Origin of the sequence: Mammaliicoccus lentus (assembly GCF_947036595.1) — a bacterium.
Lineage (GTDB): Bacteria > Bacillota > Bacilli > Staphylococcales > Staphylococcaceae > Mammaliicoccus > Mammaliicoccus lentus.
This window is the reverse complement of sequence record NZ_OX344834.1, coordinates 1,614,803-1,672,473: the sequence shown is the minus strand read 5'-3', so window position 1 is coordinate 1,672,473 and position 57,671 is coordinate 1,614,803. Positions and strand designations below refer to the sequence as shown.

51 protein-coding genes (2 of these 51 running past the window's edge) are annotated in these 57,671 nt (G+C 31.3%); 44 read left to right on the top strand and 7 right to left on the bottom strand.

The window, feature by feature from the left end; all coding sequences use genetic code 11:
- The 26 genes from ACNMOQ_RS08245 to rny all read left to right on the top strand — a co-directional run.
- Positions 1-1,765 carry the 3' portion of a glycosyltransferase gene (locus tag ACNMOQ_RS08245; RefSeq protein ID WP_416349670.1) on the top strand. The gene continues 767 nt to the left of window position 1, outside the view, so the window shows 1,765 of its 2,532 coding nt (coding positions 768-2,532); its start codon lies beyond the left edge, outside the window; the stop codon is at positions 1,763-1,765.
- 56 nt (positions 1,766-1,821) lie between these two features.
- Positions 1,822-2,439: a LysE/ArgO family amino acid transporter gene (locus ACNMOQ_RS08240; RefSeq protein ID WP_416350399.1), complete on the top strand. Its 618-nt coding sequence runs from the start codon at positions 1,822-1,824 to the stop codon at positions 2,437-2,439.
- Between the two features lie 82 nt (positions 2,440-2,521).
- Positions 2,522-3,496, top strand: a complete 975-nt coding sequence (locus ACNMOQ_RS08235) for an alpha/beta hydrolase fold domain-containing protein (protein WP_239706447.1) — start codon at positions 2,522-2,524, stop codon at positions 3,494-3,496.
- 106 nt (positions 3,497-3,602) lie between these two features.
- The gene (gene rbfA, locus ACNMOQ_RS08230) at positions 3,603-3,947 is read left to right on the top strand and encodes a 30S ribosome-binding factor RbfA (RefSeq protein WP_416349669.1); all 345 of its coding nucleotides are present in this window, start codon (positions 3,603-3,605) and stop codon (positions 3,945-3,947) included.
- 176 nt (positions 3,948-4,123) lie between these two features.
- On the top strand, positions 4,124-5,308 hold the full coding sequence (locus ACNMOQ_RS08225) for a glycerate kinase family protein (protein WP_064204812.1): 1,185 nt from the start codon (positions 4,124-4,126) through the stop codon (positions 5,306-5,308).
- A complete protein-coding gene (locus ACNMOQ_RS08220) occupies positions 5,305-6,684 on the top strand; it encodes an SLC13 family permease (RefSeq protein ID WP_016998637.1) in 1,380 nt (459 codons plus the stop codon). The genes ACNMOQ_RS08225 and ACNMOQ_RS08220 overlap by 4 nt, the downstream gene beginning before the upstream one ends.
- Positions 6,685-6,695: 11 nt before the next feature.
- Positions 6,696-7,373, top strand: coding sequence for a response regulator transcription factor (locus tag ACNMOQ_RS08215; RefSeq protein ID WP_064204813.1), 678 nt, complete (start codon positions 6,696-6,698; stop codon positions 7,371-7,373).
- Between the two features lie 4 nt (positions 7,374-7,377).
- Positions 7,378-8,730, top strand: coding sequence for a HAMP domain-containing sensor histidine kinase (locus ACNMOQ_RS08210; RefSeq protein WP_214269839.1), 1,353 nt, complete (start codon positions 7,378-7,380; stop codon positions 8,728-8,730).
- Between the two features lie 4 nt (positions 8,731-8,734).
- Positions 8,735-9,376: a hypothetical protein gene (locus ACNMOQ_RS08205; protein WP_064204815.1), complete on the top strand. Its 642-nt coding sequence runs from the start codon at positions 8,735-8,737 to the stop codon at positions 9,374-9,376.
- An 85-nt stretch (positions 9,377-9,461) separates the two neighbouring features.
- Positions 9,462-10,370: a tRNA pseudouridine(55) synthase TruB gene (truB, locus tag ACNMOQ_RS08200; RefSeq protein ID WP_082892509.1), complete on the top strand. Its 909-nt coding sequence runs from the start codon at positions 9,462-9,464 to the stop codon at positions 10,368-10,370.
- Between the two features lie 12 nt (positions 10,371-10,382).
- Positions 10,383-11,339, top strand: coding sequence for a bifunctional riboflavin kinase/FAD synthetase (locus tag ACNMOQ_RS08195; RefSeq protein WP_016998643.1), 957 nt, complete (start codon positions 10,383-10,385; stop codon positions 11,337-11,339).
- A gap of 102 nt (positions 11,340-11,441) precedes the next feature.
- On the top strand, positions 11,442-11,711 hold the full coding sequence (gene rpsO / locus ACNMOQ_RS08190; RefSeq protein ID WP_016998644.1) for a 30S ribosomal protein S15: 270 nt from the start codon (positions 11,442-11,444) through the stop codon (positions 11,709-11,711).
- A 122-nt stretch (positions 11,712-11,833) separates the two neighbouring features.
- Complete coding sequence (pnp, locus tag ACNMOQ_RS08185) at positions 11,834-13,948, top strand: polyribonucleotide nucleotidyltransferase (RefSeq protein WP_016998645.1); 2,115 nt, start codon at positions 11,834-11,836, stop codon at positions 13,946-13,948.
- Positions 13,949-14,008: 60 nt separating this feature from the next.
- Positions 14,009-15,226 carry a M16 family metallopeptidase gene (locus ACNMOQ_RS08180; RefSeq protein WP_416349668.1) on the top strand — a complete coding sequence of 406 codons (1,218 nt, stop codon included), beginning with the start codon at positions 14,009-14,011 and terminating at the stop codon, positions 15,224-15,226.
- Between the two features lie 156 nt (positions 15,227-15,382).
- Positions 15,383-17,056, top strand: a complete 1,674-nt coding sequence (rnjB, locus tag ACNMOQ_RS08175; RefSeq protein WP_016998647.1) for a ribonuclease J2 — start codon at positions 15,383-15,385, stop codon at positions 17,054-17,056.
- An 83-nt stretch (positions 17,057-17,139) separates the two neighbouring features.
- Positions 17,140-19,440, top strand: coding sequence for a DNA translocase FtsK (locus tag ACNMOQ_RS08170; protein ID WP_016998648.1), 2,301 nt, complete (start codon positions 17,140-17,142; stop codon positions 19,438-19,440).
- 9 nt (positions 19,441-19,449) lie between these two features.
- Positions 19,450-20,163, top strand: coding sequence for a GntR family transcriptional regulator (locus ACNMOQ_RS08165; protein ID WP_239706448.1), 714 nt, complete (start codon positions 19,450-19,452; stop codon positions 20,161-20,163).
- 81 nt (positions 20,164-20,244) lie between these two features.
- Positions 20,245-21,522 (top strand): EF-P 5-aminopentanol modification-associated protein YfmF, encoded by a 1,278-nt coding sequence (gene yfmF / locus ACNMOQ_RS08160; protein WP_064210924.1) that lies wholly within the window; start codon positions 20,245-20,247, stop codon positions 21,520-21,522.
- On the top strand, positions 21,512-22,801 hold the full coding sequence (gene yfmH, locus ACNMOQ_RS08155; RefSeq protein WP_064204819.1) for an EF-P 5-aminopentanol modification-associated protein YfmH: 1,290 nt from the start codon (positions 21,512-21,514) through the stop codon (positions 22,799-22,801). Before yfmF ends, yfmH begins: the two co-directional genes overlap by 11 nt.
- Positions 22,794-23,498, top strand: coding sequence for an elongation factor P 5-aminopentanone reductase (ymfI, locus tag ACNMOQ_RS08150; protein ID WP_416349667.1), 705 nt, complete (start codon positions 22,794-22,796; stop codon positions 23,496-23,498). Before yfmH ends, ymfI begins: the two co-directional genes overlap by 8 nt.
- Positions 23,499-23,514: 16 nt before the next feature.
- Positions 23,515-24,330: a YmfK family protein gene (locus ACNMOQ_RS08145; protein ID WP_016998653.1), complete on the top strand. Its 816-nt coding sequence runs from the start codon at positions 23,515-23,517 to the stop codon at positions 24,328-24,330.
- 21 nt (positions 24,331-24,351) lie between these two features.
- Positions 24,352-24,747, top strand: a complete 396-nt coding sequence (locus tag ACNMOQ_RS08140) for a helix-turn-helix domain-containing protein (RefSeq protein ID WP_016998654.1) — start codon at positions 24,352-24,354, stop codon at positions 24,745-24,747.
- 64 nt (positions 24,748-24,811) lie between these two features.
- A complete protein-coding gene (gene pgsA / locus ACNMOQ_RS08135; protein WP_135031909.1) occupies positions 24,812-25,393 on the top strand; it encodes a CDP-diacylglycerol--glycerol-3-phosphate 3-phosphatidyltransferase in 582 nt (193 codons plus the stop codon).
- A gap of 191 nt (positions 25,394-25,584) precedes the next feature.
- Positions 25,585-26,742 (top strand): CinA family nicotinamide mononucleotide deamidase-related protein, encoded by a 1,158-nt coding sequence (locus ACNMOQ_RS08130; protein ID WP_416349666.1) that lies wholly within the window; start codon positions 25,585-25,587, stop codon positions 26,740-26,742.
- Positions 26,743-26,903: 161 nt separating this feature from the next.
- Positions 26,904-27,974, top strand: coding sequence for a recombinase RecA (recA, locus tag ACNMOQ_RS08125; RefSeq protein WP_016998657.1), 1,071 nt, complete (start codon positions 26,904-26,906; stop codon positions 27,972-27,974).
- A 203-nt stretch (positions 27,975-28,177) separates the two neighbouring features.
- Entirely contained in the window at positions 28,178-29,737 is a 1,560-nt protein-coding gene (rny, locus tag ACNMOQ_RS08120; RefSeq protein ID WP_016998658.1) for a ribonuclease Y, read from the top strand.
- A gap of 85 nt (positions 29,738-29,822) precedes the next feature.
- Here the strand turns inward: rny and ACNMOQ_RS08115 are convergent, their stop codons facing one another.
- The 4 genes from ACNMOQ_RS08115 to ACNMOQ_RS08100 form a co-directional block, all read right to left on the bottom strand.
- Positions 29,823-30,785, bottom strand: a complete 963-nt coding sequence (locus ACNMOQ_RS08115) for a threonine ammonia-lyase (RefSeq protein ID WP_416349665.1) — start codon at positions 30,783-30,785, stop codon at positions 29,823-29,825.
- 18 nt (positions 30,786-30,803) lie between these two features.
- Positions 30,804-31,817: an ornithine cyclodeaminase family protein gene (locus tag ACNMOQ_RS08110; protein ID WP_416349664.1), complete on the bottom strand. Its 1,014-nt coding sequence runs from the start codon at positions 31,815-31,817 to the stop codon at positions 30,804-30,806.
- A gap of 697 nt (positions 31,818-32,514) precedes the next feature.
- The gene (locus ACNMOQ_RS08105; RefSeq protein WP_416349663.1) at positions 32,515-32,733 is read right to left on the bottom strand and encodes a hypothetical protein; all 219 of its coding nucleotides are present in this window, start codon (positions 32,731-32,733) and stop codon (positions 32,515-32,517) included.
- A gap of 62 nt (positions 32,734-32,795) precedes the next feature.
- Positions 32,796-33,035 (bottom strand): hypothetical protein, encoded by a 240-nt coding sequence (locus ACNMOQ_RS08100; protein WP_416349662.1) that lies wholly within the window; start codon positions 33,033-33,035, stop codon positions 32,796-32,798.
- Positions 33,036-33,278: 243 nt separating this feature from the next.
- On the opposite strand from ACNMOQ_RS08100, the gene ACNMOQ_RS08095 reads away from it, so the two are divergent.
- The gene (locus tag ACNMOQ_RS08095; RefSeq protein WP_017000481.1) at positions 33,279-33,593 is read left to right on the top strand and encodes a hypothetical protein; all 315 of its coding nucleotides are present in this window, start codon (positions 33,279-33,281) and stop codon (positions 33,591-33,593) included.
- Between the two features lie 124 nt (positions 33,594-33,717).
- Here ACNMOQ_RS08095 and ACNMOQ_RS08090 read toward each other — a convergent pair whose 3' ends face one another.
- The gene (locus tag ACNMOQ_RS08090; protein ID WP_416349661.1) at positions 33,718-34,224 is read right to left on the bottom strand and encodes a P-loop nucleotide/nucleoside kinase family protein; all 507 of its coding nucleotides are present in this window, start codon (positions 34,222-34,224) and stop codon (positions 33,718-33,720) included.
- Between the two features lie 167 nt (positions 34,225-34,391).
- Between ACNMOQ_RS08090 and ACNMOQ_RS08085 the strand changes: the two genes are divergently transcribed.
- On the top strand, positions 34,392-34,997 hold the full coding sequence (locus ACNMOQ_RS08085) for an FMN-binding negative transcriptional regulator (RefSeq protein ID WP_064210915.1): 606 nt from the start codon (positions 34,392-34,394) through the stop codon (positions 34,995-34,997).
- 61 nt (positions 34,998-35,058) lie between these two features.
- Here the strand turns inward: ACNMOQ_RS08085 and ACNMOQ_RS08080 are convergent, their stop codons facing one another.
- On the bottom strand, positions 35,059-35,949 hold the full coding sequence (locus ACNMOQ_RS08080) for a staphylokinase domain-containing protein (protein WP_416349660.1): 891 nt from the start codon (positions 35,947-35,949) through the stop codon (positions 35,059-35,061).
- A 317-nt stretch (positions 35,950-36,266) separates the two neighbouring features.
- Between ACNMOQ_RS08080 and ACNMOQ_RS08075 the strand changes: the two genes are divergently transcribed.
- Entirely contained in the window at positions 36,267-37,358 is a 1,092-nt protein-coding gene (locus tag ACNMOQ_RS08075) for an acyltransferase (protein ID WP_239706251.1), read from the top strand.
- A gap of 300 nt (positions 37,359-37,658) precedes the next feature.
- Here the strand turns inward: ACNMOQ_RS08075 and ACNMOQ_RS08070 are convergent, their stop codons facing one another.
- The gene (locus tag ACNMOQ_RS08070) at positions 37,659-37,877 is read right to left on the bottom strand and encodes a hypothetical protein (RefSeq protein ID WP_017000476.1); all 219 of its coding nucleotides are present in this window, start codon (positions 37,875-37,877) and stop codon (positions 37,659-37,661) included.
- A 152-nt stretch (positions 37,878-38,029) separates the two neighbouring features.
- Between ACNMOQ_RS08070 and ACNMOQ_RS08065 the strand changes: the two genes are divergently transcribed.
- From ACNMOQ_RS08065 to ACNMOQ_RS07995, 15 genes are all read left to right on the top strand, one after another.
- Positions 38,030-38,821 (top strand): TIGR00282 family metallophosphoesterase, encoded by a 792-nt coding sequence (locus tag ACNMOQ_RS08065; RefSeq protein WP_026023702.1) that lies wholly within the window; start codon positions 38,030-38,032, stop codon positions 38,819-38,821.
- Positions 38,822-38,927: 106 nt separating this feature from the next.
- The gene (locus tag ACNMOQ_RS08060) at positions 38,928-40,685 is read left to right on the top strand and encodes a 2-oxoacid:acceptor oxidoreductase subunit alpha (RefSeq protein ID WP_064210912.1); all 1,758 of its coding nucleotides are present in this window, start codon (positions 38,928-38,930) and stop codon (positions 40,683-40,685) included.
- Positions 40,686-41,552, top strand: coding sequence for a 2-oxoacid:ferredoxin oxidoreductase subunit beta (locus ACNMOQ_RS08055; RefSeq protein WP_017000473.1), 867 nt, complete (start codon positions 40,686-40,688; stop codon positions 41,550-41,552).
- Positions 41,553-41,623: 71 nt separating this feature from the next.
- Positions 41,624-41,914, top strand: a complete 291-nt coding sequence (locus tag ACNMOQ_RS08050; protein ID WP_182093895.1) for a thiamine-binding protein — start codon at positions 41,624-41,626, stop codon at positions 41,912-41,914.
- A 95-nt stretch (positions 41,915-42,009) separates the two neighbouring features.
- On the top strand, positions 42,010-43,731 hold the full coding sequence (locus ACNMOQ_RS08045) for an ABC transporter ATP-binding protein (RefSeq protein ID WP_064210911.1): 1,722 nt from the start codon (positions 42,010-42,012) through the stop codon (positions 43,729-43,731).
- A complete protein-coding gene (locus ACNMOQ_RS08040) occupies positions 43,731-45,575 on the top strand; it encodes an ABC transporter ATP-binding protein (RefSeq protein WP_017000470.1) in 1,845 nt (614 codons plus the stop codon). Before ACNMOQ_RS08045 ends, ACNMOQ_RS08040 begins: the two co-directional genes overlap by 1 nt.
- Positions 45,576-45,587: 12 nt before the next feature.
- Positions 45,588-46,097, top strand: coding sequence for a GNAT family N-acetyltransferase (locus ACNMOQ_RS08035; protein ID WP_017000469.1), 510 nt, complete (start codon positions 45,588-45,590; stop codon positions 46,095-46,097).
- Between the two features lie 106 nt (positions 46,098-46,203).
- Positions 46,204-47,739, top strand: a complete 1,536-nt coding sequence (gene miaB / locus ACNMOQ_RS08030; RefSeq protein ID WP_017000468.1) for a tRNA (N6-isopentenyl adenosine(37)-C2)-methylthiotransferase MiaB — start codon at positions 46,204-46,206, stop codon at positions 47,737-47,739.
- Complete coding sequence (locus ACNMOQ_RS08025; protein WP_064210908.1) at positions 47,740-48,171, top strand: YlbF/YmcA family competence regulator; 432 nt, start codon at positions 47,740-47,742, stop codon at positions 48,169-48,171.
- 805 nt (positions 48,172-48,976) lie between these two features.
- Entirely contained in the window at positions 48,977-51,502 is a 2,526-nt protein-coding gene (gene mutS, locus ACNMOQ_RS08020; protein ID WP_064204838.1) for a DNA mismatch repair protein MutS, read from the top strand.
- 14 nt (positions 51,503-51,516) lie between these two features.
- Positions 51,517-53,505, top strand: a complete 1,989-nt coding sequence (mutL, locus tag ACNMOQ_RS08015) for a DNA mismatch repair endonuclease MutL (protein ID WP_064210906.1) — start codon at positions 51,517-51,519, stop codon at positions 53,503-53,505.
- Positions 53,506-53,514: 9 nt separating this feature from the next.
- Positions 53,515-54,048 (top strand): glycerol-3-phosphate responsive antiterminator, encoded by a 534-nt coding sequence (locus ACNMOQ_RS08010; protein ID WP_017000464.1) that lies wholly within the window; start codon positions 53,515-53,517, stop codon positions 54,046-54,048.
- Positions 54,049-54,210: 162 nt separating this feature from the next.
- Positions 54,211-55,029: an MIP/aquaporin family protein gene (locus tag ACNMOQ_RS08005; protein ID WP_017000463.1), complete on the top strand. Its 819-nt coding sequence runs from the start codon at positions 54,211-54,213 to the stop codon at positions 55,027-55,029.
- 26 nt (positions 55,030-55,055) lie between these two features.
- Positions 55,056-56,549, top strand: coding sequence for a glycerol kinase GlpK (gene glpK / locus ACNMOQ_RS08000; RefSeq protein WP_017000462.1), 1,494 nt, complete (start codon positions 55,056-55,058; stop codon positions 56,547-56,549).
- 117 nt (positions 56,550-56,666) lie between these two features.
- A protein-coding gene (locus ACNMOQ_RS07995; RefSeq protein ID WP_064210905.1) for a glycerol-3-phosphate dehydrogenase/oxidase crosses the window boundary here: on the top strand, positions 56,667-57,671 show its 5' portion. It continues 672 nt past the right edge of the window; only the first 1,005 of its 1,677 coding nucleotides appear in the window; the start codon lies at positions 56,667-56,669; its stop codon lies beyond the right edge, outside the window.

Below are 57,671 nucleotides of genomic sequence, written 5' to 3'. Positions count from 1 at the left end.
AGTTAAGAAATTTATTTCAACAAAATATAATGCACAAACAGGGTTTATTTCTAAATTTTTAAAAGTATATCCTGAATATAAGAACGAAGTTGTAAACTTATTGAATATGAAAAATTATAATCATTTGAATGAATATTTTGTAAATATAGGTATGGCAAAAGAATTAGTGATAGCATATTGTTTCCCACCATTCATTGATAATAGTGGTATTTTAATGGCAAAAAGGATTTCTAACAACGATAAAATTGTAGATATATTCAGCAATGATATGACATCAAAAAGAGAAAAAGATTTTAAGCTAAAAAGTATATGTATTGATAAAATAGACCAACATAAAGTTTCAAAAAGCTCAGTTAGTTTTTCTGATTTTGGACTGATCTCACAATTTATAGATGAAGCTTTTAGTTTTTATTTAAATAATAAAGAAAAATATGAAACTCTGTACAGTAGCGTGTTATTTCCATCTTCATATTTTTCATCGTTATTTATTAAATTGAATAATCCTAATATTAAATGGGTTGCTGAATTTTCAGATCCTTTATTATATGATATTAAATCAAAAGAAAGATATAGTTCTATAGAAGTATATAATATGCTTTTAGAATCTTTAAAGTTAGAAGAAGATTTCCAACCATTTTTGCCATATGTCGACGAGAGTTTATTTAATTTAGCAGAGCTTATTGGTTTTGCTTTTGCAGACGAATTATTATTTACAAACGAATATCAACTTGAATATAAGACGAGCTGCTTTTCTAATAACCTTCAAAATTTTATTAAAAGCAAAAGTAAAATAGACAGGTATCCTATACCTAATAATGATTTATATTATAAAACCGATTACTATTATCCGATGAATGAAAAAGCTGTACAAATAGGTTATTTTGGGAATTTTTACGAGACGAGAAGTTTGAATTTATTTTTAGACATGGTAGATGAATTATTAAGCCAAACTGACTTAATAATTCAATTTCATATATTTACGAACATTAAGCACCTTAGTCATGACGAATTAGAACGTATCAATGACTATTCAAATGTTTATTTAAATGATACTGTGTCGTATTTAGATTGTCTTAACTTAACAACTAAAATGGATATATTAATAATATTAGATGCAAAAACAAAAGAATATAAAAACACGCACCCATATTTACCATCGAAGTTAAGTGATTATTTAGGTGCTAATAAAGCTATTTTGGCAATGGTAGAAGAAAATAGTATATTATCTCAGCAAAATCACAATAATTTATACAAAATAAATTATTCAGATATATATGATGAAAAGTTAAACAATGTATTCCAATCTATAACAAAAAATCTAAATAAAAAAATAGAAACAATAGACAAATTAAATCAAAATATAACTATAGAAGTAGGCGAAGTAAATTTAATTTATTCACTGGATTTAGAAGTATCAAGAAAAAAATCACAATATATATTTAAACCGAAATTACCAATAACGTCTCATAAGAACTTTAGCTTAAAACTTGAAAACACTACAAATTCAGTTAAATATTTTAAAATAAAAACATTATATAAAGACCCACAATCGCTATTGAATATTATTAGCAATGTTAAAAAATATAATGAGATAAGTATTAATAGCTTTAATGAAGAAGAAACAATTGAAATACGACCTAATGAAACCATTTCTTTTGAGTTAAAATATAATAAAGATTATGATAAAGATTCTTTTAAAAAAGCAGGAACAGTAATCATAAAAACAATACAAAATCAAAATTATAGTAGCATAGAAGTTTTCTGAATAGTAAAATAAGAATCATATGTTTTTAAAGACGATTCTTATTTTAGGAGGAAAAAATAGTGGCTGCTTTTTTACACGGTTTATTATTAGCGCTTGGTCTAATTTTACCTTTAGGTGCACAAAATGTGTTTATTTTTAATCAAGGCGCTAATCATAAACAAATTAGAAAAACAATACCTGTAATTATTACTGCAGGTCTATGTGACACGCTTTTAATTTTATTAGCAGTATTAGGCGTATCGCTTGTTCTATTATCATTGCCGGTATTACAACTTGTTGTATATATAATAGGATTTATATTTTTAATTTATATGGGGATTGTATTATGGAAGGAAAAACCTCAAAGTTTGGAATATCAGCCTTCTATGTCTGCTAAAAAACAAGTTGGGTTTGCGATATCAGTATCATTATTAAATCCACACGCTATCATGGATACAATTGGTGTAATTGGTACAAGTGCTTCAGTTTATGAAGGATTAGATAAATTTATCTTCACAGCATCCACTATTTTGATTTCATGGCTTTGGTTTATTTTATTAGCGATTTTAGGTAAAATCGTTGGAACAGTTGATAAAACAGGTCAATGGATTATATATTTGAATAAAATTTCAAGTATTGTTATCTTCATCGTTGCCTTAATTATACTAAAAAACATTCTTACTCTTATTTTTTAATAGGTAATATTTGTTATTTTATGAATATTTAAGTATATTTAAGGGAATAAATTTAATATCAATTAATATGGAGTAGATGTACATGAAAACCTGGGCAAAAGGTGTAATTACTATTGGTGCTAGCTTAGTAGCTAGTCAGTATGTTGTTAAAAAATTATCTAAAAGAAGTATGAAAAGTCAAATCGTTGAATGGATGATCGCAGCGCAAAATACATTTCCTAAATATGAAAGTTATGAATCTAAATCTGAGTTTGTAAATGAATTATATGAGGAAAATGAAAAACGATATACCTTACCAAAATTATTTAAACCTAAAACAAAAATAAATGAATATCAAATTGACGAAATGCAAGTATTAACATATAACTCTAACTTAAACTCAAAAGTAGGTATTTTATACTTGCATGGTGGCGCTTATATACACCAACCAACCATTTATCACCATAAATTTATAGATGAACTTGCTAAAACTGTAAATTTAAAAGTGGAAGTACCTATATATCCGAAAGCGCCGAATCAAATATTTATTAGATCATATGAGTTAATCATTGATTTATATAGACGCATGATTGAAGAACACGAGGAAGTTGTTATTATTGGTGATTCTGCAGGTGGCGGATTAGCTGTAGGACTTATGCAATTATTAAAAGAACAACACATTAAGCAACCGCTTCATGCATTTTTACTTTCACCTTGGATAGATATGAATATGGATAACAAAGATATTACAGAAGAGCTGCAACAAAGCGATCCAATGCTTGATATTGAAAGTTTACAATTTTGTGGTGATTTATGGTGTGGCCATACGAATAAAAATCATCATTTATTATCACCTATATATGGAGATTTGCAATCACTGCCTCCTATGACTATTTTTGTAGGCACAAGAGAAATATTGTTGCCGGATATTAGATTGTTTAAAGAAAAACTTCAAAAATTTTCAAACGACGTTGCTTATCATGAATATGTGAACCAAAATCATGTATTCCCAATCTTTCCAATTGAAGAAGGGAAAGACGCTAGAAGTATCATTTATAATAAAATTAATAATTTTTAATAAACTTTTTAAACGTGCAAACGATTATCTTTTTAAGCATTATGGCATGTGTTATAATAAATAATTGTATAGATAGTCGTAATGACTAATAAAGAGGTGAATTTTAATGAGTATTCGTTCTGAACGTGTTGGAGAACAAATGAAAAAAGAACTTATGGATATAATAAATAACAAGCTTAAAGACCCTAGAGTTGGTTTCTTAACAATTACTGATGTTGAACTACCAGGTGATTTATCAGATGCTACTGTTTATTTAACAGTATTGGGGTCAGATAAAGAAAAAGAAGAAACATTCGAAGGCTTAGAAAAAGCAAAAGGATTTATTAAATCCGAACTTGGAAGCCGTATGAAATTACGTATCTTACCAGAGTTACACTTTAAATACGATGAATCAATTGACTACGGTAATAAAATCGAACGCATGATTCAAGATTTAAATCGTAACGAATAAAACATTATAATATTTAAAAGAAAAACACCCGATATTTTCACATTTAACGTGAATTTATTGGGTGTTTTTTTCTTTTTAATCAATTTTTAATTTTCCTCTAATTGTTTGTGAACTATGTAAATGTACATTGTAGATAAGTTAAAGATAGCGAAGTACAAATAGAGGAGGAAATTAAAATGAAAATTGTAGTTGTACCTTCAGGGTTTAAAGAGAGCTTAAGTGCCGAAGAAGTTGGAAATTCTATTTCGAGAGGAATAAACAAAGTGAATCCTTATCATGATGTCACTACTATTCCTATGGTAGATGGTGGAGAAGGTTTTGTAGATACGATTACAAAACTAAAAGAAGGCAGAAAAGTAAAAACACAAGTGATGGGTCCGGTTGGTAAACCTATAAAATCTTTCTTTGGTGTTTTTGAGGAAAATGGTATAAAGACAGCTGTAATAGAAATGGCGGCAATTGCAGGGTTGAGACATGTACCACAAAATATGAGAAATCCATTAAACACGACAACTTTTGGGGTAGGTGAAACGATTATTAAGGCATTGGATAATGGTGCAGAACGTATTCTGATTGGGTGTGGTGATTCAGGTACATCAGATGGTGGAGTAGGCATGGCTCAGGCGTTAGGCATAAAATTCTTAAATGAAAATGGTGAAGCTGTATTTATAAACGGTGGAGGCGAAATAAATCGGATTTATGGGGTTGATATGAGTTATATGGATGCTAGAGTAAATTTAGTAGACATAGATGTAGCAGTTAATTGGACAAATTTATTGTGTGGACAAAAAGGGGTAGCAAGAGTATATGGACCGCAAAAGGGTGCATCTCCTGAAAATGTCGAACTATTGTCTAACAACCTAGAACATCTTGCAAAACTCATAAAAAGTTTGAAAAAAGAGGATATTTCTTTAATGAATGGTGGAGGTGCATCAGGTGGTTTAGGTGCAGGTTTATATGGATTCCTTAATGCCCGTCTACATCCAAGATTTGAAATTATTATGAAGTATATAGAGATTTCAGATGCAATTCAAAATGCAGATCTAGTTATAACTGCAGAAGGATGTATAGATTTTCAAACACCAAATGGAAAAATTCCATCTGAAGTTGCAAGGATTGCAAAAATGCATAAAAAACCAGTTATTGCTTTTGCTGGTACAATAGGTCATAATGCAAAGATTAATTATCAAAGTGGTATTGATGCATTTAGTAGCATCATTCCAGAACCTACGACGTTAGAAAATTCAATTTTAGACGCAGATAAATGGCTAGAAAATTGTTCTGAAAATGCCTTGAGACATATTACAATAGGCATTAATTTAGGCAATCAAATGGTTGCTGCAAAAGATGTTGTTAAATGACTAATAAGCAAATAGTTTATCTGTGTTTATATTTTATATTTTCTATCGTTGTATTCTTATATATTGATTTACCTTATTTAGGTCAACTTAGTTTGATCATCTTTGTATTATCATTAGGTCTATTTTTATTAACGAATATGCCTGCAGGTTTATCTGCATTTATAGCATTAACAATAGGTATACTGTTAGGTATTCCTGAAAAAATATTATTTGAATCAATGGATGAGCATGTTGTTTGGCTCATGATTGGTGCATTTATTATAGGGGCAGCTGTTGAAATAAGTGGTTTACTAGATAGATTAATTCATTGGATAGATAATAAATGTCATACAGAAAATAAGATGAATATATTTTTATTTATAATCGTTCAAATAATTTCTATATTAGTACCTTCCACATCAGGGAGAGCTGCTTCAATGATTCCAATTTATAAAGCTTTTGCTTCTAGATTTCAATCAAATCAAAAATATTTTGCATTATTGATACCAGTGCTTATTTTAATGGGGGCAAATCTTACTTTAATCGGTGCTGGAAGTCATATCGTGGGTATTGGTTTGTTAAAAGGTCAGACGAATGAAACGATTTCTTATGTAGACTTTATTATATGGGGATTTCCATTTGGTATCATAATGGGTGTTATCAGTTTATTTATTATAAAGAAATTGTTTTTTATTAAAAACGATACAGGTTCAGAATCATCTTTTAAAGAAGTGAAAAGTAAACATAAACCATTAAGTACAAAAGAAAAAAAGACATTGTTATATTTATTTATAACGATTAGTTTATGGATAACTGAATCTCTACATGGGTTTGATATTGCATTTATAACGATTGCTATGAGTGTTGTTATGATGGCACCTAATATCGGTGTCATCTCATGGAAACAAGGTTTGAAAAGCATCTCTTGGAGTTTAATATTTTTTGTTGCTGGTGCGACCGCTCTTGGTGAATTACTTGTATCATATAAGGTTATAGAATATATACAAAAAAATTTATACGGTTATTTATCTCAATTCGAAAATATCAATGAACTAGTTGTATTACTCATAATTGTGATAATAACGGTAACATCACATTTATATGTAACAAGTCACACTACACGAGCCGTCGTTTTTGTTCCGTTATTTTTATTATTTAGTGATATGTTCAATTTAAATCCCATTTCAGTTGTTTTCATGACTTTGATAGGGACAAATTACTGCGTTACCTTTCCAGTGAGTTCAAAAGCGCTACTGCTATTTTATGAACAAGATCGAAAACCATTTAAAAATATAGATTTAGCGAAAGTAAGTGGTATATTGATGCCTATTTACATGTTAATAATGATTGCGTGTTATTATTTCTGGTGGCAATATACTGGATTATCGCTTAGGTAAGGAGAAGAGACATGGAAAAAATCTTAATTGTTGAAGATGAAGTGAAAATTGCTAGAGTCATACAATTGGAATTAGAGTATGCAAATTATGAAATTAGTATAGCGAATACCGGAAGACAGGCTTTAGAACTGTTTGAATCGAATCATTTTGATTTAGTTTTATTGGATGTCATGATTCCTGAATTAAATGGTTTAGAGGTTTTGAGAAGGATTAGGGAAGAGGATAGTAACATTAAAATTATTATGTTAACTGCTAGAGATGCAGTGATGGATAAAGTGAGTGGTTTAGATTCTGGTGCAAATGATTATATGACTAAACCATTTGAAATAGAAGAACTTCTCGCTAGAATTAGAGTTCATTTAAAACAAAACAATGAAACAACTGAAGAGAATCGTAATGAAATTCAATTTAAACATTTAAATATTCATCCATTAAGCCGAGAAGTATATATAAATGAATCACTCGTTAATTTAACTCAAAAAGAATATGATTTATTGTTGTACTTTATTCAGAATAAAAACCAAGCTTTAACAAGAGAACAAATTATTGAAGCGGTGTGGGGATACGAATATTATGGCGACACGAATGTTATTGATGTTTATGTCAGATATTTAAGAAAAAAACTAGATCAAAATGACATATCCTTGATATCTAGCGTTAGAGGTATTGGATATATGATAAAGGATTGAATCTATGAAACTAGGGACGAAAATTCAACTCTATACAACGGTAATGATTGTCATTGTTGTTATTTGTATAAATTTATTTGTTTATTTTGTTTATCAAAAAGTTTCACTCGACTCGGAAGTAACTCAGCTAGAAAGTCGAGGCATTAATATTATGAAAGAGTTGCAAAATACTTCAGATACTGATGTTAATACCGAAGCTGTTTTGCAATCTTATTTACTTTCTGATGGATATATTACAGTAGTTAACCAAAAAAATAAAAGTGTCGTTCAAATTTCAACAGATGTTAAGTATAAAAACTTAGCAGAATCATATAAAAATGAACAATATAAAAAAGTCGTCGAAAAAAGTGGCAATCATTTTGCTATGGTATCCTTACCGATTATTTGGAAAAATGGTGAAGTCAGCAATCTACAAATATTTGAAAATATCGATTTTAAATATGAAACTTTTTCTATTTTAAAATGGATATTAATTGTTTCGACTATCATTATTCTAATCGTTATATTTCTTTTGAATAGAATCATTACGCAAATTATTTTGAAGCCAATTAATGAGCTCATTGAACAAATGAATAAAACGAGAGAAACAAAGCATTACAGTAAAATCGATATAAATGATAACGATACGAAAGAGTTGAAAGAACTTTCGAATACATTTAATGAAATGATGCTCAATTTAAAAGATCATGATGAAAAACAACAAGCATTTATACTCAACGCATCACATGAATTAAAAACACCGATAACAGTTATGAATTCATACAGTGAAATGTTAAAAAGATTTGGTAAAACACGTCCTGATTTATTAGATGAAGGTATTGATACCATTAATGAAGAAGCTAAAAGATTAAAATATTTAACTGAACAAATGCTAGACTTAGCTAAAATAGAACGTACTTTTCATGACATTGAATTGTCAAAAGTTGATATTATTGAACAAGTTTCGAGTTTAACTAAAAAACTTTCACAAGTTTATCAAAGGAAAATCAATATATATACAACCGAAAATTCATTAGCCGGAAAAATTAATAAAGATAGCTTTAATCAGTTGATGACTATTTTTCTTGATAATGCATATAAATATAGTCAATCAGAAATTGATTTAGAGCTTACAGATAAAGTTCAATATATAGAAATCATAATTAAAGATTATGGACCTGGGATTGTTGAAGAGGATATTGAAAAAATATTTACGAGGTTTTATAGAGTTGATAAAGCAAGATCTCGACAGTCTGGAGGATCTGGGTTAGGTTTATCAATTGCGAAAGAACTTGCATCGAAAAATCAAATCGACATACAAGTTAAAAGTGAAGAAGGTGTCGGATCAGAATTTATATTGAAAGTGAGAAAGGTGTGAAAAAATGAAAAAAGCGATTAAACCTTTGCTTATAGTCGTTATGGCAATTCTTCTAATTGCTTTAATTTCCATTATTTACATCAGGTCAACAGAACAATTGATGGATAAAGACTTAGCTAAAACATTAATATCAGAAAGATATAAAGGTGATATTACTAAATTAACTCAATCTAAAGATAATCGAACTTTTTATGTGAAAATCAAAGATAAAGATAAAAAATACAGTTTAGAAATTGATCGAAGAAAAGAAACGATTAAAAACGTTACGTCACAAACAACACCTAAAAAACAAACTAAAAAAGAAAAACCAAAGACAAAAGAAAAAACAAAAAAAGATGACAAGAAAAAAACGCTTATAACTGAAAAAAGAGCAAAACAAATAGTTATGAATGAAGTGGGAGGTACTTTTGTAGATATTAAGAAAAATGAAGACTCTAAGCCTATGACATATACTGTTACTCAACATGTTGATGATAACGAAGGTGCTGTCGTTTCAGTTAATTCGTTAAATGGAAAAGTTAATTCAGTATCATGGTTTAATATTGAACAACCTCAACCTAGTTATAATGCGGGTAATGAAAATAAAGAACAATATTACTATGAAGATGACGATGACTACGACGATGATGAATACGATGACGATTAACATGGATTGTTAGTTATTTCTTCTTTTTACTTGAGTTTTAATGTAAACTTGTAATGAATAGAAGCATGTTTTGGAGGTCGTAAATTTGGATGGCATATTAGCAATTCATAAAGAAGTAGGCATGACGAGTCACGATGTCGTGTTTAAACTTCGAAAAATATTAAAAACTAAAAAAGTTGGTCATACTGGCACTTTAGATCCAGAAGTAAGTGGTGTTTTACCAATATGCGTAGGTAAAGCTACTCGTGTCAGTGATTATGTTATGGAAAGTGGTAAGACATATATTGCTGAAGTAACAATTGGTAAAAGCACGACTACTGAAGATCAAACTGGAGAAATAGTAGAAGAAAAAGCTGTAACTGAAAATATTTGGTGTACTGATGACATACGTTCAACTTTAAATAAATTAGTGGGTGAAATTGAGCAAATTCCGCCGATGTATTCAGCTGTTAAAGTAAACGGAAAAAAATTATATGAATACGCTCGTCAAAATATTGAAGTTGAAAGACCTGTTCGTAAAGTCTTCATTAACAGTATTGAGCTAACTTCAGACATTTCATATGACAACCAAACTTGTAAATTTGAAATAGAAGTCGAGTGTGGAAAAGGGACATATATAAGAACATTAGCAACTCAGATAGGAGAATTACTTGGTTATCCTGCACATATGTCTCATTTAGTTAGATTGAAAAGTGGTGGATTTTCGTTAAATCAGTCTATTACATTAGATAACTTACGTGAAATAGTTGAGCAAGATAGGTTACAGGAAGTGCTTCTTCCATTAGAATATGGATTGAATGGCTTACAAAAAATAATCGTAGAAGATTCTGGTCTTGTTAAAAGGATACAAAATGGACAGAAGATTATGAAAACCGATTTAAATACTAATATAGACGGTGAATTTGTCCTATGGTATAAAGAACATGCAATAGCGATTATGGAGCCTTATGAAAAAAATAATGATTTATATAAACCAAAAAAAGTTTTTCTTTAAAGGAGTATTCTGATGGAAGTTATAGAAATTTCACACCCAATTAATTCATCACAATTTGTAAATGAGAATATTGCATTAGCAATAGGTTTTTTTGATGGTATACATATTGGCCACCAAAAAGTATTGAAAAAAATGCTTGAAGTAGCAGAACATAACGATTTGAAAAAGGCTGTTATGACTTTTGACCCTCATCCTTCTGTAGTACTTAATCCAGAAAAGAAAAGAACTACATATTTAACACCGATAACGGATAAAGTCGAAGCAATAGAAAAGCTCGGAGTGGATTATTGTTTTGTCGTAAACTTTTCTTCTAGCTTTGCAGATGTTTCTGCAGATGAATTTGTAGAACAATATTTTATTCGTAATCATGTTAAAGCTGTCATTGCGGGATATGATTTTAGCTTTGGTAAATACGGAAAAGGCAATATGGCTTCTTTACAAGAGAATGATTATCCTTTTAGTGTACACGTCGTTTCTAAACAAACTTTAGAAGAAGATGTTAAAATATCAACTACAAATATTAGAACTTCACTTGAATTAGGTGAAGTAGAAGCGTGTACTTTAGCTTTAGGTCGTCCATATGTTATAAAAGGCATGGTTGTTCAGGGAGAAAAAAGAGGTAGAACAATAGGCTTTCCAACCGCTAATGTCGAACCTAGTGACGAATATGTATTACCAAGAAATGGTGTATATGCCGTTACATTACTCATTAAGTCTAGAAACAAAGTATATGAAGGTGTCTGTAATGTAGGGGTTAAACCAACTTTTCATGACCCATCAGTTTCACAAGTTAGCATCGAAGTAAATATTTTCGATTTTGAAGAAAGTATTTACGGGGAGAGAGTGGAAGTATTTTGGCATCATTTCATTAGACCAGAACAAAAGTTTAACGGCATTGATGCACTTGTAGAACAAATATCTAAAGATAAAGAAAAAGCAAAATCATTACTTGAACTTGATAAACAATAGTGGTTTATGTATAATAGTTAAAGTGCCTATTCCTTGGCTGATCGACACTCCGACGATTCGCTCAGGTATAAGGTGAATACAAAAATAGGAGGGAAATTGACAATGGCAATTTCACAAGAAAGAAAAAACGAACTAATCGAACAATACCGCGTACATGAAACTGATACTGGTTCTCCAGAAGTACAAATCGCAGTTTTAACAGCAGAAATCACTGCTTTAAACGAACATTTACGTACTCACACGAAGGATCACCATTCACGTCGTGGATTATTAAAAATGGTTGGTCGTCGTAAACACTTATTAACATACTTACGTGATAATGACGTTCAACGTTACCGTGATCTAATTAAATCACTTGGATTACGTCGCTAATCGCAACACCAATCGAAGGGAATCGATCAGATTTCTTTCGATTTTTTTATAAAAAATTATAAAATGAGTACATATTAATGGTATGATATAATTGATTAATTGTAATGAGAGGAGATTCATAAATGTCTCAAGAGAAAAAAGTCTTTAAGACAGAATGGGCAGGAAGTCCATTAATAATAGAAACAGGTCAGTTAGCGAAACAAGCTAACGGTGCAGTGTTAGTAAGATATGGGGATACGGTTGTATTATCAACTGCTACAGCTTCTAGAGAGCCTAGAAACGTAGATTTCTTCCCATTAATGGTAAATTATGAAGAAAAAATGTATGCAGCAGGGAAAATACCAGGCGGTTTTAACAAACGTGAAGGAAGACCAGGGGAAGATGCAACTTTAACGAGTCGTTTAATTGATAGACCAATTAGACCACTATTTCCAAAAGGTTATAGACATGACGTTCAAGTTATTTCTATCGTGATGAGTGTTGACCCAAATTGTTCACCTGAAATGGCGGCAATGATTGGATCATCAATGGCATTATCTGTTTCAGATATACCATTTGAAAGACCAATTGCAGGTGTTAATGTTGGTTTAGTAGATGGTGAATATGTCATTAACCCTGACGTAGAAGCTAAAGAAGTTTCATTATTAGATTTACAAGTAGCAGGTCATAAAGATGCTATTAACATGGTAGAAGCTGGTGCGAAAGAAGTATCTGAAGAAACGATGTTAGAAGGCATTTTATTTGGTCATAAAGAAATTCAAAGATTAGTAGAATTCCAAGAAGCTATAATTGATGAAATTCAACCTGAGAAATCTCCATTTGAACCTGTTGAAGTTGAGCAATCTCTTGAAGAAGCTGTAATCCAAAAAGCCGAGGCATTAGATTTAAACGGCGCAATTAGAACAGAAGAAAAACAACAACGTGATATCAATATAACTGCTGTTAAAGATGAAGTATTGGCACACTTTACTAACGAAGAAGAGCCTGATAACGAAGAAGTTCTTAAAGATGTTAGTAAAATACTTGATACATTAGTGAAAGACGAAGTACGTCGTTTAATCACTGAAGATAAAGTAAGACCAGACGGACGTAAACCTGAAGAGATTAGACCGTTAGCATCTGAAGTTGGCTTATTACCTAGAGCACATGGTTCAGGTTTATTTACACGTGGCCAAACTCAAGCATTCTCTGTAGCAACATTAGGTGCATTAGGTGAACATCAAATCATAGATGGATTAGGTACTGAAGATCAAAAACGTTATATGCATCATTATAATTTCCCTAATTTCTCTGTAGGTGAAACTGGTCCAGTAAGAGCGCCAGGTCGTCGTGAAATTGGTCATGGTGCACTAGGTGAACGTGCTTTATTACAAGTGATTCCTGATGAAAAAGAATTCCCATATACAATTAGAGTTGTATCTGAAGTATTAGAATCTAATGGTTCATCATCACAAGCATCAATTTGTGGTTCTACACTTGCACTTATGGATGCTGGTGTACCAATTAAAGCGCCAGTTGCTGGTATAGCGATGGGATTAATCACTAAAGATGATAACTATACAATTCTTTCTGACATACAAGGTATGGAAGATGCTTTAGGCGATATGGACTTTAAAGTTGCTGGAACTGAAAAAGGTATCACAGCGATACAAATGGACATTAAAATTGATGGATTAAGTGAACAAATCTTAAAAGAAGCTTTAGAACAAGCTAGAATTGGTAGATTACACATCTTAAATCATATGTTAGAAACATTAGGTCAACCTCGTGAAGATTTAAGCGAGTATGCACCTAAGATTGAAATAATGCATATTAAACCAGATAAAATAAGAGATGTTATTGGACCTGGTGGTAAGAAAATTAATGAAATCATCGATGAAACGGGTGTTAAATTAGATATCGAGCAAGATGGAACGGTATTTATAGGTTCTAAAGATCAAGAAATGATCGATAGAGCACGCAAGATTATCGAAGATATTACTAGAGAAGCAGAAGTTGGCGCAATATACATGGCAACTGTTAAGAGAATTGAAAAATTCGGCGCATTTGTTGAAATATTCCCTGGTAAAGACGCGCTTGTTCATATCTCTCAATTTTCAAATGATCGAGTGAATAAAGTTGAAGATGTAGCTAAAATTGGAGATCAGTTCTTAGTAAAAGTAACTGAAATCGACCGCCAAGGACGTGTCAATGCTTCACGTAAAGTATTATTGAACGAAGATAAAGAGCAAAAATAAAATACAAAGTAATTGAATGGGGACAATGCGTTGTCCCTGTTTTTGTTATGAGGTGAAAAAATGACAGAACAAATAACTTTAGATAACGGAACAGTTATTATTTTTGAAGAGGTACCGAACAGTGAAACTGTGAGTATTGGGGCATATATAAAGACAGGGACTGCAGATGAAGGAGATTATCCCGAAGGTATCGCACATTTTGTAGAACATATGCTATTTAAGGGAAGTAAACATTACACAAGACAACAACTATCGACTGAATTTGATAAAATTGGTGGATATAATAACGCTTATACTACGAAAATGTATACCTGTTATTTTTGTAAAACGTTAAAACGTTTTGAACGGAAAGCGACTGACCTTTTATTAGACATGGTTAAAAATCCTTTATTTATTGAAGAGGAAATTGAGCGCGAGAAAAAAGTTATATTAGAAGAAATTAAAATGGTAGAAGATACTCCTGAAGAGTGGTTAATGGACACGTTAGAATCAGAAGTTTTTGAGAATCAATCTTTAGGAAGAATGATTTTAGGTAAACCTGATAGTGTTAAGTCTATAAACAAATCTATTTTAGAAGATTTTCATAAGAAATATTATCAAAGTAATCGATTAATTGTATCTATTGCAGGAGCGTTCAGTGAAGAATTAAAACAACTTGTAATTGATACATTGAAAGATGATAAGCAAATAGAAATAAAAGACGGAAAAAGAGACACTCAATTTTATGAAAAGAAGAAAACATACTATAAAAATGAGTTAGAGCAAACACATTTCATGAGATGTTATGAAGCCCCTAGTTATAATAATAAGTATTATTATGCGACAAACATTCTTAATACTATTTTAGGAGAAACAATGAGTTCGAAGTTGTTCCAAGTGTTAAGAGAAGAGCATGGGCTCTGTTACAATATTTACTCAGATTTCCAAAGTTATCATGATAATGGTATATTGACGATTTATGCAGGTACAGATAAAGAAAATGTGAAAGCTTCAAGCGATTTGATAACAGATGTTTTGAAAAAACTGCTAGATGATAGCATTACACAAGAAGAATTAGAAGATGCTAAAAGTCATATTATTACGAGCTTTTTAATGGCTTCAGAATCCAATCAAAATAAAATGACTAGAAATGCTAGATCGTTAATGTTCCACAATGAATTGATAACAAATGAAAAGTTTGAAGAGAACATTAATATGATTGAAATAGAAGATATAAAAGAGGCAACTAAATCATTATTAGCGTCACCTTATTCAGAATTTATTTTAACTGAGAAATAACATATTTATAAATTGATTCCTCAATCGTTTGTGAATTCGTTTATTCAATATTTTATTTATCTATAACTCGATTATAGGTGCTTGTATAAACGATAATATAAATGGTATGATTAAAGAAATATATTATGGACGGGACTACATTTAGGAGGAACAATTTTGAGTTTAATAAAAAAGAAAAATGATAAAATTCGTATCATACCACTTGGTGGTGTTGGAGAAATAGCAAAAAATATGTATATCGTTGAAGTAGACGAAGAAATGTTTATGTTAGACGCTGGCTTAATGTTTCCAGAAGATGAAATGTTAGGTGTAGATGTCGTAATTCCCGATATACAATATGTATTAGAGAATAAAGACAAATTAAAAGGTATCTTCTTATCACATGGCCATGAAGATTCAATTGGTGCGGTAAGCTATATCCTAGAAAAATTAGATGCGCCAGTATATGGGTCAAGATTGACTATAGCTTTAGTTAAAGACCATATGAAAGCAAGAAGAATTAACAAAAAAGTACGCTATTATACAGTAAATAGAGATTCAGTCATGAGATTTAAAAACGTAAACGTTACATTCTTTAATACGACGCACTCTATTCCAGATAGTCTAGGAGTATGTATACATACTTCTTATGGTGCAATCGTTTATACAGGTGAATTTAAATTCGACCAAAGTTTACAAGGTGCTTACGCTCCTGATATCGCTAAAATGACTGAAATTGGTCAAAACGGTGTTTTCGCTTTAATTAGTGATTCAACTGAAGCTGAAAAACCCGGTTATAATGTTCCTGAAAATGTAATCGAAAGTCATATGGTAGATGAATTTGCTAAAGCTAATGGTAGAATTGTTGTGTCTTGTTATGCATCAAACTTTATACGTATTCAACAAGTATTAAATGCAGCAAGCAAATTAAATCGTAAAGTTTCATTCTTAGGACGTTCTTTAGAAAGTTCTTTTAATGTTGCACGTAAATTAGGATATTTCAATATCCCAGAAAACTTATTAGTACCAGTTCATGATGTAAGTAAATATCCTAAAAATGAAATGATAATTATTGCAACAGGTATGCAAGGTGAACCAATCGAAGCATTAGGACAAATGGCTTTACAAAGACACCCTATTTTAAACATACTTGAAGGCGATAATGTGTATATCTCTACAACTGCTTCAGCTAATATGGAAGTTATTATAGGTCAAACTATGAATGAACTTGTTAAAGCTGGCGCTAACATTATGCCAAATAACAAAAAGACACATGCATCAAGCCATGGTTGCATGGAAGAATTAAAGTTAATGCTGAACTTGATGAAACCAGAATATTTCGTCCCAGTTCAAGGTGAATTTAAAATGCAAATTGCTCACGCTAAATTAGCAGCTGAAACTGGTGTGGATCCTGAGAAGATTTTCTTACTAGAAAAAGGCGATGTTGTTAATTTTGATGGCAAGCAAATGATTGCTAATGAAAAAGTAACAGCTGGAAACGTATTAATTGATGGTATTGGTGTAGGTGATGTAGGTAACATCGTCTTACGCGACAGACATTTATTAGCCGAAGATGGTATTTTCATTGCTGTTGTAACATTAGACCCTAAAAACAGAAAAATTGTTGGTGGACCTGAAATCCAATCAAGAGGGTTTGTTTATGTTAGAGAAAGTGAAGAATTATTAAATGAGGCTTCAGATAAAGTACGTGAAATTGTAGAAGAAGGCTTACAACAAAAGAAAATTGAATGGTCAGAAATGAAACAAAATATGCGAGATAAACTTGGCAAATATTTATACGAACAAACGAAACGTCGTCCGATGATTATTCCAATTATTTCTGAAATCTAATATTTTGTTGAAGAATTTTACAGTCAAATAAGCCCAATATTGGGCTTATTTTTTGCATTATTGATAAGGAGGCTATTCGTATAATGGTACAAAAGAAAAAGCCAACAACGCGTAAAAGAAAAACAACGCGAGGTAAAAAGAAGCAAAAAGATAACACGCTAAAGTATGTCATAGAAGTACTCGTGCTGTTTTTAATAGTGTTAGGCGCTTTTCAATTAGGTTTTATCGGGTTGATGGTTGATAGTTTCTTCCACTTTTTATTCGGCTATTCCAAATATTTTACATATATATTAATCGTGATTGTTTCACTATTGATTACATTAAATGATAAAGTGAAGTTTACAAGACGTTTAACTGGCTTATTCATATTTCAAATTGGACTATTGTTGTTATTCCAAATGATTTTATATTTCAAAGATAAGTCATTTGATTCATTTAAAACGTCATTAAGTGAAACATACTCAGCTTTAGAAAGTAATGCCATGTACTTTAATGGTGGTGGTTTCATAGGTTATCACGTATTTAATGTGGTAAGTAAACTCGTTTCAGTATTTGGTTATGGTTTAATTACATTGTTAATTTTAGTATCAAGTATGATTCTTATATTTAACAAAAAACATAGAGATATAACAAAATCATTATTTGAAAATGTACAAAGTAAAACAAAATCAAAAATGGTTAACTTAGAACGTAAAAGAGAAGAAAAATCTCAAATTAAAAAACAAGAAAAAGAAAAACGTAAACAAGAAAAAATCAAAGATGTTTCAGATATGAAAGAAATTAAAATGGATAATCCACCAGAAACAACAAAAGAAGAAACAAAAAATCAAGAAACATCCTATGATGATATTCCAATTTTTGAATCAACTGAAAAACAGCAACTTAAGAAAAAATCAGTTCCTAAATCAGAAATTAAACAAGAAGAACCAGCTGAGGAAACAAATGAATCTACTATAGACGAAACAGAGAATTTAAATTATAAATTACCTCCGCTTAGTATTTTAAATGATCCACCTAAATCTCAAACAGTGTCTAAGAAAACTGTTCAAGAGAAAGGGAAATTACTTGAAGCGACATTAAGAAACTTTAATGTCGATGCTAAAGTTACACAAATAAGAATTGGTCCAGCTGTTACCCAATATGAAGTGCAGCCTGCTCAAGGCGTTAAAGTAAATAAAATTGTGAACTTGAGCAATGATATCGCCCTTAATCTTGCAGCTAAAGATATTAGAATTGAAGCACCTATTCCAGGTAAATCAGCAGTGGGAATAGAAGTGCCAAATGAACATATTTCTATGGTTACATTGAAAGAAGTATTAAATGAGATGAAGTCCACAACTAATAAATTAGAAGTAGCATTGGGTAGGGATATTTCTGGTGAACCTATTACAGCTGAACTTAATAAACTTCCACATTTACTTGTGGCAGGTGCTACAGGTAGTGGTAAATCGGTATGCATTAACGGAATTATAACGAGTATTCTTATGAATGCTAAACCACATGAAGTTAAACTTATGCTAATTGATCCGAAGATGGTTGAGTTAAATGTATATAATGGTGCTCCTCATTTATTAACGCCAGTAGTAACCAACCCTCAAAAGGCAAACCAAGCTCTGCAAAAAGTAGTATCTGAAATGGAAAAACGATATGACTTATTCCAACATGTTGGAGCAAGAAATATAGAGGGTTATAACGAGTACATTGAAAGAAGTAACATGGAGTTAGAAGAGAAACAAGCACAACTACCTTATATAGTAGTGATTGTAGATGAATTAGCTGACTTAATGATGGTGGCAGGTAAAGATGTTGAGTCATCAATCATGAGATTAGCACAACTTGCTAGGGCAGCAGGCATACATTTAATTATTGCAACACAAAGACCTTCTGTTGATGTAATAACAGGTAGTATTAAGGCGAATATACCATCTAGAATTGCATTTGCTGTAAGTTCAGCGACAGATTCTAGAACGATTTTAGATGGTGGTGGTGCTGAAAAATTACTTGGTAAAGGTGATATGCTATTCTTATCAAGAGATTCTTCTAAACCGACAAGAATTCAAGGTGCTTTCCTCTCGGATGGAGAAGTTGAAAATGTTGTTCAACATGTAATTGGTGAGCAAACAGCTAACTACGTTAAAGAGATGGAACCGGACGAACCTAGTGAATCAGGGGAAATGGAAAGCGAAGATGAATTGTATAAAGAAGCTTATTTATTTGTTGTTGAAGAACAAAAAGCAAGTGCTAGTTTATTACAAAGACGATTTAGAATAGGTTACAATAGGGCATCTAGATTAATGGATGATTTAGAAGGAAATGGCGTAATAGGGCCACAATCAGGTAGTAAACCTAGACAAGTTTTGGTCGATATTTATCAAGATGAATAGGGGGATATTATGTCTACAAGTGAAACGACTAATTTTGTGAAAAACTGGCTATTAGATAAAATTCAAAAAGGTGAACTAGAACCGGGAGAAGTTATACCAACGGAATTCGAGTTAAAAAGAACATTAGATATTGAATATGAAGAAATAGAAAAGGCTATTCATGAACTTGTAACAGAGCAAATATTGTCCCAAAAATCTGGAGAAGGTACGATAGTGAAACCAAGACAACCATTTTATTATCCTTTAGATGAACTTGTAAGTATTACCAATATGATAGAGAAAAACGGCCAGAAAGCTGGTACAGAATTCATTAGTCTTGATGAAGAAATAACGACTATAACTGAAAAAGAAGTATTGAATTTAGAAGATGATGCTATCATTTCTGTCATAGAAAGATTGAGGACAGCTGATGGAGAACCAGTTGTATATTGCTTAGATAAAATTTCTGCAGATCTATTTCCATGTAGTGACTATCATTCTAATTTATCTCTATTATCCGCAATAGAGAATAAAATAGAATATAAAATCACTCGTGCTGATACATCGATAGAATCTATTAGCTATGAGCCTTACATTAGTGAAATATTAAATTCTCATCCTGATGATGCTATGATGTTACTTACTCAAATTCATTATGATGAACAAGAAAGACCTGTTCTTTATTCATTAAATTACTTCAAAAGTAGTCTTGTTAAGTTTCGAATCAAACGAAATAGGATATAATCATTATATTACACAGAAACAAAGTAACAATTGTTGCTTTGTTTCTGTATATCTATACATAAAAAAAGAGAGGTATCAAAAATGATAACAACTGAACATATACAATTAGCATCTAACGACGTTTATGTGATACCAACAAAGAAATTTAAAACAACAACAATTGTCTTTAAATTTGTTGCGCCACTAGATAGCGAAACAATCACTTCGAGGTCTATATTAAGTAAATTATTAACTAGAGTAACGAAGAAATATCAAACTGATAAAGAAATGAATAACTTGTTAGCAGATTTATACGGTGCACATTTATTTAGTTATGTGAATAAACAAGCGCACAATCATATCATGACGATAGGTATAGAAATCGTAAATGAAAAGTATTTGAATAGTGAGTCTTCATTATTAGAAAAAGCTGTACAATTATTACATGAAGTTATATTTAATCCATACATAGAAAGCAATCAATTTAATGAAAAATATACAGAACAAGAAAAATTTTTACTAAAGAAAAAATTAACTGCGATTGAAGAAAATAAATCTCAACGTGCATTCCTGCAATTTTTAAATCATATGTTTGAAAATGAACCATATAGATTTTTAGCCACGGGCCATTTAGAAGATATAGACAGTATTAATGCACAAAATTTAGTACAAACATATCAAGACTTGCTTGAAGAAAACGCAATTTCAACTTATATTATTGGGAACGTTGACTTAGAAGAAGTTAAATCTTTATGCAAAAAATATTTTACTTTTGAACATAATAATAAAATGGAAATTGAAACATCTGCAATAAAACATATTGATCAAGTTAAAGAAATTACTGATTATACTGAAATTGATCAAGCGAAGTTAAACATGGGGTACCGTTTCCCTATTACATTCCATTCTAAAGAATACTATTCTTTCTTAGTATTAAACATGTTATTGGGTGGCGATGCGTCTTCTATATTGTTTAGTGAAGTAAGAGAAAAACAAAGTTTAGCATATTCTATACATTCACAAATTGATGCGAGAAATGGTTTCTTATATATAGTTGGTGGCATATCTAAAGATAAAGTACAAGTGGCTAAAGAAACGATATTAAATATTTATAAAGATTTACAAGAAGGCCACTTTGAAGACAACAAGTTAGAACTAGCCAAGAAAGTTCTTATATCAAATGCACAAGAAATGTTCGATAAACAAAGACAAATGGTTGATTTATTGCATATGCATGCAAGATATCAATCCGTATATGATTATGAAGAATGGATTAAAGAAATAAATTCTATAACTAAAAAAGATATTATGAACATTTCACAACAAGGACAATTAGATACGATATATATACTGACTGAAGGTGAAAAAGATGACGAATAAATACTATGAACAAATAGATGAGACAGTATTTGAAGAAACTTTAGAAAATGGATTGAAAGTAGTCGTTATTCCTAAAAAAGGTTTTTATAAAACTTTTGTTACATATACAACTAAATTTGGTTCGTTAGACCATACTTTTAAACCACATGGAGAAACAGAATATGCAACGGTTCCTGATGGTGTTGCCCATTTTCTAGAACATAAATTATTTGAAAAAGAAGAAGGAGATGTATTTACAAGTTTTGCTGAAAACGACGCACAAGTAAATGCATTTACAACATTTGATCGAACAAGCTATTTATTTAGCGCTACTGACCATGTTCACGACAATATTATTAGATTACTAAAAATGATTGAAAGCCCATATTTTACAGAACAAACTGTAGAAAAAGAAAAAGGTATTATTGCTGAAGAAATCAAAATGTACCAAGAACAACCAAATTATAAGTTGATGTTTCAAACATTAGGCGCTTTGTACCATAAACATCCGGTTCAAATTGATATTGCTGGATCAGTTGAAAGTATATATAAAATAACAGCAGATGATTTATATTTATCTTATGAAACATTTTACCATCCTGCTAATATGGTATTAATTGTTGTGGGTGATGTGGACCCTGAAGAAACAATTGAATTAGTAAGGGAACATGAAGCAACAAGAGAATTAAGTGAAATGCCTCCTATAGAACGTCAACCATTTAACGAACCAGAATCAGTACACCAAGAGTATGTAGAAACAAAAATGGAGATTGTTCATGAAAAATCAATGGTTGCATTTAAATTCAAACCTAACAGTATTTCTGATGAAATAAGAGTTAAAAATGATATTGAAATGATGCTCGCTTTAGATTTAATGTTCGGTGAACAAACAGACTTTTATCAAAAACTACTTGAGCAAGATGTGATTGATGATACTTTCGGTTACCAATTTGCTAATGAAGCTACTTATAGTTACTTGATATTAGCTGTTTCTACAGACAAACATGAGCAATTTAAGTCAGCAATATTTGAAGAATTACAAAGTTATATAGAAAATGGTTTCGATGTATCAGAATTAAATAGATTAAGAAAACAAACATTAGGTGAAATTGTATCGAGTTTAAATTCACCTGAATATATTGCTAATCAGTATACAAAATTTTATTTTGAAGGGGTAGAACTTTTCAGATTAATAGATATTTTAGAGTCAATCACAGTTGATAGCGTACACCATACATTAAAATCGCTTATTAATTTTGATAATGTCGTAGAAAGTCGTTTGGTGAAAGATAATGGCTAAATCATTAATTATTGGAGGAAGCGGTGATATAGGTCTTTCAATAGTTGATGAATGCCTAGCACGAGGCGATGAAGTTATATTACATTATAATAATGCAGATATAGAAACATTAAAATCGCGCTATAAACATCAACCAGTTTCATTTTTGAAATTAGATCTTACAGAAAAAATAACATTTCGTGAACTGGATGAAATTAGTCATTTTGACCATTTAATTTATGTTGCTGGTCAATCTTTATTTGGCGCCATTCAAGATATGTCTGACAAGGATATTGATGGACAATATTTGATAAATGTTTATAATTTAATAAAAGTTGTACAAGCATTAGTGGATCGTTTAAGGCAAAGTGATAATGGACGCATCATAGTCATCTCATCAATCTGGGGAGAAACAGGTGCTAGCTATGAAACGATTTATTCTACCATGAAAGCTGCGCAACTTGGATTTGTAAAATCTCTTGCAAAAGAATTAGCTTTAACATCCATTACAGTTAACGCTATAACTCCAGGTGTCGTTCATGGTAAAATGACAAATGAACTAGATGAAATGACACAAATACAATTAAAAGAAGATATACCACAAAATCGATTTATCACTACTAAAGAGATTAGTTCATGTGTAGCTTATTTATTGGACCCGTTATCTCAAAGTGTGACAGGACAAGTACTTCGTATTAACGGTGGATGGTATACTTAATATTGGGGTGGATATTATGGGAGAAGTCATTAAAAAAGAATGGTATTTAGAATATGATATTCAAGTAAACAGAGCAGGGTTGTTAGGTGATATTTCTAGTTTACTAGGTATATTAGGCATTAACATTATTACTATTAATGGTGTAGATCAAGGTAGGCGTGGATTACTTATAAAGACAGATGATATGGATAAAGTAAAACGCTTTGAGAACATCGTAAAAGAAATTGATGACATCACAATAAAAAAATTACGAACTCCTGGTTTAAGAGATAGATTAGCAGTAAGGCATGGGCGATATATTAAACGTGATATAGATGATAAAAAAACATTTCGTTTTGAAAGAAAAGATTTAGGTTTGCTAGTTGATTTTATGGCTGAGTTATTTAAAGAAGATAGACATAAATTAATTGGTGTAAGAGGTATGCCACGTGTTGGTAAAACAGAATCAGTTGTTGCAGCAAGTGTGTGTGCACATAAAAAATGGTTGTTTATCAGTTCTACTTTAATCAAACAAACTGTAAGAAGTTCATTGCTTAAAGGTGAATATAGCGATAAAAACGTTTATATTATTGATGGTGCTGTCACTTCAAAACAAACCGACGAAAAACATAAACAACTCGTGAGAGAAGTGATGAGTCTACCGACAATTAAAGTCGTAGAACACCCTGATTTATTTGTACAGCGTTCTGAATATAGTTTAGAAGACTTTGACTATATTATTGAGTTGAGAGAAACTGAAGATCAAGAAATTACATATGAACAATTAAATAAAAATGATTTATTTTCAAATGATAGTATGGGATTTGGTGATGGATTTGGATTCTTTGAATAATCTTGTAGAGGTGGAAAAAGTTTGAAAAATATTGGCGAGATTTTACGAAATAAAAGAGAGCAACTTGGTATGACGTTAGTTGAATTAGAAGAAAAGACCAAAATTCAACGTCAATTTCTAGTCATGATAGAAAAAAATGATTTTGAAAATTTACCAAATCCAGATTATACGAGAGGCTTTATTACAAAATATGCTTCATCTATTAATATGAGTCCTAAAGAATTAATAGATAAACATCAAAGTGAATTACCTAAATCAGCACCATCTGCAAAAGAAGCATTTCGCCAGCTTACACAAGAAAAAAGAAGCCAGTCAGAAATATCAGAAAATAATATGGTTTCTAAATTAATCATTCAAATGGTTACATTTTTTGGCCTATTACTTATCTTATGGATATTGTTGATAATAATCGTTTAATTCTCAGTATGATTGATTTATAATAGTATTATTATGGGATTGATAGTAAAGAAGGAGAAAGCATATGAATATTCCTAACCAATTGACGGTATTACGTGTTATATTAATACCTGTTTTTGTACTTTTCTTACTTGTAGATTTTAATATGGGTAAGATGGATTTCTTATTTGGACAAGAAATGAGAATTGAACAATTTATCGCCGCTATTATTTTTATAATAGCATCTGCTACTGATTGGTTTGATGGTTACTTGGCAAGAAAGTGGCAACTCGTTACTAATATGGGGAAATTTTTAGATCCATTAGCTGACAAATTATTAGTTGCAAGTGCATTAATAGCGCTAGTGGAATTAGACAAAGTTTCTTCAGTTATAGCTATTATTATTATAGCAAGAGAATTTGCCGTTACTGGTTTAAGACTTTTACAAATAGAACAAGGATTTGTAAGTGCAGCTGGGCAATTAGGTAAAATCAAAACTGCCGTTACGATGGTGGCACTCGTATTTATTTTATTACAAGAACCATTTTCTATGTTATGGCAAATTAATTTAGGTCAATGGTTATTGTACATAGCAACATTCTTTACAATCTTATCTGGTATTGAATACTTTTACCATGGTAGAGATGTGTTTAAAGGCTCAAAATAGTTATATCTTGTAAAGAGTCCGGGACATATTCAATGTCTCAGGCTCTTTTGTTATATTGGCAGTAGTTAACTGAATTGAAGATTGTTTATGCTAAACTCATTTAATTCTTGTTATCTTTGCTATGATGGGGCAACGAAATCTTATGAGAACAAGAGATTGATGTCCCTTTCACTTTCTTTAGGAGGAATAAAATGAAAGTAAGTATACTTAGTGTAGGAACAGAAATTTTATTAGGTCAGATTGCAAATACTAATGCTCAGTTTATATCAAAAACGTTTAATGAACTTGGTGCTAGTATAATGAGACATGTAGCAGTAGGAGATAACCCTTCTAGGCTTGAGCGTGCAATACAAGAAGAATTGGCGGCACATGACGTGGTCATTTTAACAGGTGGTTTAGGTCCTACTAAAGATGACTTAACGAAACAAACAGTAGCTAATGTGTTAGGAAGAGGTTTAGAAACAAACAAAGAAGCGATGGAATTTATTGAGCAATATTTTAAGAATGAAAATAGACCGATGACACCAAATAATAAACAGCAAGCGCTAGTAATTGAAGGAAGCAAAGTGTTAAAAAATGATGTTGGTATGGCTCCAGGTATGTATGTTGAACATGAAGATAAAAAAATCGTGTTATTACCTGGACCACCTAGAGAATTAAAGCCAATGGTAACACAATATCTTGTACCTTATTTTTTAAATGAGGAACGTGTTATTCATTCTGAATCATTAAAATTTGCTGGTATCGGGGAATCAAGACTTGAAACAGAGTGTATGGACTTAATTGACAACCAAACTAATCCGACAATTGCACCACTAGCTGGTTCACATGAAGTTTCCCTAAGAATCACAGCAAATTCAAATACTAAACAGGAAGCTTTGGAATTAATAAATCCAGTAAAAGAAGAAATTTTAAATCGAATAGGTTCATATTATTACGGTAGTGATGATACTACGATGGAAGAAGCTGTTTTTTCACATACAGATAAGCCCTTTTTAGTATACGATGGTATTACAGATGGTATACTGTTATCAAGGTTGAAATTAAATGATAAAAGTGAAAAATACTTAAAAGGTTATGTCATACAAGAAGAAAGTATTGATCAACTATTAAATATTTCTAAGCAAGATAATGTTGAGAACATTGCTTTTAAATTAAAAGAAAGATTTAATGTAGATACTGTCTTAATATTATTGGCACAAGATGAAGAATCGATGGTCTATATTTCAGATGTGCAAAAACACAAAAAATTTAATTCTAGACTGAGTCAATCTTATGCTGGGAAACGTGATAGAATCAGTAATATAGCACTTATTGAATTTTTGAATTTTTTAAGAGAACAAGCATAAATTCATAAAAGTGGCACTTATGTTCGCATTTATTAAGAAAACACACATAAAAACACGAACAAATATTCGCTTTATACTTGCATTTTAAGAGAAAAAGATTTATAGTAAATGATAGCTAATTAAACAAGTAAACTCATTTTATATATATAGGAGGTTATCGCGTGAACGAACAACGTCAGAAAGCACTCGATACAGTAATTAAGAATATGGAAAAATCCTTTGGTAAAGGGGCAGTTATGAAACTTGGGGATAACACAAGTAGAGAAGTTTCAGCTGTGTCCAGTGGATCTATTACATTAGATAAAGCTTTAGGAGTAGGTGGATATCCTAAAGGACGTATTATTGAAATATATGGACCAGAAAGTTCTGGTAAGACAACTGTTGCGCTTCATGCTATTGCAGAAGCACAACGTCAAGGAGGCGTAGCTGCGTTTATCGATGCTGAGCATGCTTTAGACCCAGTTTATGCTAAGAATTTAGGCGTAGATATAGATAACCTTTATTTATCACAACCTGACCACGGGGAACAAGGACTAGAGATTGCTGAAGCATTCGTAAGAAGTGGTGCTGTTGATATTATTATCGTTGACTCTGTAGCTGCTCTTACACCTAAGGCTGAAATTGAAGGCGAAATGGGCGATACACACGTTGGTTTACAAGCTCGTCTAATGAGCCAAGCTTTACGTAAATTATCAGCTGCAATATCTAAATCAAATACAACTGCAATATTTATCAACCAAATCCGTGAAAAAGTAGGCGTTATGTTCGGTAACCCTGAAGTTACACCTGGTGGTCGTGCACTTAAATTCTATAGTTCTGTTCGTTTAGAAGTGCGTAGAGCCGAACAATTGAAACAAGGTCAAGAAGTTGTAGGTAACCGTACTAAGATTAAAGTTGTTAAGAACAAAGTGGCACCACCATTTAGAGTAGCAGAAGTTGATATTATGTACGGTGAAGGTATTTCACGTGAAGGCGAATTAATCGATTTAGCTGTTGAATATGAAATCGTCGATAAATCAGGTGCTTGGTATTCTTATAATGGCGAAAGAATGGGACAAGGTAAAGAAAATGTTAAAACATACTTGAAAGAAAACCCAGCTATCATTGAAGAAATTGATTCTATTCTTAGAAATGAATTAGGTTTTAATGGTAAACCTAAAGAAGAAGCTAAGAAAGATAAGAAAGATAAAAAAGAAGAAAATCCTGAGCAAGAATCATTGCTAGATCAATAACTTTTATTAGCGTTCTATAAATCACTTGTAATGAGATGATTTATAGAACGCTTTTTTATTGAAATCATATGAAAAATAAAGGTGATGTCCTTGACACTTGTACAAATTTAAACGTACAATTGAGTTGTATGATTCCATAGTTTCATTTAATCATATTTTTGTATATATAAGACGTAAAAACCTAGATAGAAGGAGGTGTTTATGTGGACTTATTAACCCTCTTACTCATTTTGCTAGGAGTTATTCTAGGTGTTGTTGTAGGATACTTTTTCGCACAAAATAGCTTAACGAAAAAGCAAGATCAAGCTCGTCAGTCAGCTCACTATATTTTAAGTGAAGCGAACAAAGAAGCTGAGAGCCTAAAGAAAGAGAAATTGCTAGAAGCAAAAGAAGAAAATCAACAAATTAGAGATCATCTTGATAGTGAAATTCGAGAGAGAAGAAGTGACCTACAAAAACAAGAATCAAGATTACTTCAAAAAGAAGAAAATTTAGAGCGCAAATCTGATCTTTTAGACAAAAAAGATGAAATTCTAGAAAACAAAGAAGCTAAAATTGAAGAGCGACAACAACAGGTAGATGCAAAAGAGAGTAATGTTCAAGACATAATAACGAAACATGAACAAGAACTAGAACGCATCTCCGGATTGACACGCGAAGAAGCTCGTAAAGAGCAATTTTCAAAAGTCGAAGAAGAACTGTCACATGATATTGCCGTACTTGTAAAGGAAAAAGAACGTGAACTTAAATCAAATGTTGATAAGAAAGCAAAAGAACTGTTAGCTACTACAGTACAAAGATTAGCGGCAGATCATACTTCAGAATCAACAGTATCAGTCGTGAATTTACCAAACGATGAAATGAAAGGACGTATCATCGGTCGTGAAGGTCGAAATATACGTACTTTAGAAACATTAACAGGAGTAGATTTGATTATAGACGATACACCAGAAGCAGTAATATTATCTGGTTTTGACCCAATTCGAAGAGAAATTGCTAAGACAGCCTTAACTAATTTAGTATCTGATGGACGTATACATCCAGGTCGAATTGAAGATATGGTTGAAAAAGCAAGAAGAGAAGTAGATGACTTGATGAGAGAATCAGGAGAACAAGCTACCTTTGAATTAGGTATTCATAACTTACATCCAGAATTAGTTAAGATATTAGGAAGAATGAAATATCGTACAAGCTACGGTCAAAGTGTTCTGAAACACTCTATAGAAGTTGCACAACTTTCAGGAATGTTAGCAGCTGAATTAGGTGAAGATGAAACATTAGCGAAACGTGCAGGTTTATTACATGATATTGGTAAAGCTATCGATCATGAAGTTGAAGGCAGCCATGTTGAAATAGGGGTAGAACTTGCTAAGAAATATCATGAACATGATACAGTCATAAATGCAATACACTCACATCATGGGGATGTAGAACCGACATCAGTCATCTCTATACTCGTAGCTGCTGCAGACGCATTAAGCGCTGCTAGACCAGGAGCTAGACGTGAGACATTAGAAAACTATGTTAAACGACTAGAGAGATTAGAAGAAATATCTGAAGACTATGACGGTGTTGAAAAAGCATATGCGATTCAAGCAGGTAGAGAAATTAGAGTAATAGTATCACCTGAAGATATTGATGACTTAAAAGCACATAGAATAGCAAAAGGTATTAAAGACCAAATAGAAAGTGAATTACAATATCCAGGGCATATTAAAGTGACAGTTGTCCGGGAGATGAGAGCAACTGAATACGCAAAATAATAATTATTGAAATAAAAATCCTACAACCAAAATGGTTGTAGGATTTTTTGTGGTTTGTAATGAAAAAAAGGTAGTCGTTTTAAAATTAGTGATTACGTAAAATATTTGTTAAAATTTCACCATCAATATTACCGCCAGATATAACTAATGCAATATTTTTTCCTGAAAATTTTTCTGGGTATTCGTTAACTGCAGCGATTGTAGTACAACTACCAGCTTCAGCAATAAACTTTTCTTGTTTAGCCATAAAACTTACCGCTTTAGCAATGCCATTTTCAGATACTATTAAAAATTCATCAACATAATCTTTTGCTAATTTATAACTAAGTTTTCCTATTCCACCTATGAGAGAATCACAAAGAGTATCTGTATTAGGGTATTCTTCATAAAATGTATTGTGTTGGTAGGACTTAATCATTGCAGGACATGCTTCGGTTTGTACACCAATAATCTTAATATCTGGTTTAATATGTTTTGCAGCTATAGCTATACCTGTAATTAAACCGCCACCGCCAATAGGTACAACAATTGTATCTATATCAGGGTTTTGTTCCAAAATTTCAATACCTATTGTACCTTGACCACCATATATATATGGGTCATCATAGTAAGCGTCTATATAAGTTAAATTATTTTCTAGTATATAATTCATCCCTAATGAATTTGCTTCATCATAATTTTTGCCCAATAGAATGGCTTCTCCACCAAAGTATTCAATTTTATCAATTTTGCTTTGTGGTGTAGATTCCGGAACAATAATTTTCACGTTTCTTATTCCTAATAATTTTGCTGCATAACTTACTGAGCTTCCATGGTTACCAGAAGAAATTGTTGCTACACCAGACTTTTTTTCTTCATTATTTAAAGTAAGCATCTTATTGAGCGCTCCTCTAATTTTAAAACTCTTTACTTTTTGAAAACTTTCTAATTTAAAAAAATATTTTTTATTATCATCTCCTAAGTAAAAAGACTCTTCTAAAGGTGTTTTTACTGTATAGCTTTTAATACGATTATAGGCATCTTTTGTGTCTTGAAAATTAAATGTCATAAATGTTTCTCTCCTTTATTAAATATTTATTGTTGTCCCAATGTTATTTTGATTGGCTAATTTAAGTGCGTGATAAGCAGTTCCGATATCTAGTAAAGCCATTCCTGTTAGATCAACAACAGTTATATCATCTTGACTTGTTCTCCCTCGTATATTATCTATAATTACTTCTCCGACAGTACCATAAATATTTATGGCAGTTATTGTACCTTTTTTTATAGCTTTTTCTATTTCACCGGATTTTATGCAATGTTCTAAGTCATCTACATATACCTTAGCGATTTTTAGTATCTGTGGATCAATCTCTTGTTTATCTGGCATATCAGCACCAACGCAACTAATATGAGTACCTTTTTTAATCCACTCTTTTTTGATTAATGGTTCTTTAGATGGTGTGATTGTAATTATTACATCACTACTTTCTACGTTTTCTCTTAAATTAATTACATTGATTATTTCAATATCATCGATAAAAATATTAAAGTTTTCTTTTAAATTCTTTTTTAAATTTGATGTTAAAAGTTTTGTTTTTTCAATATTTCTACTGTATACTCTTATGTTTTTTAAATTAGGTAATACTGTAACAGCTGATGCTATTTGAAATAATGCTTGATTACCTGAACCAATAATTAGTAAATCCTCAGAAGTTTTATTTGCTAAATGCTTTATAGTAACAGCACTTGAAGCACCTGTTCTTATACCAGTTATATATTCAGCGCCAGTAATCCCAATTGGTATACCATTTTTTGCATTATAAATAGTTATTAAACCATTTAGAGTTGGTAATCCATTAACCTCATTTTCTTGAAACCAACTTGCTGTTTTGTGACCAAAAATATTTTCATTTTGAATATATCCAGATTTAATATCCATATCTGCTTTTCCTTTTTGAAATTCATAAAATATAGTTGGCCATGTCATAGTTGAATTGCACGCTTTACTTTTGTATACATTTTCGACAATTTGAATAATGTCATTAATAGATAGTAACAGTTTTAAAGATTCACTATCTAAAGATTTTATTTTTACCAATAGAAACCACTCCTTAAAGTTTTAAATAGAAGTAAATAAAAAGCACCGAAAATTTATTCCTCCTGTAAAACAGGCCCTAATGGAATAAATTTTCGGTGCTTTAAATGCTTTTACCCGGGGATAATAGCAGCACATCTATTTAATTATTAATAGTATAATTGATTATAATAATTTTGTAAATTGCTATGAATTTGTTATTTTATTAAATTTAAGAAATTCACACTTCAAAGAGTCACAGTATTATTTTGGAGGGTGTGATAAAAATTACCATCAAGCCCACGTAACTTGACGACTATCCATTGAGTAAAGGCTCACAAGTATGGTTGTGATTACCAAACGAACCTTTTTAGGTTAAAGCTAACTATATTGGCGTATAGTTAGCTTATTTTTTGCTTTCCTTTAATAGCACGATATAGGGCATATACAATAGTAAATGCTATACTAACTGACCATGTTATTACGACAGTAAAATCAAAGTTGATGTTAATATTAATATCCATGCTACCACCTCATTTCCATACCAATTCGAGGCTCGAAAGGTGTCACGAAAATGTAAGGCTTTTTACTCAATTAAAATTATAGCATCAACAATACTGCTTTATCTCTTACTAGATGTTAGATAAATAACTTTTTGTTAATTATTGATTAACTGGAATAATAGCTATTCTTTAGAATGAATTAAAAAAGAAATAAACGATCAATACAACCCAAAAACTTTTCCAGCTACACCAGCAATAGCTATCATTGTGCCAATGAACCATTTGAATTGTATATTTTTAATTTCAGAGATTTGATATTTCATATTATTTTCCATGATTTTTGGTAAATCAGCTATTTTATCGGATAAATGTCCAAATTTATCATCTATTCTTTTTTCCATTTGTTCAAAAGTTTCTTTAGTAATGTAATCGCTCATACTGATTTCTCCTTTCGTCATTATAATTTATTAATTTTATAACTCTCATAAAAAACACATAATCAATACAACCCAAAAACTTTTCCAGCTACACAAGCAATAGCTATCATTGTCCCAATGAACCATTTGAATTGAATATTTTTAATTTCAGAGATTTGATATTTCACATTACTTTCCATGAGTTTCATATTATTTTCCATAATCTTAGATAAATCATCTATTTTATCGGATAAATGCTCAAATTTATCATCTATTCTTTTTTCCATTTGTTCAAAAGTTTCTTTAGTAATGTAATCGTTCATAGTACTTTCTCCTTTCATAGTTTATATATCCATTTTTTTACATTTAAGTATATTATACTATAAAACGATATTAATTTACTAAAGTAATCGTTATAGATAAAAATTAAACATAAAGTTTAACTTATTAATATGTACTAGATATCTGTGATAACATTATAAGTGTTACTATATTAGCAATTTAGTTTGATCTAAAACTTTGATAATGCAAGGTTATTTTGCAGGCTTAAAAGAGGAGGGTATCAAGTGGTTTTTGTATACATATTTGTATCGGCTATAGCTTTATACTGTGCGCTACGATACGGTATTAGAGATGCGCTTATTGAAATTGAAGCTAATAAAGAAGATTTAGTTTATTATAGAAAAAGTGCTGATTTATTAGAGGAAATTGGTACAATTTATTCAAGTACTTCAAAAGAGAATACTGATACTGCTAAGGGCATTTATAATGATTCTTTTGATGTTTTTACTTCGGATAAAAATTCAAAAGATAAGTTTGATATTTTGAGTGAAAACAAGAAAAAGATTTTATCTTTAGAAGTTGAACAGTCTGGAACATAAACAATTGTTCCAGACTCTATTTTGTTATGGCAGTAGTTGAATAGACTAAAAATACGCTTATATCAAGCTTTTTTCAATACTAGTCGCTATTAGCGGTAGGGCTAAGAAATCTTATTAAATACAACTAGATTTCTGTCCCGCTCCCTTTTATTTCGTTTATATTTAATCCTTCTGAGAGAAGTGGTTCTTCAAAAAAGCTAGATACGTATTCAAACGTTTCTTTTGTATCAAAATTCTTTCTTGAAGGTTCTTCAATACTTCTCTTTTTTATTCTTTCTAAACATTTCTCGTCATCTATATTAAGAAATATTAATTCATGATTTGCCTTAATTTCAGTCGCTATACTGAGTAACCAGCTTCTATGTGCTTTTGTGTTTCCTGGAAAGTCTAATACTACATTGCTGCCAACTTTTAAAATACGTTGTATGTGTTCTTTTAATAAAGGCTTTATTAATTTTGAATATTTTAAGTAGTCGTCAAATGTTGTTATTTCATTTGGATAAAGTTGAGATAACCAATCATCTTCAGATAATAAAATAGCGTTTTTATTAATTTCTAATTTTTTTGCTGTAGTTGATTTTCCAGCCCCCATTTTACCTGTAAAGAAATACAAAGATCCTAATTTATTCATCTACATACCTCTTTTCATCATTTGATATTATCAATATTTTAAATTTATACTCTAAAGTGTAGCATAGATTATTTATTTGTATTAAAAGCTTTGACAATAGTTGAATAGGGTATTTAAAATTAAGTGTAAAATGTGTGTTTAATTGAACTGTAAAGGGGAGCATTCCGATGTACATACCAAAACATTATCAAATGAAAGATTATCAAGAAATTAAAAATTTTATGACTAAATATAATTTTGCGACTGTAGTTACTGTTGATGAATTAAAACCTATTGCAACACATTTACCAGTAATTATTAATGAGCATGATGATGCTTTATTTATATCTGGGCATTTTGCTAGAGGCAATAAGCAATGGAGAACAATGGACAATAACGAGGATGTACTCATTATATTCCACGGGCCACATGGATACATATCATCAACATGGTATGAAACTGAGGATGTACCGACATGGGATTATCAAAGCATACATGTTTATGGGAAAAGTGTCTTGTTAAATGAACACCAGTTAAAAGAAGATTTAAAAGTTTTGTTGGATAAGTATGAAAGTGAACATAGAGGTGGGGCAACATGGGAAAATTTATCTGATCAGACAAAAAAACAAATAAAAGGTATAGTGGGTTTCAAAGTAAAAGTAGATAAATTAGAAGCTGCATATAAGTTAAGTCAAAATCGTAGTGAAACGGATAAAGAGAACATTGTCATACATCTTAATAATACTGAAAGTGATCTAGATAAAAATTTAGCAGAAGAAATAGAAAAATATTAAAGAAGTGGGGTAGAAACCGTAATTTTCTATAAGGTTTCGTAGTCCCACTTTCTTAAATCTATTAATTTAATGGATAATCGTCTCCATTTTTAGAAATGTAATAAGTATCTGACAAACCATCTGTATGTAATTTAGCAGGTTGTCTTTTACCTGATATTGTATAATTAAATGGTTTATTATCTTGAAAATCATATAGAATTCTAGAACTGACACCATTTTCTATAACATTAGCATTTAATCTTTTAACTATTCGATAACCTTCTTTATATTCTTTAGTCTTTTTAAACTCTAGTTCAGCAGCTTTTAATAAGTCATTTTCAGTAATTTTATCTCCAACATGATGTTTTTCTTTTAAATTTGTGATTCTTCCTGTATTGATAGGTAATAATATATTTGATTCATTATCGCGTTTTAAAAATTTTACAAAATGCTCTATCGAAACTTCTGTGGATTTACTAAATACTTGATTATTATCAGTTGAAGAGTTTTCTTCTAAAACTACGTTAGTAATCAATTTGAAACTAGGATTTTCTATATGCTTAGTTAAATCAGGAATAACAAATCCTTTATCTGTTATAGGAAATATATCAGACTTGTTATTACTATATGATACCTCAATTTTCGAATTAGGCGCTAAATTTACCACTCGATATTCATCTGCAGCCTTTGCATCTATTGCAATTTGAACATAATTTAAAATATCTTTTTTTGTTAATACTTCACCAGGTGTTAAAGGGAATTCTATAAAGCCAGGAACAAGAATTTCGTTACCTTTCTTATCCACCCCAGTAACATTCACCATTAAATGAGTACCTTGAATTTCTTGATAATCTTTTCTACCGCCAACTTTAAATGAAGGTGGCTCCATAGCATCTACATTAGAAGTAATAAAGGGAGTTATAACGATATTGCCAACAACTAGAGAAATCATTACTTTTTTGAAACTTTTCATATAAACACCTCTTTGTTTTTTTAATATAATAACACATTTACCAAATATTGTTATTATTTGTATATTACAAATAATTTACAGTTTTGTAACAACTAACAGACTCATATAAAATGATTTTATATAGATTTCGAAAAAATTTATACTAAATTAGTAGTTGTTAAAATTTAGTGCTAATTAAAATTATCAATATACTGATATAAAAAAACTTTTGTTAAAAAGATTTTTTTTATTTATAAAATAGATGATTTTTATTTACGTTTGTGATATAAATATATAATAATATTATTTTTGTTAATTTTGTAAAAAGGAGCTTTATATTGAAGTACTTTGAAGAAATTCCGATAATTAGAGCTGTTGCTACTATGATGGTGCTTGGCGTACATATAACATCGAGACTTTATTACTCACAAGGTCATATCGTAGACGATTTACTGGGTTATTTCAATCAAATTTCGAGACTTGGAACACCTGTATTTGCAGTAATTAGTGCATTTTTATTAACGAGCTCTACAATTAGAAGAAAGTTTGATATAAAATATTTTGTAAAATCTAGATTCACAAAAATTTTCATGCCTTATTTAATTTGGACCACGATTTATTTATTATTAAGCGCAATATTCACTAATATATTCTATGCAATAGACCGACCTATTAAAGATTATTATTTATTTGGTGTTGCTGAAACTCATTTATATTTTATTTTAGTAGTTATACAATTTTATATTCTTTTTCCTGTTGTTCATAGAGTTAAAAAAGGACCTTCTTTGATATATGCTTATTTAATAGCTACTATAGTTAATATATTATGGTTGATATATGGAAGAGGGACTTTTAATTTTGAAATTGAAATGATAAATACTTTTATAAATAGTAGGTCATTTGTATTGAATTGGATTTCATTCTTTTTCCTCGGTATTGTATACGCTAAATATTATAGTGAAATAAACGATTTAATAACAAGATATCAAAAATATTTATATATTATCATAACTATATTATTTATTGATCTTCTTGCGAGTATTAATTTAGATAGCTTATTTAGTTCTAACACTGTATCTATTATTGTATACACGCCCTTTTTTATAATTGGATTAATTTTGTTTTATAGAAAAATAAAAAGTAATCAAGTTTTGGTACATATATTAACTACAATTGGTAATTATTCTATGGGAATATACTTAGTACATATAATAATTATAATGTTTTATAGAAAAATACCGTATGTTGAAATAATGGGTAATACATCTACTTTTGTTTTTTCTTATTTATTTGTTTTATCATTATCAGTTTTATTAGTTTATGGAATAAGCAAATTACCATTTGCTACATTTATAGTTCCTATACCTAAGAAACAAAATAGCGTATCTTTAAGTAAATTATCCAATAAAAAGCATGAAACAGAAATTTAAGAATAAAATGACATTAAGAGCCCCTCAGTTCAAAAATTATATTTTTTGAACTGAGGGGCTCTTAATAAATATACTCGAAATATAGACATTCTATAATATAGTTCGCAATTTAATCTGTAGATTTAGTAGAGATAAAGTTAAACAATATTGGGAAGAGTTATTTAAGTCATTATAACGATTTTATAATTTATACAAATTAAAAAACAGAGGCGATTCTTAAATGAATAAGATAATCGACTCTGTTTTATTTAAGCTAGGATAATCTATACCTAGTCTCGTTTTCATTTTTCATGTTTATTTTTAATTCGTTAAGTTCAACTCTAAATCTAATGCTTCTTTTAATACATTTGAAGTTTCGTGCGAGTTTATCGCGCAATTACCGTATTTTTCAGCTAATTTAAAAGCTGTTACGTATAACTCCAAACTATCCTTGGCAATATCTTCTGCCTCTTCGTGTACGGATGGATTTGCTTTAACCACTAGTTCTGCAAACTTTTCGGGTTCAATATCAATTCCCATGTTTAAATAAACACTCCTATTAATTTTTTGATACGTTACTATATAAATAACGCTCTTGTAACGTATACCCTATATTATAAATTAATAATCATTACTTTTAAAATATTTTGTTTTCCATTAGAATATAAAGAGTAATAGAGAGGATGACTGTAGTGAGAATTTTATTTATAGGTGATATTGTAGGCAAATTAGGTAGAGAACAATTAGAAACATATTTACCTAAAATTAAAGCAACATACAAACCAACACTAACGATTGTTAATGGTGAAAATGCTGCACATGGTAAAGGAATAACTGAAAAAATATATAAAGAAATTTTACGTATGGGCGCAGACTTTATGACGATGGGTAATCATACATACGGTCAGAAGGAAATTTACGAATTTATAGGTCAAGCGAATAGAATGGTAAGACCTGCGAATTTTCCTGATGAGGCACCGGGAATTGGTATGAGAATCATTAAAGTCAACGATAAAGATGTTGCTATTATCAATTTGCAAGGTCGATCATTTATGGCTGCTATCGATTGTCCTTTTAAAAAAGCTGATGAATTAATAGAAGAAGCATCTAAAATAACGCCGTTTATCTTTGTTGATTTTCATGCAGAAACAACTTCTGAGAAAAATGCGATGGCTTGGTATTTAAATGGACGCGTTAGTGCAGTTGTTGGTACGCATACTCATATACAAACTTCTGATGAACGTGTTTTAAATGAAGGTACAGCATATATTACAGATGTTGGAATGACTGGATATTACGACGGTATTCTTGGCATTAATAAAGATGAGGTTATTGAAAGATTTATTACGAGTTTACCTCAACGTCATAACTTGCCAAATGAAGGTCGAAAAGTACTTTCAGGTGTGGTTGTTGATTTAACTCAAGATGGAAAAGCTAAAAAAATTCAAAGAATATTAATAAACGATGATCATCCATTTGAATAGTATCGTCCATTAGGATGATTTTTGTTAAAACCCTTTAATTTCATAGGATTAAAGGGATTTTTTTGGTATGATGTGAATTGAGATATTATATGGGGGAGGCCATAAGATGAAATCACAAATTTCATGGAAAGTTGGCGGACAGCAAGGCGAAGGAATTGAGTCAACAGGTGAAATATTCGCAACTGCTATGAACCGTCAAGGATATTATTTATACGGATACCGTCATTTTTCTAGTAGAATCAAAGGCGGACACACAAACAATAAAATAAGAGTATCATCCACGCCAGTAAGAGCGATTAGTGATGATTTAGATATATTAATAGCATTTGACCAAGAAACAATAGATGTGAACTATCACGAAATGCAAAAAGGCAGTATTATCATTGCCGATGCAAAAGCAAAACCTGAAAATCCAGAAGATAGTAAAGCACAATTAGTGAGCTTACCGTTTACAGGCGTAGCTAAAGAATTAGGAACAGCGTTAATGAAGAACATGGTAGCTGTAGGTTCTACTTGTGCAGTCATGGATTTAGATACAGACGTATTTGAATCATTAATCAGTGATTTATTCAGTCGTAAAGGCGAAAGTGTCGTTAATTTAAACATTCAAGCGTTAAATGAAGGTTATAGATTAATGAAAGAAGAAATGGATTCATTAGAAAGTGAACATACTTTAGAGAAGAATGACTCTGATGGCCATTTATTTATGATAGGTAATGACGCGATTGGTTTAGGGGCAGTAGCAGCTGGAGTTAGATTTATGGCAGCTTATCCTATTACGCCAGCTTCAGAAATTATGGAGTACATGATTGATCGTTTACCAGAATTAGGTGGCGCCGTTATACAGACTGAAGATGAAATTGCTGCATGTACAATGGCAATTGGTTCTAACTATGCTGGTGTACGTTCATTTACATCATCTGCAGGTCCAGGCTTATCATTGATGATGGAATCAATAGGTTTATCAGGAATGACTGAAACACCTTTAGTAATCGTTAATACTCAACGCGGTGGGCCATCAACTGGTTTACCAACTAAACAAGAACAGTCTGACTTAATGCAAATGATTTACGGTACTCATGGCGATATTCCGAAAATTGTAATAGCACCAACAAGCGCAAGCGATGCGTTTTATTTAACGATAGAAGCATTTAACTTAGCTGAAGAATATCAATGTCCAGTTATATTACTTTCAGATTTACAATTATCTTTAGGTAAACAAACCGTTGAATCATTAGACTATGACAAAATTGAAATTCGTAGAGGCGCTCTAATAGAAGAAGACATGGAAACACCTGAAGATAAGGCGTACTTTAAACGTTATGCATTGACTGATTCTGGAATCTCTCCACGTGTTCTTCCTGGTACAAAAGGTGGTATTCACCATGTGACAGGTGTTGAACATAACGAAGAAGGAAAACCTTCTGAAGGTGCTGAAAACAGACAATTACAAATGGATAAACGTATGCGTAAAACAGCTCAATTATTAATCGATGAACCAGTTAAATCTAATGAAAAATATGATGAAGCGGATATTTTATATGTAGGATTCATTTCTACTATAGGAGCAATCGAAGAAGCAATTACAAGATTAGATAAGCAAAATGTAAAAGTTAATCATATTCAAATTAGACAATTACATCCATTCCCTACTGATGCTGTACAAGAAGCCTTTAATAAAGCTAAAAAAGTAGTTGTAGCTGAGCATAATTACCAAGGACAACTATCTAGCATTATCAAAATGAATGTAAATCATCAAGGTAAAATTATTAACCAAACAAAATATGACGGTACACCATTCTTACCGCATGAAATAGAAGATAAAGCTTTAGAAATCGCAAGTAATATGAAGGAGTTGATATAATTGGCAACATTTAAAGATTTTAGAAATAATGTTAAACCAAACTGGTGTCCAGGCTGTGGTGACTTTTCTGTGCAAGCAGCGATTCAAAAAGCAGCAGCAAATGTAGGATTGGAACCAGAAGAAGTTGCCATTATTACAGGTATAGGTTGTTCGGGTCGTTTGAGTGGTTATGTAAACTCATATGGTCTACACTCAATTCACGGACGTTCATTACCTTTAGCACAAGGTGTTAAAATGGCTAATAAAGATTTAACAGTAATTGCTTCAGGCGGCGACGGAGACGGATTTGCTATAGGTATGGGTCACACTATTCATGCTTTAAGAAGAAATATGGATATGACTTATATCATCATGGATAACCAAATTTATGGATTAACTAAAGGGCAAACTTCACCAAGTTCTGCTAAAGGTTTTGTTACAAAAACAACACCTAAAGGTAACATTGAACAAAACGTTGCACCTTTAGAATTAGCATTATCATCAGGTGCTACTTTTGTAGCGCAAAGCTTCTCAAGCGACATCAAAGAATTAACACATATAATTGAAGAAGCAATCAATCACAAAGGATTTTCATTTGTAAACGTATTTTCACCATGTGTAACATACAACAAAATAAATACTTATGATTGGTTTAAAGAGAATTTAACTAAATTAGCTGATATTGAGGACTATGATTTTTCAAATAAAAATCAAGCAATACAAACAGTGATGGATAAAGAATCTATGATTACAGGTATTATATATCAAGATAAAGAAACTCCATCATATGAACAACAATTAGAACAACTTGATGAAACACCACTAGTTAAAAAATCATTGAAGCTTGAAGAAAACCAATTTGAAGAGCTTGTTTCTCAATTTAAATAATTATATAATGAATACACTTTAAGCTCATAGTTTGTCTATGAGCTTTTTTTAATAAAAAGGGGGATTTTCAAATGACAAATACATTAATGAGTATTCAAATTATTCCAGAGCACGAAGATACAGGGGTAATACCTTTAGTTGATGAAGCAATAAGAATAATAGATGATTCTGGTTTAAAGTATCAAGTGAATCCTTTAGAAACTACTATTGAAGGGGATATGAATGCTTGCCTAATTTTAATAGAACAAATTAATGAGCGCATGGTTGAGTTGGAATGTAAAAGCATTATATCTCAAGTGAAGTTTTATCACGTTCCCGAAGGCATCATGATGGATACGTTAACGGATAAATATAAATCTTAATTAAGATAGTTTAATGAATGAACGTTATTTATTATAAATATAAAGGAGAAATGTATTATATTATATCGGTTTAAGGAGTAAAGGGGACGAAAGATATGAGAACTGTATTAAAATATATTAAACCGTATACGGGTCTGTTTATATTAGGTTTAATATTAATGTTAATAGAATTAGCAGTAGAATTAATCCAGCCTATTTTTATATCTGAAATAATAGACAATGGTATTTTAAAGAATGATTTAAACCACGTCTATCTTTATTTAGGCATTATGCTTGTTACAGGTCTTGTAGCTTTAGTGTCTGGGATATGGAATAGTTTTGTAGCTGGCCATGTTAGTCAAACTTTTGCATATGATTTAAGAACTGCACAATTTAGTAAAATTCAAACTTTTTCATTGGCAACATTAGAGAAGTTTAAAACTTCTAGTTTAATTACGAGGCTCACAAGCGATGTTAATAACTGTGATACAGCAGTATATATGTCTATAAGAATCATGTTAAGAGCCCCTTTGATGATTATTGGAAGTATCGTAATGAGCTTTATAGTTGAACCTAGGCTAGCGCTTTATTTGGTGATTGGAACGCCATTTATATTTATAATAATATTCTTTATTGCGCGCACGGGTTCTAAATTATTTACTAAGATACAAAGAAAATTTGATGAAATGAATAGATTTTTCCAACAAAATCTTGAAGCTGTTAGATTGATCAAAGCGAGTCAGACATCACACCAAGAAATTAATCAATTTAAAGAAAAAATAAAGGACATTAGACATAATTATACATACGCTTTAAGACTAATGGAATTGATTAATCCATCTTTACTATTTATTATTAATGCGAGTATATTAGCTGTCATTTGGTTTGGGTCCGATATGGTTAATAGTTCAACTCTAGAAGTTGGTAAACTGGTCGCAATCATCAATTATGGTATGAGAATGCAAGGTGGATTTGGTATGTTGGCATTTCTTATCATGACATTAAGTAGAATGAAGGCTTCCAGTGATCGAATAGAAGAAGTGCTTACTACTCCATCAGATGAATGGGTATTAGAAAAGAACGGTCACAAAGTGGAAAATCATGCTTATAGTATTAAATTCAATAATGTTTCATTTACTTATCCAAACGCTAATAAACCGGTACTTCACAATATTTCCTTCGAAGTTGAACCGAGAGAAACCTTCGCTATTATGGGTTCTACAGGTTCAGGAAAATCTACTTTACTGAGTTTAATTCCGAAAATTTATAGAACTAAACAAGGAGAAATTCTTTTAGATGGGAAGAATGTAGAAGACTGGGAAATTGAAGATTTACGAGACGCTATCGGATATGTACCACAAACTGCATTATTATTCTCAGGAACAATATATGAAAACTTGCAATTCGGAGACCCGAATGCCGAATTAGAAACGTTAGAAACTTCTACTCAAAAAGCACAAATACACAATTCTATCGAAGCATTTGATCATCAGTATGAAACGATGATTGGACAACAAGGTGTTACTTTATCTGGTGGTCAGAAACAAAGACTTTCTATTGCTCGAGCGCTTGTAAGGAAACCTGGTGTGTTAATACTTGATGATTCTACTTCTGCCTTGGATGTGAAGACGGAATCAGCTTTATGGGATGCACTTGAACATGAAGATACAACTAAACTGATTGTTACTCAAAAAATTTCTACAGCTAAAACAGCAGATCGAATTATGTTATTGGTAGATGGTCATATTGAAGCAATAGGTCATCATGAAGAATTATTAAAATCATCTAAACTTTATAATGAGATTGCTAACAGCCAAGAAAGTGCGGTGAATACATGATGGGCATTAAAAATCCGTACGGACATGAAACGGTTATAACGCCGGATGATATGTCTAAAAATAATACTAAGAAGAAAAAGAGAGCACGAGATACTAAAGGAACTTTATTAAATATTTGGCATTTAATTGATGAAAAACGTGTTCAACTCATCATTGTCATACTCATGATTATATGTTCATCTTCATTGAGTTTAGTAGGGCCATTTTTAATTGGTAGAATAATTGATACAAAAATTATCCCTAAAGACTTAAATGGATTATTAAAATATATCATTATATTGATATCTGTATATACTTTATTATCCATCACTTCTTATATAGGTTCGTATATGATGGTAAATATCGCACAACGAACAGTTTATTTATTAAGGGACAATTTATTTAGTCATTTTCAAAAGTTACCTGTTTCATACTTTGATAAAAAACAACATGGTGAATTAATGAGTAGAATGCAAAATGATATTGAAAATGTGTCACAAGTATTAAACTCCTCATTCATTCAATTTACTTCAAGCGTTGTAACGTTAATAGGAACATTATCTATCATGTTGTATTTAAGTCCACTATTAACTTTATTAACAGTAATCATTATACCTATCATGTTCATAAGTTTACGTTGGATTACAGCTAGAACAAGCGTGTTGTATTCAATGAGGCAAAAACAATTGGGTATTATGAACGGTTATATCGAAGAAATCGTGAATGGTCAAACTGTTGTAAAAGCTTTTTCTCAAGAGCATTATGTGATGGAAACATTTAATGAGAAAGCAGATAATGTTAAAGAATATAGCTTTTGGGCAGTAACATTTGGTGGATTAATACCTAAAGTAATGAATTATTTAAATAATTTAAGTTTTGCTATCGTAGCTGGGATAGGTGGTATATTAGCTTTAAATGAATCTGCCGGTGTAACAGTTGGTGTTATTGTTATTTTTGCAGAGTATGCAAGGCAGTTTACAAGACCGCTATCGGACTTAGCGAACCAATTTAATACGGTACTGTCTGCTATAGCCGGTGCGGAACGTGTATTCGACATTATGAATGAACCTGTAGAACAAGATTCAAAAGATGCTATAGACTTAAACAATATTGAAGGAAATATTAAATTTAACAATGTTAACTTCAGATATGATGAAGAACAAAAAACACCAACAATTAAAGATTTATCCCTTGAAATAAAAAGTGGAGAATCAGCCGCACTTGTAGGAGCTACTGGTGCCGGTAAAACAACAATCGTTCAATTGATTTTACATTATTATGACATAGAATCTGGTGAAATTTTAATCGATGGAAAATCTATTACTGAGATTACACGAGCTTCTTTAAGAAAAGAAATAGGCGTTGTATTACAAGACCCTTACTTATTTGATGGAACGATATTAGATAACATCATGTATGGAACACCTAATGCGACAAAAGAAGAAGCTATAGAAGCGGCCAAAAAAGCAAATGCACATGATTTCATCATTAATTTAGAAAATGGATATAGCACAGTACTAAAAGGTGAATCAGGTTCACTTTCTCAAGGTGAAAGACAGCTTATCTCAATTGCTAGATGTTTATTACAAGATCCAAAAATATTATTGCTAGATGAGGCAACAAGTAGCATTGATACCGTAACAGAAATTAAAATACAAGAAGCATTGGAAACTTTAATGGTAGGTAGAACAAGCATTATCATTGCACATAGATTAAATACAGTTAAGAAAGCAGATTTAGTATTTGTATTATCACATGGAGAAATTCTTGAATCAGGAACACAAGAAGAACTTATTGATAAACAAGGTGTTTACTATCACATGTTAAATGCTGGCGATGAAGAACAAATTCAAGAACTACAGTAAAGGAAGATGTGTATGGAGTTTCGTGAAATTAAAGAAGATATAAAACCTCTATTTAATGAATATATATCTGAGTGGTACGATAATAATGATAAAATAGTTCCTTGGAGTACGGACGTCCGCCATCATGGAGGATTTAATAGCATGTTGGAAATGCAAAAAGAAGCCATAACCCCGCCAAAAAATAGTGATTTTGTTAGAGCCAAAACATTTGTATTAATAGATAGGGGTATCATTGTTGGAGCTGCGAATATTCGATATCAATTGAACGATTGGTTACAGCAAGTTGGTGGTCATGTTGGTTACGGTGTAAGGCGTAGCGAAAGAGGTAAAGGTTATGCAACGACTATATTAAAATACGCTTTAGAGGAATTGAGAAATGATTTTGTTGAATATGCGTTGATTACATGTGATGAAGATAACTTTGGCAGTGCTAAAGTTATTGAACGTAACGGTGGTAAAGAAGATAAACCGTATATTTCAGAGAGTCAAAATGTAACAAAAAGATATTGGATTAAGTTATAAAAATTGTCATTTAAAATTAAATAAAGCGCTTTAACTTTTTTGCACTTTATGTTGAACTCTAATATAATATAAAGATAAATCAATATGGGCAGAAAGGGTTTTGACATTGAATGAAGAGCAAAGAAAACAAGGAGCGAATGCGAAGACGAAACCTAATTTAGAAAAAGATTATAGTAAATATTTCGAGCATGTTTATCAACCTCCTAACTTAAAGGACGCTAAGCAAAGAGGTAAATCAGAAGTTCAATATCATGATGATTTCAAAATAGATGAACGACATAGAGGAATGGGGAAAGGTCGTAAATTCTATATTAGAACGTATGGTTGCCAAATGAATGAACATGATACAGAAGTAATGGCTGGTATTTTTCAAGCATTAGGTTTTGCACCGACTAATTCAGTAGACGATGCTGACGTTATCTTACTAAATACTTGTGCAATTAGAGAAAATGCAGAAAATAGAGTGTTTAGTGAAATCGGCAACTTAAAACATTTAAAACAAGAAAGACCAGATTGTTTAATAGGTGTTTGTGGTTGTATGTCTCAAGAAGAATCTGTAGTGAATAAAATACTAAAATCATACCAAAATGTTGATATGATCTTTGGTACGCATAATATTCACAGATTACCTGAAATTTTAGAAGAAGCTTATATGTCTAAAGCGATGGTTGTTGAAGTTTGGTCTAAAGAAGGCGACGTTATAGAAAACTTACCTAAAGTACGTAACGGTAGAATTAAAGCATGGGTAAATATCATGTACGGGTGCGATAAATTCTGTACATATTGTATCGTTCCATTTACAAGAGGTAAGGAACGTAGTCGTATGCCGGAAGAAATTATCGCCGAAGTGAGAGACTTGGCTAGACAAGGTTATCAGGAAATTTGTTTATTAGGACAAAACGTAAATGCTTACGGTAAAGACATAGAAGGTTTAAATTATGGTTTAGGCGATTTACTGAACGATATGACTAAAATTGATATACCTCGAGTTCGTTTTACAACGAGTCATCCATGGGATTTCGATGATCGATTGATTGAAGTGATAGCAGAAGGTGGAAACATTGTTCCGCATATTCATTTACCTGTTCAATCTGGTAATAATAAAGTCTTGAAAATAATGGGGCGTAAATATACGCGTGAAAGTTATTTAGAGCTTGTAAATAAAATAAAAGAAGCAATACCAGATATAGCATTGACAACTGATATAATAGTTGGATATCCTAATGAAACAGAAGAACAATTTTTAGAAACAATAGATTTATACCACGAAGTTGGATTTGAACATGCATATACTTATGTATATTCTCCAAGAGAAGGAACACCAGCAGCTAAAATGAAAGATAACGTTCCAGAAAAAGAGAAAAAACAAAGATTACAACGTTTAAATAAAGTAGTCGGTGAATATGCTGCTCAATCATTAAAACCTTATGAAGGTCAAGAAGTATATGTACTTTGTGAAGGATCAAGTAAGAGAGATGAAACAGTATTAGCTGGTTACACTGAGAAGAATAAATTAGTAAACTTTAAAGCACCTCAAGATGTGATTGGTAAAATAGTAAAGGTTAAAATTACAGAAGCTAAACAATATTCATTAAATGGTGAATTTGTTGAAGTTGTATCTAAAGAAAAGGTGGTACATTAAATGTATACAAAAGATGATATACTAGACCAAGCACGAAAACTTGGAAAAATGATGTCAGAAACAGAAGAAGTTGAATTTTTTAAGCGTGCGGAAGCACAAATTCACGAAAACCAAACTGTTCGTGAAAAAATGGCAAGTTTAAAATCACTGCAAAAACAAGCTGTTAATTTCCAAAACTATGGTAAAGATAAAGCTTTAGCAATGGTAGAAGAAAAAATAGCTAATATCGAAAAAGAATTAGATGACATGCCGATTGTAAGTGAATTTAAAGAAGCTCAAGGAGAAGTGAATGAACTTCTGCAAATGGTTTCACATTCAATTAGCCATACTGTTACAAATGAAATTATTGAATCAACTGGTGGTAACCAATTAACTGGTGAAACTGGTGCAGCTATAAAAAATGCACCTAATGCTAGTAGCTGTTCACACTAAAACAATAATTTAATAACTAAATTATATATTTACAAGTTTTGGTATAAATCCTTAGCTCAAAATAATTCTCCTAATCTGTTGGACTTTTAATTAACAGATTAGGAGAATTTATTTATATAGGAGTAGGACAGAAATTATATAAAAAGATTTTTCAATTCCGTCTCGGTAAGAGAGATCAGAATTGAAAAAAGTTTGGTATAAGCGTATTTTCAATCCAGTCAGCTAATGTCTAAATAATGAATGAGTCCGATATAAATGTCCCAGCCTCTTCTATAATAATGTTATTTTGAAAGTGTGTGTTTGTATGAAATATGAAGTGAATTTTAAGTCTAACGAGCTAGTTAGAAAAAACTTGCCCGTTAGAGGAGTATACTATAAATAATATGGGTAAAATACATTGAAATGATGAAATATATGCCGCTAACGTGCTTGTTTATAATCACTTGCCTGTTAGAAAATGTAACGAGCTAGTTAGATAAAACTTGCCCGTTAGAGGAGTATACTGTAAGTAATATGTGTAAAATTACATTTAAATCATGATATATATGCCGCTAACGTGCTTGTTTACAATCACTTGCCTGTTAGAAAATGTAACGAGCTAGTTAGAAAAAACTTGCCCGTTAGAGAGGTCACTCTCTTCTTATTCATTGTAAATAAAAAGCAATGCTCACCTATGTAACAAAATTCGAGATAATTGTTATGTCTCAGTGCAATTTATTATATTATAATTAACCATACTCGTGTATTGTTGAAAATTTTGATAAAATAGACGAATCCAAAGTTAAATAAAGGAACGTGAAGAAAGATGTCTAAACCAACGCCAATGATGGCTCAATATTTAAAAATAAAATCTCAATATCAAGATACTTTATTATTTTTCAGATTAGGTGACTTCTATGAAATGTTTTACGATGACGCTATTGAAGCATCTAGAGTACTGGAAATTACTTTGACGAGACGTGATGCTAAAAAAGACCCAATACCTATGTGTGGTGTTCCATATCATTCAGCTTCAGGATACATAGAAAAACTTATTTCTAAAGGTTATAAAGTTGCCATCTGTGAGCAAATGGAAGATCCAACTCAAACAAAAGGTATGGTAAGACGAGAAGTAGTACAAGTCATCACACCTGGAACTGTGATGGAACAAAAAGGTATGGATGAGAAAACGAATAATTATATTCTCAGTTTTATTAAAGAAGATGGTGAATTTCATTTAAGTTATTGTGACGTGACTACAGGAGAATTAAAGACAACATCTTTTGAAGATGAAACAACTTTAATCAATGAAATTACGACAATACATCCGAATGAAATTATCGTGAATAAAGTTTTACAAGATTCTTTATATAAACAAATCCAACTAATTACTGAAACGATTACTGTAGTTGAAAGTTATGAAGAAAGAGAATATGACGTTATAAAAGGAACGTCTAAACCTCAAGCGACTTCGTTAATATATTTATTAAATTATATACATGATAATGGTAAGCGAGAAATGCCTCACATAGAAGACGTTGTCGTATATCGTGCACTAGACTATATGAAGATGGATTTTTATGCAAAAAGAAACTTAGAACTTACTGAAAGCATCCGATTAAAATCTAAAAAAGGTACTTTATTATGGTTAATGGATGACACTAAGACACCAATGGGTGCTAGAAGGTTAAAACAATGGATTGATAGACCTTTAATCAAACAACATGATATAGAACAAAGATTAAATGCAGTAGAACAATTTGTTAATGGTTTCATAGAAAGAGATGAATTAAGAAGTTATTTAAATATGGTGTATGATATAGAAAGACTAGTAGGTCGAGTAAGTTATGGAAATGTTAATGCGAAAGACCTCGTACAATTAAATTATTCTATAAAACAAATTCCATATATTAAAGAAATTATTGAACGACTAGATTCAACATCTGTTAATCGATTTAAAGCTTTAGAACCTCTCGAAGACTTAGAAGAACTTTTAGAAGAGAGCTTAGTCGAAGATCCGCCATTGTCCGTTAAAGAAGGTGGCTTATTTAAAACTGGGTATAATGCTGAACTTGATAAATTCAAAGAAGCTTCAACGAATGGTAAGCAATGGATTGCTGAATTACAGTTGAAAGAAAGAGAACGTACCGGTGTTAAGTCATTAAAAGTAAGTTTTAATAAAGTATTCGGATATTATATTGAAATTACAAAAGCTAACTTAAATAGTGTAGATACTGATGCATTAGGTTACCAACGTAAACAAACATTATCTAATGCTGAGCGCTTTGTAACTGAAGAATTAAAAGAAAAAGAATCTATCATATTAGGTGCAGAAGATAAAGCAATAGAATTAGAATATCAATTATTCTTAGAATTAAGGCAACGTGTTAAAGCTTATACTGAAAAGTTACAAGCACAAGCGAAATTATTATCAGAAATAGATTGTTTACAAAGTTTTGCTGAAATAGCTCAAAAATACCATTATACAAGACCGTTATTTAGCGAAGATAAAACTTTATCGCTTAAATCATCTCGTCATCCAGTTGTAGAGAGAGTCATGGATCATAATGATTATGTGCCAAATGATTGTTATTTGAACCAAGATGGTTTTATATATTTAATTACAGGACCAAATATGTCTGGTAAAAGTACGTATATGAGGCAAATAGCTATAATTAGCATTATGGCTCAAATGGGAGCTTATGTTCCAGCAGATTATGCGCTATTGCCAATATTTGATCAAATATTTACGAGAATCGGAGCAGCGGATGATTTAGTCTCTGGTAAGAGTACATTTATGGTTGAAATGTTAGAAGCTGAAAAAGCAATGGTAGGAGCAACTGAAGACAGTTTAATTATTTTTGATGAAATTGGTCGAGGAACATCTACATTTGACGGGTTAGCTTTAGCACAATCCATGATTGAATATGTGCATCATAATACTAAAGCTAAAACATTATTCTCTACGCATTATCATGAGTTAACACATTTGGACGAAACTTTATCTGGACTTAAAAATATACATGTAGCTGCACAAGAGTACCAAGGTGAATTAATCTTTCTGCATAAAGTTAAAGAAGGTGCAGTAGATCAAAGTTATGGTATTCATGTAGCAAAACTAACTGATTTACCAGATGAAATTATCGAAAGAGCAAATGTTATTCTAGAAGAACTAGAATCCAATACGCGTGTTGAGCGCAATGAACAAACGTTTGAACAGCCATCTTTCCAATTATTCGAAGAACAAACACCTTCAAAAGTTGAAAAACAAATAAAATCTATGGATTTAATGAATATGACGCCAATTGAAGCTTTAACTAAACTTCAAGAAATTCAAAATCAAATTAAATAGAAAGTGTGAATGCATTGGGAAAAATTAAAGAACTTGAATTATCCTTAGCCAATAAAATAGCAGCTGGAGAAGTGGTTGAAAGACCAGCTTCAGTTGTTAAAGAGTTGTTGGAAAATGCTATAGATGCACAAGCAACACAAATTGACATTACAATTAAAGAATCAGGTATACAATCAATAAGAGTTGTAGATAATGGCACAGGCATAGATGAAGAGGATATCGGTAAAGCTTTTGGTAGGCACGCTACAAGTAAAATTGATAACGATTATGATTTATTCCATATTAGAACTTTAGGATTTAGAGGTGAGGCTTTAGCGAGTATATCCTCAGTCAGTAAAGTAACTATGAAAACTTGTACAGATGGTCTATTAGGTCATGAAGTCCATGTTGAAAATGGAGAAATAATTAAACAACAGCCAGCTAAAGCTAAAAAAGGAACTGATATTCTTGTTAGTGAATTGTTCTATAACACACCTGCAAGATTAAAATATGTAAAGAGTTTATATACTGAATTAGGGAAAATTACAGATATCGTTAACCGAATGGCGATGAGTCATCCGCACATAGCGTTTAACTTAGTTTCTGATGAAAAAACTGTCATATCGACAAATGGTTCTGGCCGTACAAATGAAGTAATGGCTGAAATATATGGTATGAAAATCGCGAAAGATTTAGTTGAAATTAAAGGTGAAACTGAAGACTATGTTATGCACGGATTCGTTTGTAAACCAGAACATACAAGAAGCAATAGGCATTATATTTCTATATTCATAAATGGGCGTTATATTAAGAATTTTGTATTAAATAAGGCGATTATTGAAGGTTATCACACACTTTTACCAATTGGTCGATATCCTATCGTTTACTTAAATATTGAAATGGATCCAATTTTAGTTGATGTGAATGTGCATCCAACTAAATTAGAAGTTAGACTTTCAAAAGAACAGTCGTTGTTCGATTTAATTAATCATAAAATTAAAGAAGCATTTAGAGGATTATCTTTAATACCTGGTACTTCGTTAGAGAAGCATCAACAAAAGAAATCTCAGAAAGAAATATTTGAACAACAACGTTTAGATTTTGAAGCAAAAAATCGAACAGAAACATCATCGGAGAATCATTCTCCTACAACACCAAATTTTACAAACTCAATAAATGATCCTAAACCTATTATTTCTGAAACAGAAAAAAGTGAACCATCATCACAATGGCATTTTAAACCGAAAGAGAATAATTCTTATATACAAGAAGAACAAGGCGCTCATCACGTAGAAGATGAAGAACAAGAAAATAAAAATCCGGAAAATGAGTTTAATATTGAAAAAGAAGAACCAATTTTGCGAGAAGAAACAGAACAAACACAATACGATCAAGACACATACGAATTGCCACCTGAACAACATGAAACGCAAGATAAACCTAGAGTTCCTTATATGGAAGTAGTAGGGCAAGTTCACGGCACATATATCATCGCGCAAAATGATACAGGTATGTTTATGATAGATCAACACGCAGCTCAAGAACGTATTAAATATGAGTATTTCAAAGAGAAAATTGGTGAGGTAACAAACGAGACTCAAAGTTTATTATTACCTTTAACTTTTAATTTTTCTAGAGATGAACATATGATTATAGAAAAATACTTTCAACCATTGAAAGAAGCAGGAATATTTTTAGAACCTATTGGTCATCATGATTATATGGTTAGTGAATATCCTGTATGGTTACCTCAAGTTGAAGCAGAAGAAGTCATTAAAGATATGATTGATTATGTATTAAAACATGAGCGTGTAGATATTAAGAAACTTAGAGAAGATGCGGCAATCATGATGAGTTGTAAAAAATCTATAAAAGCGAATCATTATTTAAGAAATCATGAAATGGCTCATTTAATAGACGAGTTAAGAGAAACAACTGATCCATTCACTTGTCCGCATGGTAGACCAATTATTATAGAATTAACGACTTATGAACTAGAAAAGTTATTTAAACGTGTAATGTAGGAGGATAATATGAACGAGCATTTATTACCCGCAATTCGCTCTATGAAAGATATGGAAAAGTTTTTTAAGTTAGATTATAAAAGATGTGTTTTATTAGATACTCATATTGGTCATTTACAAGGTATCTTAAATCAAATGAAGAAAAACGATAAAGAAGTTATGCTGCATATAGATTTAATTAAAGGATTATCAAATGATGAAGCGGCTGTTGAATATATTATTCAGCAATTTAGACCGCATGGTGTTATTTCTACTAAGACAAAAGTTATTAGAAGAGCTAAAAAGTTAAATACACTTACAACTTTAAGAGTATTTATATTGGATAGTACTGCTTTAAGTAGAAGTATAGAATTGATTAAACAAGCTGATCCGGATTTCGTTGAAGTATTACCTGGAGTTGCTGCGAAAGTAATAAAAGAAATTAGTGAAAAGACTGGGAAAAGTATTATAGCTGGTGGTTTAATTAACACTGAAGAAGAAATACAATTAGCTATTGAAAGCGGTGCAAAGTATATAACGACAAGTGATACAGAAATTTGGTAAGTCGATTTGACAACGTTTTCATTAAGTATTATACTCTTAAGTAAGTTAATATATGAGATGAGTAAATGAGACCTCTACGTGGATATCTATGCAATGAATTTGTATAGGTTTGTGTAGGGGTCTTTTTATGTATTAGCAAGAATCTATAGGAGGTTGTTTAATATGAGTGAATTTTTGGCAGAATTAGTAGGAACTGCCATATTAACTTTATTTGGTGGCGGTGTTTGTGCTAACGTCAACCTAAAAGGGACTTTAGGTAAAGGTGCTGATTGGATAGTTATTTCATTAGGTTGGGGTTTAGCCGTAATGTTAGGTGTTTATGCAGTAGGTAATGTGTCGGGAGCGCATTTAAACCCTGCAGTAACGTTAGGATTTGCAATTGATGGATCATTCCCTTGGTCTAAAGTTATTCCGTTTATTATTGCACAAATGATTGGTGCAATGATCGGTGCAGGTTTCGTTTGGGCTTCTTACTTACCTCACTGGAAAAAAACTGAAGATCAAGGTGCGAAGCTTGGAGTATTCTCTACGGGACCTTCATATCCAAACTATATCGCAAACTTCTTAAGTGAGATTATTGGAACTATGATCTTAGTTATGGGATTATTATTTATAGGAGCTAATAAATTTACAGATGGTTTAAATCCAGTAATAGTTGGTTTATTAATCGTAGCGATTGGTTTAAGTTTAGGGGGAGCTACAGGTTATGCTATTAATCCAGCGCGTGATATCGGTCCTCGTATTATGCATATGTTATTACCTATTCCAGGTAAAGGTGATTCTAACTGGAAATACTCACCGGTACCTATTTTAGGTCCAATCGCTGGTGGTATGTTTGGTGCAGCTTTATATAACATTTTATTTAACGGGATCGTTAATGGATTTATCATTTTCTCAATCATCTTTACTGTCGTTGTAGTGTTATTCGGTATAGTATTGAATAAAGCAATTCTTAAAGATGAAACTTCAGAGATTCTGTAATATACAAAATATTAGGAGTGTTTAATATGGAAAAATATATTTTATCAATTGACCAAGGAACGACAAGTTCAAGAGCGATTTTATTTGATAAAGACGGGACAATTCAATTTGTAAGCCAACGTGAGTTTAAGCAATACTTTCCAAAAGGTGGTTGGGTAGAACATGATGCAAATGAAATTTGGACATCAGTTTTATCCGTTATTGCAAGTGTATTAAACGAGAATAATATTTCCCCTGAACAAATTGAAGGTATCGGAATTACAAACCAAAGGGAAACTGCAGTTGTGTGGGATAAAAATACTGGACGTCCTGTATATCACGCAATTGTATGGCAATCAAGACAAACACAAGACATTTGTGCTGAGTTAAAATCTAAAGATTTAGAGCCAATTTTCAAAGATAAAACTGGTTTACTATTAGATCCATATTTCTCAGGTACGAAAGTAAAATGGATTTTAGATAATGTTGAAGGTGCTAGAGAAAAAGCTGAAAATGGCGATTTATTATTCGGAACAATTGATACATGGCTAATTTGGAAATTTACTGGTGGCACGCACATTACAGACTATTCAAATGCTAGTCGTACTTTAATGTACAATATTTATGATTTAAAATGGGATGAAGAGCTATTAGAATATTTAACTGTACCTTCATCAATGTTACCTGAAGTAAAACCTTCAAGTGAAGTTTACGGCTATACACAAGAACATCATTTCTTCGGTGAAAAAATTCCAATTGCAGGTGTAGCAGGTGACCAACAAGCTGCTTTATTTGGACAAGCATGTTTCGAAAAAGGTGAAGTTAAAAACACATACGGTACTGGTGGTTTCATGTTAATGAACACTGGTGAAAAAGCAGTTAAATCAGAAAGCGGTTTATTAACAACATTAGCATACGGTTTAGATGGTAAAGTTAATTATGCACTTGAAGGTAGTATATTCGTATCTGGTTCAGCTATCCAATGGTTAAGAGACGGTTTAAGAATGATTAAATCAGCACCAGCTTCTGAAGATTATGCTAAACGTGTTAAATCAACAGAAGGTGTTTATGTAGTACCAGCATTCGTTGGTTTAGGTACACCATATTGGGATGCTGACGCACGTGGTGCAATATTTGGTTTAACTCGAGGTACTGAAAAAGAACATTTCATTAGAGCTACTTTAGAATCATTATGTTATCAAACTCGTGACGTATTAGAAGCAATGGAAAAAGATTCAGGTATTACTGTAGAAACTTTAAGAGTAGATGGTGGAGCTGTTAAGAATGATTTCTTAATGCAATTCCAAGCTGATATTGTAAATACACCAGTTGAAAGACCAGAAGTAAGCGAAACAACAGCATTAGGTGCTGCATACCTTGCAGGATTAGCAGTTGGCTTCTGGAAATCAAAAGATGAAATACAAGAAAGATGGAAATTAGAAACTGAATTCAAACCAGAACTTGAAGAAGAAGAGAGAGAATCTCTTTATAAAGGTTGGAAAACAGCAGTTAAAGCCACTCAAGCTTTTAAATTAGATTAAGTTGTGTTATCATTAAGGTAAGTTAATATTCCGTAGAGATGTGAGAGGCTTTGTTCATACAATTTAATTTGTAGGGATAAGTCTCTCATTTTTTTACATTTATAGGAGGAAATGGTTATGCAACAATTATCAGCATTAAATCGTAATCAAGTTAAAGATCAACTTAAAAGTAAAGAATATGATGTCGTTATTATAGGTGGAGGTATTACAGGTGCAGGAATCGCTCTTGATGCTTCACAACGTGGTATGAAAGTCGCTTTAGTAGAAATGCAAGACTTTGCTCAAGGTACAAGTTCTAGAAGTACTAAATTAGTACATGGTGGTTTACGTTACTTAAAACAACTTCAAGTTGGAGTAGTAGCTGAAACTGGTAAAGAAAGAGCAATTGTATATGAAAATGGACCTCACGTAACAACACCTGAATGGATGTTATTACCGATGCATAAAGGTGGAAGTATGGGACCATTTTCAACTTCTATTGGATTAAAAGTATATGACTTTCTTGCAGGTGTTAAAAAATCAGAACGCCGTTCAATGTTAAATAGAGACGAGACTATCGAAAAAGAACCACTTGTTAAACAAGATGGCCTTAAAGGTGGCGGTTACTATGTTGAATATCGTACTGATGATGCACGTTTAACAATTGAAGTAATGAAACGCGCACGTGAATTTGGAGCAGATATCATTAACTATGCTAAAGCAAATCAATTCTTATATAATAAGAAAAATAAAGTTTCAGGTGTAGAAGTGACAGATTTACTTCACAATGAAATGTTTGAAATTAAAGGTAAAAGAGTTATTAACGCTGCAGGACCTTGGGTAGATGACGTTAGAAGTAAAGACTATTCTACTAATAATAAACAATTAAGACTTACTAAAGGTGTACACATTGTTATTGATCAAAGTGTCTTCCCATTAGGACAAGCAGTATACTTTGATACTGAAAGTGATGGCAGAATGATTTTCGCTATTCCTAGAGAAGGTAAAGCATACGTTGGTACAACTGACACTGTATATGATAACGATAAATCTTCACCTAAAGTTACTGAAGAAGATCGTCAATATTTACTAGATGCAATTCGTTATATGTTCCCTACAGTTAAAGTTGAAGATAGTGATATC

Excerpts from the sequence above, each read along its gene's own strand:
- ACNMOQ_RS08005 (WP_017000463.1), top strand. The coding sequence starts at position 54,211 with ATGAGTGAATTTTTGGCAGAATTAGTAGGAACTGCCATATTAACTTTA.
- ACNMOQ_RS08090 (WP_416349661.1), bottom strand. The coding sequence starts at position 34,224 with ATGAATAAATTAGGATCTTTGTATTTCTTTACAGGTAAAATGGGGGCT.
- glpK (WP_017000462.1), top strand. The coding sequence starts at position 55,056 with ATGGAAAAATATATTTTATCAATTGACCAAGGAACGACAAGTTCAAGA.
- ACNMOQ_RS08170 (WP_016998648.1), top strand. The coding sequence starts at position 17,140 with ATGGTACAAAAGAAAAAGCCAACAACGCGTAAAAGAAAAACAACGCGA.
- ACNMOQ_RS08195 (WP_016998643.1), top strand. The coding sequence starts at position 10,383 with ATGGAAGTTATAGAAATTTCACACCCAATTAATTCATCACAATTTGTA.
- rpsO (WP_016998644.1), top strand. The coding sequence starts at position 11,442 with ATGGCAATTTCACAAGAAAGAAAAAACGAACTAATCGAACAATACCGC.
- ACNMOQ_RS08060 (WP_064210912.1), top strand. The coding sequence starts at position 38,928 with ATGAAATCACAAATTTCATGGAAAGTTGGCGGACAGCAAGGCGAAGGA.
- ACNMOQ_RS08165 (WP_239706448.1), top strand. The coding sequence starts at position 19,450 with ATGTCTACAAGTGAAACGACTAATTTTGTGAAAAACTGGCTATTAGAT.
- ACNMOQ_RS08080 (WP_416349660.1), bottom strand. The coding sequence starts at position 35,949 with ATGAAAAGTTTCAAAAAAGTAATGATTTCTCTAGTTGTTGGCAATATC.
- ACNMOQ_RS08040 (WP_017000470.1), top strand. The coding sequence starts at position 43,731 with ATGGGCATTAAAAATCCGTACGGACATGAAACGGTTATAACGCCGGAT.
- ACNMOQ_RS08025 (WP_064210908.1), top strand. The coding sequence starts at position 47,740 with ATGTATACAAAAGATGATATACTAGACCAAGCACGAAAACTTGGAAAA.
- ACNMOQ_RS08115 (WP_416349665.1), bottom strand. The coding sequence starts at position 30,785 with ATGACATTTAATTTTCAAGACACAAAAGATGCCTATAATCGTATTAAA.
- pgsA (WP_135031909.1), top strand. The coding sequence starts at position 24,812 with ATGAATATTCCTAACCAATTGACGGTATTACGTGTTATATTAATACCT.
- ACNMOQ_RS08130 (WP_416349666.1), top strand. The coding sequence starts at position 25,585 with ATGAAAGTAAGTATACTTAGTGTAGGAACAGAAATTTTATTAGGTCAG.
- ACNMOQ_RS08145 (WP_016998653.1), top strand. The coding sequence starts at position 23,515 with ATGGGAGAAGTCATTAAAAAAGAATGGTATTTAGAATATGATATTCAA.
- ACNMOQ_RS08215 (WP_064204813.1), top strand. The coding sequence starts at position 6,696 with ATGGAAAAAATCTTAATTGTTGAAGATGAAGTGAAAATTGCTAGAGTC.
- ACNMOQ_RS08210 (WP_214269839.1), top strand. The coding sequence starts at position 7,378 with ATGAAACTAGGGACGAAAATTCAACTCTATACAACGGTAATGATTGTC.
- pnp (WP_016998645.1), top strand. The coding sequence starts at position 11,834 with ATGTCTCAAGAGAAAAAAGTCTTTAAGACAGAATGGGCAGGAAGTCCA.
- ACNMOQ_RS08050 (WP_182093895.1), top strand. The coding sequence starts at position 41,624 with ATGACAAATACATTAATGAGTATTCAAATTATTCCAGAGCACGAAGAT.
- ACNMOQ_RS08045 (WP_064210911.1), top strand. The coding sequence starts at position 42,010 with ATGAGAACTGTATTAAAATATATTAAACCGTATACGGGTCTGTTTATA.
- yfmF (WP_064210924.1), top strand. The coding sequence starts at position 20,245 with ATGATAACAACTGAACATATACAATTAGCATCTAACGACGTTTATGTG.
- ACNMOQ_RS08035 (WP_017000469.1), top strand. The coding sequence starts at position 45,588 with ATGGAGTTTCGTGAAATTAAAGAAGATATAAAACCTCTATTTAATGAA.
- ACNMOQ_RS08070 (WP_017000476.1), bottom strand. The coding sequence starts at position 37,877 with ATGGGAATTGATATTGAACCCGAAAAGTTTGCAGAACTAGTGGTTAAA.
- ACNMOQ_RS08220 (WP_016998637.1), top strand. The coding sequence starts at position 5,305 with ATGACTAATAAGCAAATAGTTTATCTGTGTTTATATTTTATATTTTCT.
- ACNMOQ_RS08010 (WP_017000464.1), top strand. The coding sequence starts at position 53,515 with ATGAACGAGCATTTATTACCCGCAATTCGCTCTATGAAAGATATGGAA.
- rbfA (WP_416349669.1), top strand. The coding sequence starts at position 3,603 with ATGAGTATTCGTTCTGAACGTGTTGGAGAACAAATGAAAAAAGAACTT.
- ymfI (WP_416349667.1), top strand. The coding sequence starts at position 22,794 with ATGGCTAAATCATTAATTATTGGAGGAAGCGGTGATATAGGTCTTTCA.
- ACNMOQ_RS08105 (WP_416349663.1), bottom strand. The coding sequence starts at position 32,733 with ATGAGCGATTACATTACTAAAGAAACTTTTGAACAAATGGAAAAAAGA.
- ACNMOQ_RS08205 (WP_064204815.1), top strand. The coding sequence starts at position 8,735 with ATGAAAAAAGCGATTAAACCTTTGCTTATAGTCGTTATGGCAATTCTT.
- ACNMOQ_RS08180 (WP_416349668.1), top strand. The coding sequence starts at position 14,009 with ATGACAGAACAAATAACTTTAGATAACGGAACAGTTATTATTTTTGAA.
- ACNMOQ_RS08225 (WP_064204812.1), top strand. The coding sequence starts at position 4,124 with ATGAAAATTGTAGTTGTACCTTCAGGGTTTAAAGAGAGCTTAAGTGCC.
- ACNMOQ_RS08085 (WP_064210915.1), top strand. The coding sequence starts at position 34,392 with ATGTACATACCAAAACATTATCAAATGAAAGATTATCAAGAAATTAAA.
- ACNMOQ_RS08100 (WP_416349662.1), bottom strand. The coding sequence starts at position 33,035 with ATGAACGATTACATTACTAAAGAAACTTTTGAACAAATGGAAAAAAGA.
- ACNMOQ_RS08235 (WP_239706447.1), top strand. The coding sequence starts at position 2,522 with ATGAAAACCTGGGCAAAAGGTGTAATTACTATTGGTGCTAGCTTAGTA.
- mutS (WP_064204838.1), top strand. The coding sequence starts at position 48,977 with ATGTCTAAACCAACGCCAATGATGGCTCAATATTTAAAAATAAAATCT.
- yfmH (WP_064204819.1), top strand. The coding sequence starts at position 21,512 with ATGACGAATAAATACTATGAACAAATAGATGAGACAGTATTTGAAGAA.